Source organism: Rhizobacter sp. SG703, assembly GCF_012275445.1.
GTDB lineage: Bacteria > Pseudomonadota > Gammaproteobacteria > Burkholderiales > Burkholderiaceae_C > Rhizobacter.
This window is the reverse complement of the sequence record NZ_JAAZQK010000006.1, coordinates 262825-320495: the sequence shown is the minus strand read 5'-3', so window position 1 is coordinate 320495 and position 57671 is coordinate 262825. Positions and strand designations below refer to the sequence as shown.

Here is a 57671-nt window from a genome sequence, read left to right as displayed (position 1 = left end):
AGAACCGCACCTGGGGCTTCGAGATCATCGACAACAGCCGCGTGGCGGGCGTGACCGCCCCGACGCTGCGCGTCAACCACTACTTCACGCAGGACCAGTTGCCCGGCGGCGTGGCGTGGTTCCGCGCCTTCGATCGCGTGGGCGTCACCGGCTACGGCTGGATGAACCCGGGCCAGCTGGTCAACGACAAGGTCACGATCTGCCCGCCGGTGGCCTACCCGCCGAACGGCCGGTTGTTCAGCAACAGCATCCTGAACAACGACTGCAGCCTGACGGTCAAGGACTACCCCGGCCACGGCGACATCGGCGCCGACGGCATGCCCAACGGCAGGAACGTGCCCGCACGTCCGCTGGTGGCAGGCGACGTGATCGAGGTCTCGCCGTCGTTCTTCTCGACCAAGGAGGCGATGGCCGCCAAGGGCGACAACGGCGGCATCCGCTACTACGCGGGCGAGTGGACCTACGTGGTCGGCACGGGCCTGCGCCCGTGGTATGGCGTGCAGCCGCGGCTGATGAACGCACCGCTGCCGGCCGAGACGCTGCAGGGCGGCACCGGCTCGCTGTCGTACGACTATGCCGACAACGGCACCTTCATCTTCCAGCAGCCGCACATCAACGTCGGCATGCAGAACATGCAGCGCTTCGTCGAAGGCCGTCGCACGATCCACACCAACATGTTCACCGGCGACCACAACGAGCCGGGCAACGACCGCTTCGACGCGCTGGTGGGGCTGCAGGGGCCGCGCTACAACCAGTCGTCGTGCATCGCGTGCCACGTGAACAACGGCCGCAGCCCGGCGCCGGCAGCGGTGAACCAGCGGCTGGACTCGATGTCGGTGCACACCGCGGCGATCAATGCCCAGGGCCAGCAGGTGCCCGACTCGCGCTACGGCGTGGGCGTGCAGATGAATGCCCGCGGTGCCGACGGCACGGTGCAGGATTGGGGCAACGGCGTGCGCGTCGCGGGCTTCGACACCCAGACCGTGAAGCTGTCCGACGGCACGTTGGTGGAATTGCGCAAGCCGAAGCTGGCCTTCGACGGCCCGACGCCGCAGGTCATCTCGCTGCGCGCTGCTCAGCCGATGCTGGGGGCCGGCCTGCTGGAAGCGATTCCGGAAGCCGACATCCTGGCGCGTGCCCGCAGCACGCCGGACGCCGACGGCATCAAGGGCCAGGCGAACTTCGTGTTCGACCCGGAGACCGGTGACGTGCGCCTGGGCCGCTTCGGCTGGAAGGCCGGCAAGTTCAGCCTGCGCCACCAGGCGGCCTCGGCCCTGCTGCAGGACATGTCGGTGACGACGCCGGTGTACCCGAGCCGCGACTGCCTGGCCGGCCTGCCGACCTGCCGCACGAAGAGCGAGCGCGGCCTGTCGGAAACCGAACTGCAGTCGATCTCGCGCTACCTGCAGTTGCTGGCCGTTCCGGCACAGCGCAGCCTGGTGAGCGGGTTCCCGAAGGGCGTGGCACCGCTGGCGGATCTGGACGTCGACCCGGTCAAGGTGGCCAACGGCGCGAAGGTCTTCAAGACGCTGAACTGCGTGGCCTGCCACGTCAGCGAGGTGAAGACCGGCTCCGGCCACCCGCTGGCCGAGCTGCGCAACCAGACCATCAAGCCGTACACCGACCTGCTGCTGCACGACATGGGAGCCGACATGGCCGACAACTATGTCGAAGGCACGGCCGCCGGCAACCTGTGGCGCACCTCGGCCCTGTGGGGCATCGGCTACACCGACCGCGTGATGGGCACGGCCGGCAAGGTCGGCTACCTGCACGACGGACGTGCCCGCACGCTGACAGAAGCGGTGATGTGGCACGGTGGCGAGGCCGCCAACGCACGCGGCCGCTTCGCGGCGCTGTCGACGGCGGATCGGCAGGCGCTGCTGGCGTTCCTGCAGTCGCTCTGATCGCAAGCGCTTCGCGATGACAAAGCCCCGCTTCGGCGGGGCTTTTTTACATCTTCTGGAGTTCTCCGTTGATGCAGCTGCTGACGAATGGCTTCTGGAGAAGCCCGGAGGTGAGCCCCGACTGCATCAGTTTCATCTCCTGTTCATCAGCGCTGAATCGGCGAAGGACTTCAGTGGCGAAACAAGTTGCGAGCTGTATGTCTTCTTCACAGACGGTTTTGCGGCTCATCATGCGACAGATCGCTGTGACGCCAAGATTTCGACGCAGCCGTGCGTGCTTCTTGAGTTTCTCTCTGCACCGACATGGCCGCAGGGTCGGACGTTGGAGCGGTCGAGTGAATGACGGGGTGATGCAGGGGCGGGGTTGTGCGGTTCATGTCAGCTCACGTGCCCGTTCCTGACCTTGTCGCATTCAACTCACTCTGGACATGCCCGTAGCGATTTTTCTTCAGGCTAAAACAGGAAATACCGCTGTGCCATCGGCAGCACCGTCGCCGGCTCGCAGGTCAGCAGCACGCCATCCGCCCGCACTTCGTAGGTCTGCGGGTCGACCTCGATCTTCGGCGTGAAGCCGTTGTGGACCATGTCGGCCTTGCTGATGCTGCGCGTGTTGCTCACCGCCACCGCGCGTTTCTTCAACCCCAGCTTCTCCGGCACGCCGGCATCGAGCCCGGCCTTCGAGACGAAGGTGACGCTGGTGTCGTGCATCGCGCCGGCGTACGAGCCGAACATCGGCCGGTAGTGCACCGGCTGCGGCGTCGGGATCGACGCGTTCGGGTCGCCCATCGCCGCCGCGGCGATGAAGCCGCCTTTCAAGATGAGCGACGGCTTCACGCCGAAGAAGGCCGGCTTCCACAGCACCAGGTCGGCCAGCTTGCCGACCGCGATCGACCCCACCTCGTGCGAGATGCCCTGCGTGATCGCCGGGTTGATCGTGTACTTCGCGATGTAGCGCTTGACGCGGAAGTTGTCGTGCCGCGCGCTGTCTTCGGGCAGCGTGCCGCGCTGCGCCTTCATCTTGTGGGCCGTCTGCCAGGTGCGGATGATCACCTCGCCGACCCGGCCCATCGCCTGGCTGTCCGACGACATCATCGAGAACACGCCGACGTCGTGCAGGATGTCCTCGGCCGCGATGGTCTCGCGGCGGATGCGGCTTTCGGCGAAGGCCAGGTCCTCGGCGATCGACGCATCGAGGTGGTGGCACACCATCAGCATGTCGAGGTGTTCGTCGATGGTGTTCACCGTGTACGGCATCGTCGGGTTGGTCGACGACGGCAGCACGTTCGGCAGCCCGGCCGCCTTGATGATGTCGGGCGCATGCCCGCCGCCCGCGCCTTCGGTGTGGAAGGTCGCGATGGTGCGGCCCTTGAACGCGTCGATCGTGCTCTCGACGAAGCCCGATTCGTTCAGCGTGTCGGTGTGAATCGTGACCTGCACGTCGTGCCGGTCGGCCACGCTCAGGCAGTTGTCGATCGCCGCCGGCGTGGTGCCCCAGTCCTCGTGCAGCTTCAGGCCGTATGCGCCGGCCTCGATCTGCTCGTCGAGCGCGCCGGGCAGGCTCGCATTGCCCTTGCCCTGGAAGCCCAGGTTCATCGGGAAGGCCTCGGCGGCCTTCAGCATCTGGTGGATGTACCAGGGCCCGGGCGTGCAGGTGGTCGCGAAGGTGCCGGTGGCCGGGCCGGTGCCGCCGCCGAGCATCGTGGTCACGCCGCTCATCAGCGCCTCTTCGATCTGCTGCGGGCAGATGAAGTGGATGTGGGTGTCGATACCGCCGGCGGTGACGATGTTGCCTTCGCCGGCAATGATCTCGGTGCCGGGGCCGATCACGATGTCGACGCCGGGCTGCACGTCGGGGTTGCCGGCCTTGCCGATGCCGGCGATGCGGCCGGCCTTCAGGCCGATGTCAGCCTTCACGATGCCCCAGTGGTCGACGATCAGCGCGTTGGTGATCACCGTGTCGGCCACGTCCTTCGACAGGCGCTGGCCCTGGCCCATGCCGTCGCGGATGGTCTTGCCGCCGCCGAACTTGACCTCTTCGCCGTAGCCGCCGGCGAGCAGCGTGAAGTCTTTCTCGACCTCGACGACGAGTCCGGTGTCGGCCAGGCGCACGCGGTCGCCGGTGGTCGGGCCGAACATCTCGGCATAGGCGCGGCGGTGGATGGTGGCCATCAGAGCGCTCCCTGCACGTCGCCGCGGAAGCCGTAGACCCGGCGGTCGCCCGCATAGTCGACCAGCTCGACCGTGCGCTGCTGCCCCGGCTCGAAACGCACCGCGGTGCCCGACGCGATGTTCAGCCGCATGCCGCGCGCGGCCGTGCGGTCGAACTTCAGCGCCGGGTTGGTCTCGGCGAAGTGGTAGTGCGAGCCGACCTGCACCGGCCGGTCGCCGCTGTTCTCGATCACCAGCGTGATCGTGCGGCGGCCGACGTTGATCTCGATGTCGGGCCCGTCGGTGAGCAGTTCGCCTGGAATCATCGCCGGCCCCTTCAGTTGACCAGCAGCGCGATGCCGAACAGCGCGACCGCGCTGCCCGCGACGCGCGGCAGCCAGGCCGAACGCGAACGCAGCAGCAGCCCGATGGCGATGCCCGCGCCATGCAGCAATGCGGTGGCGGCGACCATGCCGGCGAGCGCGAAGGCGGCCGTCGGGCCTGCCAGCTCGGCACCGTGCGCGAGGCCGTGGAACAGCGAGAACACCGCCGCCAGCGCGGCACCGGCCGCCGCCGGCAGGCGCGCGTTGGTGGCGACCAGCAGGCCCAGCACCAGCAGCGACGCGGCGATCATCGGTTCCACCGCCGGCAGCATGAGCCCGGCCAGGCCGAGCAGCGCGCCCGCCAGCAGCGTGCCGCCGAAGGCCAGCGGCGCGAGCCAGACGCGGCGCGAACCCATCGCGCTCCAGACGCCGACGGCGACCATCGCCGCCAGGTGGTCGAGCCCGGTGAACGGGTGGCTGAAGCCGGCGGCCAGCGCGCCGATCGCGTCATGGTGCCGGCCCGCATCGGCACCGGTGTGGGCGAAGGCGAGGGCGGGCAGGCCGAGCGACAAGGCCACGGCAGCGGCGCGCCATGCGTTCGAGCGAGAAGGGGTCGTCATGCAAAGCGCTCCAGATTCATGCAGCAGGTCATGCAATGGGTTGGTGCACGGTCACCAACTTGGTGCCGTCGGGGAAGGTCGCTTCGACCTGGATCTCGGGGATCAGCTCGGCCACGCCGTCCATCACGTCGGCGCGGGTCAGCACCGTCTTGCCTTCGCTCATCAGCGCGGCCACCGTCTTGCCGTCGCGAGCGCCCTCCATGATGGCCGCGCTGATCAGCGCGACCGACTCGGGGTAGTTGAGCTTCAGCCCCCGCGCCTTGCGGCGCTCGGCCAGCAGCGAGGCCGTGAAGATCAGCAGCTTGTCTTTCTCACGCGGCGTCAGTTCCATGGTGGTGCGGGAAGCAGAAGGTGTGCCACATGTTAGGGCGCGTCGCCCGATCGGTGGCATGGGGCTTGCGCTCATGCGTGCATGACGCCTGCCCAGCTCCCTGGTGACACGGTCGCGGTCGGCCCGGCGATCGTGCCGCCGGAGCGCGACGGCGCGCCGGACGAGCGCGCGGTGCAGCGCGTCGTGAAGGTCCGGCGCGACTACAACAGCTGGGTCGCGCGCGAGACGATGGAAGACTACGCGCTGCGCTTCACGCCGCACAGCTTTCGCAAGTGGTCCGAACTGCGCGTGGCCAACACCGCGTTCGGCGCGGCCTCGTTCCTGGTGCTCGAGGCGGTGGGTGCGACGCTGCTGGTGCAGTACGGCTTCCTGAACGCGTTCTGGGCGATCCTCGCGACCGGGCTGATCATCTTCCTCGCCGGGCTGCCGATCAGCTTCTACGCGGCGCGCCACGGGCTCGACATGGACCTGCTGACGCGCGGCGCCGGCTTCGGCTACATCGGCTCCACCATCACCTCGCTGATCTACGCCAGCTTCACCTTCATCTTCTTCGCGCTCGAGGCGGCCATCATGGCCTACGCGCTCGAGCTGGCGTTCGACGTGCCGCCGGCCTGGGGCTACCTGGTCTGCGCGCTGGTGGTGATCCCGCTGGTCACGCACGGCGTCACCGCGATCAGCCGGCTGCAGGTCTGGACGCAGCCGCTGTGGCTGGTGCTGCTGGTCGTGCCCTACGTCTTCGTGCTGCGCCAGAACCCGGGCGCGCTCGACGGGCTGGTGCACTACGCCGGTGCCGAGGGCCGCGGCGCCGGGTTCGACCTCGGCCTGTTCGGCGCCGCGATGACGGTGGGCATCGCGCTGATCACGCAGATGGGCGAGCAGGTCGACTACCTGCGCTTCATGCCCGAGCGCACCGCCGCCAACCGCCGCCGCTGGTGGCTTGGGGTGCTGATCGGCGGGCCGGGTTGGGTGGTGCCGGGCGTGCTGAAGATGCTGGGCGGCGCGCTGCTCGCCTACCTGGCGATCAGCCATTCGGTGCCGGTGGACCGCGCGGTCGATCCCAATCAGATGTACCTCGCGGCCTACGAGTACGTGTTCCCGCACCCGGCGTGGGCGGTCGCCGCGACGGCGCTGCTGGTGGTGGTGTCGCAGCTGAAGATCAACGTGACCAACGCGTACGCCGGTTCGCTCGCGTGGTCGAACTTCTTCGCGCGGCTCACGCACAGCCACCCGGGGCGCGTCGTGTGGGTGGTGTTCAACACGATGATCGCGCTGATGCTGATGGAGCTCGACGTGTTCCGCGCGCTCGGCGAGGTGCTGGGGCTGTTCTCCAACATCGCGATCTCGTGGATCATGGCCGTGGTCGCCGACCTGGTGGTCAACAAGCCGCTCGGGCTGTCGCCGCCGGGCATCGAGTTCAAGCGCGCGCACCTGTACGACGTGAACCCGGTCGGCGTCGGCGCGATGGGCGCTGCCTCGGTGCTGTCGATCGCGGCCTACCTGGGGGTGTTCGGGCCGATGGCGCAGGCCTTCTCGGCGCTGATCGCGCTGGTGACGGCCTTCGTGGCGGCACCGCTCATCGCGTGGGCCACCAAGGGCCGCTTCTACATCGCGCGCCAGAGCCCGGCAGGCCTGTTCACCCGGCTGCAGCACTGCGTGGTCTGCGAACGCGAGTACGAGGCCGACGACCTGGCCCATTGCCCCGCCTACCTCGGCTCGATCTGCTCGCTGTGCTGCTCGCTCGACGCGCGCTGCAACGACCTGTGCAAGCCGGAGGCCAAGCTGTCCACGCAATGGGCGGCGGCGCTGCGGGCGCTGCTGCCGCGCCGCGCCTGGCCCTACATCGACACCGGCCTCGGCCACTACGTGCTGCTGATGGCGGTGGTGGTGCCGCTGCTGGCCGGACTGTTCGCGCTGCTGTACCACCAGGAGCTGCGGCTGCTCGGCGAGCCGGGTGCGGCGCTCGCGTCGGCGCTGCGGCTCGGCTTCGTCAAGGCCTTCGCGGCGCTGCTGCTGGTCAGCGGCATCGTCGCCTGGTGGCTGGTGCTGACGCACAAGAGCCGCCAGGTGGCGCAGGAGGAATCGAACCGCCAGACCCAGGCAGTGCACGAGCAGACGCAGGCTCTGCGGCGCGAGATCGATTCGCACCGCCGCACCGACCTGCAGCTGCAGCAGGCCAAACGCAGCGCCGAGCTCGCGAACCAGGCCAAGAGCCGCTACATCACGACGGTGAGCCACGAGCTGCGCACGCCGCTGAACAGCATCCTCGGCTATGCGCAATTGCTCGACGAGGACGCGTCGATCCCGCCGCACCGCCAGCAGGCGATCGGCGTGATCCGGCGCGGCGGCGAGCACCTGCTGTCGCTGATCGAAGGCACGCTCGACATCGCCCGCATCGAAGGCGGCAAGCTGCGGCTCGAATCTCAGCCGATGCACCTGCGCGACGGCGTGCAGCAGATCGTGCGCATGTTCGAGCTGCAGGCCGCCGGCAAGGGGATCGCGTTCAGCCACGAGCTGTCGCAGGCGCTGCCCGAGGTGGTGCGCAGCGACGAGAAGCGGCTGCGCCAGATCCTGATCAACGTGCTGGGCAATGCCGTCAAGTTCACGCAGGCCGGCCACGTGGTGTTCCGCGCCGCCTATGCGCGCGAGATGGCCACCTTCGAAATCGAGGACACCGGCCCGGGCATCGCGCCCGAAGAGATCGAGCATGTGTTCGAGCCGTTCGCGCGCGGCAGCGATGCCGGCACCGCGGCCAGCGGCGGTACCGGACTCGGCCTGACGATCAGCAAGATGCTGGTCGACCTGATGGGCGGCGAGATGACGGTGCATAGCACGCTGCAGGTCGGCACGCTGTTCCGCATCCGGCTGTTCCTGCCCGCTGCGCGCGACGCGGTGGCGGTTCAGGCGCCGCGCATCGCGCGCATCGGCTACCAGGGCGCGCGGCGCCGCGTGCTGGTGGTCGACAACGAGGAGGTCGACCGCGCGCTGCTCGCGAGCGTGCTGGAGCCTCTGGGCTTCGAGATTCACCAGGCCGCCTCCGGCGACGAATGCCTGCGCCTGCTGCGCAGCGTCGTGCCAGACGCCATCCTGATGGACCTGGCGATGCCGGGCATCGACGGCTGGGCCACGATCCGCGCGATCCGCGGCCAGGGGTTGAGCTCTGCGCCGGTGGCCATCGTCTCGGGCAATGCCTTCGACAAGGACCTGGACAACGACGTCGGCATCACGCCGGCCGATTTCGTGCTGAAGCCGGTGCGCGTGCACGAGCTGCTCGACTGGCTGGGTGCGCGCCTCGGGCTGCAGTGGGTGGAGGCGATGCCGGTGTCGACCGCCACGGCGGCGGCGCCCGCGGCGACGGCGCCGGCCGACTGGGTGCTGCCCGATGCCGAGGCGCTGCGCGCGCTGGACGAGTTGGTGCGCCTCGGCTACTTCCGCGGCATCGTCCAGAGGCTCGACCGGATCGAGGCCGAGCATCCCGCCTGCGCCGGCTTCGTGGACCACGTGCGCGACCTGGTGCGCAAGTTCCAGCTGGAGGCGGTGAGCCGCATCCTCGAGAAGGCCTTGCACCGATCGCTGGCGGCCGGCCCCGCGCGCTGATCGTGCGGCAGATCTCACGGCCGTGCGCATCGCGGGTCGGTCGCGACGACAGTGGTTGACATTCCAGGAGGAATTCCTCCATAAATGTTGCTCAAAGTTGCCCCACGTTTCGCCGAGTAGCGAATCCAAGAGGCAGCCATGCGCGGTAATGCGGTCCGTCAGAACAGAGGCTTCACGCTCATCGAGGTGATGGTCGTCGTCGCGATCGTCGCGATCCTGGCCCGCGTGGCATTGCCGGCGTACCTCGACCACCTGAGGCGCGGCCGCATTCCCGATGCCACCGCGACCCTGTCGACGCTGCAGACCCGGATGGAGCAGTGGTTCCAGGACAACCGCAGCTACTACACCAGCGCAAGCGTCAAGACCTGCGGCGTCACCGCCAGCACGTCGAGCCATTTCAGTTTCAGCTGCACGGCATCGTCCGACACCGCCTACGTCTGGACGGCCACCGGGATCGGGGCGATGGCCGGCTTCAGCTACACCATCAACCAGGACGGCACGCAGACCTCGGCGGTCACCGGCGTGTCCGGCTGGACCTCGCCGACCGGCAATTGCTGGGTCACGAAGAAGGGTGGGGTGTGCTGATGGCCGCCGTGCATCGCTCCTGCGCCCGCGGCATGACCTTGGTCGAGCTGATGGTGGGCCTGGCGGTGTTCGCGGTGCTGCTGCTGCTGTGTGTGCCGTCGTTCGCAGACTGGCTGCGCAATGTGCGCGTTCGCAGTACTGCCGAGTCATTGCAGAACGGCCTGCAATCGGCACGCGCCGAGGCCGTGCGGCGCAATGCGGTGGTGCGCTTCCAGCTGGTCGACACGCTGGCCGACGATTGCCAGATCAGTGCGAGCGGCCCGCACTGGGCGATCAACCTTGGTGCCGCGCAGAGCCCGGCCGGCGCCTGCGCGACGGCGCTCGGCGCTGGCGCCGCACCGAACCTGCTGCGGGTGAGCCCGGTGGTGGCCGGCGACGCTGCGGCCACGCTCTCAGCCACTCGCCCGGTGATCGCCTTCGACGGCCTCGGCCGGCAGACCTCGACGACATCTCCCGCGTCCAGTGCGGCCCTGCTCAGCATCGCGGTCGGCGCAAGCGGCCAGAGCTGCGCGCCGGCCGGCACGACGCGTTGCCTGAAGGTGGTCGTCAGTCCGGCCGGCGAGGTTCGCATGTGCGATCCGGCGCGCAGCGCCGGCAACACCGCTGCCGACGCGATGAGCTGCCCGAGCAACGCATGAGCCACCCGATGAGCCTTCGCATGATCCCTCTTCGTTTCCCACCGCGTCGCGGCGCCCGCGGCTTCTCGCTGATCGAGGTGCTCTGCGCACTGCTGATCTTCGCGGTCGGCGTTCTGGGCCTGTTGAAACTGCAGGCGGTATCGGTGCAGCAGGCGTCCGGCGCTCGCTACCGCGCCATCGCGGCGGCCCAGGCCGCATCGCTGATCGGCAGCCTGTGGACCACCGACCGCAGCGCGGCCACGTTGCAGGCGCAGTTCGGCAGTGCGGCGGGCGGCCCCGGCTACACCAGCTGGCGGGCTTCGGTCGAGGCGTCGGGGCTGCCGAACGTTGCCGGCAAGGCACCCACCGTGAGCTTCACCACCGTGCCGGGCGGCGGCTCGGCAACTGCCAGCAGCCTGGCCACCGTCACCATCTTCTGGAAGGCCGCCGGCGATGGCGACTACCGCAACCACGTCGTTCTGGCGCAGGTGAAATAGATGGGTCGACGCACTGCTTCCCTTCCCCGGCGCCGTGCAAGCGAGCGCGGCTTCAGCCTCGTCGAGTTGATGGTCGCGCTGTTGATCGGCATGGTGGGCGTGGTGGTGGTGATGCGCCTGTTCGCGTCGGCCGAAGGCGACAAGCGCACCACGACCGGCGGCAATGATGCCCAGGCGGCGGGCGGGCTGGCGCTGTATGAGCTGCAGCGCGAGATCGCACAGTCGGGCCACGGCATCGGCAACTTCTTGATCCTAGGCTGCGGCCTGTCATACACCACCAGCCGTGACACGGCGGCGGTCACGCTCGATGTGCTGGCGCCGGTGGTGGTCAACCCGCGAACCGCGCTGGTGCCAGCCGGCGACAGCGGTACCGACACGCTGCTGCTCGTCACCGGCGCCTCGGCCGGGCCATCCGAAGGCGATGCCACCATCGCGGCGTCGGTCGCCGGTCGCTACGACGTCAGCACCGCCGGAATGTTCGGCGTCGGCAACCGCGTGGTGGCGGCCACGGCGACGCGGCCGAGCCCCTGTGCGCTGACGCTGGATACCGTCAGCGCGATCAGCGGATCGACGCTGACCGTTTCACCCGGCACGGCCGGCCTGCCGTCCGGCAGCAGCGTGTTCGACCTGGGCGTGGCGCCTCGCGTGCAGGCCTATGCGGTGCGCCAGGGCAGCCTGACCGTGTGCGACTACCTGGCCTGGGATTGCGGCAGCAGCAACTACATCGGCAACCCGGACGTGTGGGTGCCGCTGGCCGGCAACATCGTCGGCCTGCGTGCGCAGTATGGCCGCGACACCTCCGGCGTGGCCGGCTCCGCGATGAGTGGGGTCGTCGACACCTGGGACCAGACCACGCCGGGCGGCGCTGCGGACACCAGCGGCCTGCCACTGGAGTGCCGCTGGGCGCGCGTGGTGGCGCTGCGGCTGGCGGTCGTAGCGCGCAGCCCGGCCTACGACAAGGGCACCGTTACCTCGGCGGCCCCGACGTGGGACGGCTCGACGGCCAACACCAGCCTCTCGGCCGCATGGACCACGCTGACGCCGGTCGCGCTGCCGATCGACCTGAGCGCCAATGCCGACTGGATGCACTACCGCCACCGGGTGTTGCAGGCCACCGTGCCGTTGCGCAACCTGATCTGGCAGGGCTCGCAGCTCACTTACCAAGGAGGGTCTGGCGGATGCTGAGCCTGCAATGCAATGCGAAAGGCCGGCAGCAGGGGGTGATCCTGGTGCTGGTGCTGATCGTGCTGGTAGCGCTGACGCTCGCCGCGGTGGCGCTGAGCCGCTCCACCGTGACGGCCAATGGCATCGCCGGCAACCTCGGCTTCAAGCAATCGGCCACCAGCTCGGCCGACCAGGGCCTGGAGGCCGCAGTGGCCTGGCTGGAGAACAACACCGGCCAGGCGAACTCTGCCAGCGCAAGCACTTGCGCCAGCGGCAGCACGGTGCTGGCCTGCGACCAAGCTGCGCGCGGCTACCTTGCGACGCGACAGGACCCGGGCGCCGCACAGGATTGGCCGGATCTGTGGGCCGCACTGGTCAGCGCCGGCGCGCAACCGGGCCAGCCCAACGGCGGTGCGGCGGATGCGGCGGGCAACAGTGTGGCGTACCTCATCCAGCGCATGTGCAGTGCCGCCGGCGATCCGGCCAACGGCAACTGTTCGTCGCTGCCCGACGCGGTCGGCTGCGGCAGCGGCATGGGCCTGAACAGCAATGGTGGCGGTGGCAATCTGAATTGCAAGAGCCAAGCGTATTACCGCATCACGGTGCAGGTGAGCGGGCCGCGCAACACGACGGCCTGGGTGCAGGCCATGGTGGCCTTGTGAGGCTGGAGCAGGGCATGAACAAAGGAGTGACGATGGACGCACGCAAATGGATCGCGATAGTGGCATGGGCCTGTTGCTGCGCGTGCTTTCCGACGCCCGCGATCGCGGATGCGACCGATCTCGCCGCCTCGCCGTTGGCGACGACCTCGTCGGTGAAGCCGAACCTGATGTTCATCCTGGACAATTCCGGCAGCATGGAAGACTCGACCATGCCGGATTGGGCGGGCATGGCCATCGATGCCCAATTCAAATTCAACAGCCGCTACAACGGATTGTTCTACGATTCCAGCGTGCGCTATATCGTGCCGCCACGAGGCGACGGGAGCTATTACCCGTCGATGAACGCCGCGAACACGGCAACGTGGACCAAGGTCCCCTTGGACGCCTACGGGCAACTGTCGACGAGTACTGCGGACCTGAAAACCAGTCCGCCGACTTACTACACGTTCACCGCGGGCGAATACTGTGACTCACCGGCATTGGTGACGTGCAACGTTCAAACTGCGGCGACCACGGCCTACCCGTATCCTGCCTACGTTCGGTGGTGCATGTACTCGAACCTGACCAACTGCCAGGTTCTGTACGGTTCCATAGGAAGCCCTGCCAACACGTATATCTATGCCCGAACCCCAGGAGCTTCATCGTCAGTGCCGGGAAGCAACGTTCCCACGACGGTGAAGAGCAGCAAGCCAAGCTATCCCAAGGCCAGCGCGCGACTCGATTGCGCCGGTGCGTCATGCACCTATGCAGAGGAGATAACGAACTACGCGAATTGGTTCGCCTATTACCGGACCCGTCTCCAGATGGCGAAATCGGCCATCCTGCTGACGTTCGCCGATCTGGATGACAGCGTGCGCGTCGGCTACATGACGATCAACGATGTCGCCGGCCGCACGAACTTCCTGAACGTGGCCGATTTCGATGCGACCAGGAAGGAGGCACTGTACGCGACGATCGCTGCCGCCAGGACGGCGCCGTCGACGCCGTTGCGAACAGCGTTGTCGACGGCGGGCCGGTATTTTGCCGGCAAGCTCTCCAGTGTCTGGGGTCAAGCCGCGCAAGACCCGATGCAGCATGCCTGCCAACGCAATTACGCGATCCTGCAGACGGATGGATACTGGAATGATCCGGCAACGCCGAAGCAGGTCGATGGCAGCACGGATGTGGGCGATCAGGACGGTAGTCTGCCGAGTCCGTATCGGGACGCGAATCGAACGAGCAACACGTTGGCGGATGTGGCGCAGTTCTACTACATCACCGATCTGCGCTCGAATGCCCTTGGCAATGCCACCAATTCCCAGGGCGTAGACGTCGCGAGCAACGCCTACGCCAACGAGCGCCAGAATCTCGTGACGTACACCATCGGTCTGGGGGCATCGGGCTACATGCTGTTCCAGTCCGACTACGCGACGGCTGGCAGCGGCGACTATTACGATGTTGTCAACGGGACGAAGGCCAGCGCGGCCAACCAGGCCCGTGGCATCTGCCGATGGCAGACGACCGGTGCCTGTACCTGGCCGAGGCCCACTGCGGACTCGGCAACCGCCATCGACGACCTCTGGCATGCCGCGGTCAATGGACGCGGCGGCTACTACAGCGCCACCAACGTCGGCGAACTCAAGGACGGCTTGAGCACCGCGTTGCAAGGCATCGTGTCCTCGGGGTCCAGCGCAGCAGCGCCGACCTCGGGAAATGTCAACCTGTCCGCAGCCGGCTCCAACTACGTCTTCAGCACCAGCTTCTGCTCATCGAAGTGGTTCGGCGAGCTGGCGCGCTACGCCGTCGATCCCTCGACCGGCGCACGCGCGGCGACGCCCGACTGGTCTCAGTCCGGTGCCGGCAGCGATTGCGTCGAGTCCTCCGGCACCGGCCTGAAGACCACGCCGCTGCTCGACAGGCTCTCCGCCGGTGCCCGCAACCTCTACACCTGGAAGGCCACCGGCGGAAGCGGCACGCGCATCCCGTTCGAGTGGTCGTCGCTCGGCAGCGAGCAACAGGGGTACTTCAAGGTGGCGGCCATAGGCGGCCTCTCGCAGATGTGCAGCGTGGGCAGTGCCTGCCTGGCGAGCACCGCGCAGGTCGACAGTGCCAGTGCCGGTGCCTTGGGCGCGGGCGGGGCCAACCTCGTGGCCTACCTGCGCGGTGAGCGCAGCAACGAAGGCGTCGGAAACACCGCGTACTACTTCCCGCGCACCCACGTGCTGGGCGACACCGTCGACGCGCAGCCGGTGTACGTGGGCCCGCCGAGCCAGCTGTATGCCGACACCGGCTACGCGGCTTACAAGAGCAGCCAGGCGAGCCGGCAGGCGATGGTCTACCTCGGTGCCAACGACGGCATGCTGCATGCCTTTCGGGCCGACACCGGTGCCGAGTCATGGGCCTACATCCCGTCGCTGCTGTTGCCCAGTCTCTACCAGCTGGCCGACAAAAAATACGCGACCCGGCACCGCTTCTTCGTCAATGGCGCCAGCACTGCGGCCGACATCCATGACGGCTCAGCCTGGCGCACCATCCTCGTCGGTGGGCTGGGTGCCGGCGGACGCGGCTTCTATGCATTGGATGTCACCGACCCTGCCTCGCCTCAGGTGCTGTGGGAGTTCAGCCACGACAGCAGCCTTGATACCGCCTACGTGCGCGATGCCGACCTCGGGTATTCGTATGGCGCGCCGATCGTGACCAAGCTGTCCGACGGTACCTGGGTGGTGTTGCTGAGCTCCGGCTACAACAACGTCTCGCCCGGCAGCGGCCATGGCGTGATGTGGGTGCTGAACGCGAAGACCGGTGCCGTCATCCAGAAGCTGGACACCGGCATCGGCTCGACTACCGGCGGCAGCGTGCCGGCCGGCTGCACGGCCGCACCGTGCCCGAGTGGCTTGGCGCGGCTGAGCGCCTGGAGCGACAGCGCCAGCAACAACGTCGCGACCTATGTGTACGGCGGCGACCTGTTCGGCAACCTGTGGCGCTTCGACCTGCGCACGCTCACGCGGTCGGGCGGCACCACCGCCGTGCAGCTGGTGGCCACGCTGGCCGATGCCGCGGGCGTGCGCCAGCCCGTCACGACCCGGCCAGAACTGGGCTTGGTCGGTGGAACGCGCGTGGTCTATGTGGGCACCGGCTCTTACCTGGGCCTGACCGATGTGGCGTCGACGCAGACGCAGACGCTCTACGCATTGAAGGATCCGCTGACCACCGCCTCTGGCAGTGGTGGCCTGTATGGCAGCCCGCGCGCGAGCGCCTGCACGGCCAGCAAGGTCACGCAATGCTTCATGCCGCGCACGTTGAACGACAGTGGCGGTGTGCGCACCGCCAGCAGCCCCCTTGGCTACGCGCTCAGCTTCGACCGCATGCACGGCTGGTACGAAGACCTGCCGAATGCCGGCGAGCGCATCGACACCAACCCGACGCTGCAGTTGGGCACACTGGTCTATGTGTCGAACCTGCCGACCCGTGAGGCGGGCTGCAAGACCGGTGGCAGCAGCTACCTGAACTACGTCGACTACGCTACCGGGCTCAAGGTCGGCACCGGCACCGAAGCCGGCGTGCTGCTCAACAACGAGGCGGTGTCCAGCACGACGACGCTGGCGATCACGACCACCGGGCAGGTGGTGGCGTCGATCAACAGCTCGGACGGCAGTTCTTCCGTCAAGAACGTGCCCACCGGGGGACCGGCCAAGGGAACGCGCCGGCTGACTTGGCGGGAGCTGACGATCGGGCAGTGAAATCCGGTCGGCCCGGGAAGGCCGGCGTCGGCTACGCTTGCGCACCTGCACCGTACGGTGCGCATCCTTCTCGCCCAGCCGGCCATGACCGAGAGACTCCCAGACCGCAGCCTGAGCGACGTCGTGCTCATCGTCGACGACGTGCCCGACAACCTGTCGCTGTTGCACGACGCGCTCGACGAGGCGGGCTACACCGTGCTGGTGGCGGTCAATGGCGAGAGCGCGTTGCAGCGGGCGATCCAGGCCGATCCCGACATCGTGCTGCTCGACGCGGTGATGCCCGGCATGGACGGCTTCGAGGTGGCACGCCGGCTGAAGGCGCAGCCCGGCACCTCGCACATCCCGATCATCTTCATGACCGGCCTGACCGAGACCGAGCACGTGGTGGCCGCGTTCCAGGCCGGTGGCATCGACTACGTCACCAAGCCGATCCGCCCGCAGGAGGTGCTGGCGCGCATGGTGGTGCACATGCAGAGCGCGCGCCAGGCGCGGCAGGCCCGCAATGCGCTCGATGCCTTCGGCCACGCGACGATGGCGATCCACGTGACCGGGCAGGTCGAGAACAGCCGCGCGGTGTGGCAGACGGCGCTCGCGCGCGAGCTGATGCAGCGCTACTTCGACGCTCCGCCGGCCCACGTGCCGGCCGAGCTGGCGGCGTGGCTGCAGGCGCAGTCGCAGCTGGCGGCCGAAGGGCGCGAGCCGACCTCGCTGTCGGTGGTGCGCGGCGAGCGCCAGCTGGTGTTCTCGCTGCAGCAGCGCACCAGCGACGACGACTGGCTGATCGTGATGCGCGAGGTGTCGGACGCCGCGGCGGTCGATGCGGTGCTGCAGGCCTTCAGGCTGACGCTGCGCGAGGCGGAGGTGCTGTACTGGGTCGCCAAGGGCAAGACGAATCGCGACATCGGCGACATCCTCGGCAGCAGCCCGGCGACGGTGAAGAAGCACCTGGAGCATGTGTTCGAGAAGCTCGGGGTCGAGACGCGCAACGCGGCGGCATCGCTCGCGATCCAGAAGGTGCGGGCGCTGGCGCCCTGGCACGGGGGTTGAATCGCGCGGCTTGGCGCGGCGGGTGGCGGGTGGGGGGAAAGACTGATCAGACCGTTGAGCGCGCGAACAGTTGCGTGCCCGTCGTCCGACTGTTCAGGCGCTTCCCTTTCCACCAAGCGGAAACCCCGCGTCCTTGCCACCTGGGCGGTCACCGCTCAATCTACAAGCACGTGTAACAGGTTTCAGCAGCTCAGCGGCTGTACGCCATCTGTCGTATTCCTCGAATCCGGCCCGCTCCGTAACCTGCGTCTCGTCCGTCCCCACCCGAAGAGGGACGCAAGACACAACCCACAGGAGCGTTCTCCATGAAGTCATCCCGCCGCAATTTCGCCGCGTCGCTGAGCGCCGTGTCGCTCGGCGTCGCCGCCCTCGGCCTGCCGCTGTTCGCGCAGGCCGCCGACACCATCAAGGTCGGCATCCTGCACTCGCTGTCGGGCACGATGGCGATCTCGGAGACCGTGCTGAAGGACACGGCGCTGATGACGATCGCCGAAATCAACGCCAAGGGCGGCGTGCTCGGCAAGCAGCTCGAACCCGTCGTCGTCGACCCGGCCTCCAACTGGCCGCTGTTCGCCGAGAAGGCCAAGCAGCTGATCAGCCAGGACAAGGTCGCGGTGATGTTCGGCTGCTGGACCAGCGTGTCGCGCAAGTCGGTGCTGCCGGTCGTCGAGGAACTCAACGGCCTGCTGTTCTACCCGGTGCAGTACGAAGGCGAAGAACTCAGCAAGAACGTGTTCTACACCGGCGCGGCGCCCAACCAGCAGGCCATCCCCGCGGTCGAATACCTGATGAGCAAGGCCGGCGGCGGCGCCAAGCGCTTCGTGCTGCTCGGCACCGACTACGTCTACCCGCGCACCACCAACAAGATCCTGCGCGCCTTCCTGAAGAGCAAGGGCGTGAAGGACAGCGACATCGACGAGAAGTACACGCCGTTCGGCCACAGCGATTACCAGACCATCGTCGCCGACGTCAAGAAGTTCTCGGCCGGCGGCAAGACCGCCGTCATCTCGACGATCAACGGCGACTCGAACGTGCCGTTCTACAAGGAACTGGGCAACCAGGGCCTGAAGGCGACCGACGTGCCGGTGGTGGCCTTCTCGGTCGGCGAAGAAGAACTGCGCGGCGTCGACACCAAGCCGCTGGTCGGCCACCTCGCGGCATGGAACTACTTCATGTCGATCAAGAACCCGACCAACGACGCCTTCAAGAAGCAGTGGGCCGAGTACGCGAAGGCGAAGAACCTGCCGGGTGCCGACAAGCCGCTGACCAACGACCCGATGGAAGCCACCTACATCGGCATCCACATGTGGGCGCAGGCGGTCAAGAAGGCCGGCAGCACCGACACCGACAAGGTCATCGCCGCGATGGCCGGCCAGACCTTCCCGGCTCCGGGCGGCTTCGTGTCGACGATGGACGCGAAGAACCACCACCTGCACAAGCCGGTGTTCATCGGCGAAGTGAAGGCCGACGGCCAGTTCAACGTGGTGTGGAAGACCCCCGCCCCGGTGAAGGCCAAGCCGTGGAGCCCGTACATCGAAGGCAACGACAAGAAGAAGGATGAGCCCGAGAAGAAGTCGTGATCGGCTGAACCGCTGACCCGAGAAACGGGCCACCCGGCGACCGGGTGGCCCTTGTCGAATCTGAGCAGGACGGATTTCCCTCGATGTTTCCCATGCATGCACGACGCTGGCTGGTCGCCTTGCTGCTCGGCCTGTCGTTCGGCGCGGTCCACGCGCTGACGCCGCCGCAGGCACTGGCCCTCGCCAAGGGCGAGAACGAAGAGCGCATCGCCGCGCTGCAGGCCTCGCTGGCCCGTGGCGACGACGGGCTCGCCGCGTTCGTGCAGGCGATGCTCGACGACGCGGTGAAGCTCGCCGGCGACAAGGTCTTCATCGTGCGCGGCGACAAGGCGAGCGATGCCGCGACCGGTGCCGATGCCAGGCTCCCCGACGGCGCCGAAGACCTCGTCAACAGCAACCAGATGCGCCGCGAGCTCGAAGGCGCGCTGGCCGCGCTGAAGCTCTTTTCGCACGACCTCGGCGAGCGCCGCGCCGCGATCAAGGCGCTGAAGGAGGAGGCCGACGAAGGCCGGCTGCCGCTGATCGAGAAGGCACTTGCCGCCGAACAGGACGCCGCGCTGAAGGAACAGCTGACGCAGGTGCGCGCCGCGATCCTGGTGTCGTCGACCGACGCCGGCAAGCGCATGGAGGCCGCCCGCGCACTCGCCGGCAGCCTGACGCCGGCCACCAAGACCTTGATCCTCGAACGCCTGAAGCCCGCGGCCGACGGCGGCGAGACCGAGGTCGACATCCGCAGCCAGCTCGGCATCGCGCTCGGCGCGATCGACGCACGCCTCGCGTGGGGCGAACGCCTCGGCGTGCTGTTCACCGGCGTCAGCCTCGGCAGCATCCTGCTGCTGGTCGCGCTCGGCCTGGCCATCACCTACGGGTTGATGGGCGTGATCAACATGGCGCACGGCGAGCTGATGATGATCGGCGCCTACGCGACCTACGTGGTGCAGAACCTGTTCAAGTCGCACCTGCCGGGCCTGTTCGACGCCTACGTGATCGTCGCGATCCCGGCATCGTTCCTGGCCGCCGCACTGGTCGGCGCGGCGCTCGAACGCAGCGTGATCCGCTGGCTGTACGGCCGCCCGCTCGAGACGCTGCTGGCCACCTGGGGCATCAGCCTGGTGCTGATGCAGGGCGTGCGCTCGCTCTTCGGCGCGCAGAACGTGCAGGTCGAGAACCCGTCGTGGCTGTCCGGCGGCGTCGAGGTGCTGAGCAACCTGACGCTGCCGTTCAACCGCATCGCGATCCTCGCGTTCGCGGTGCTGGTGCTGGCCGGCGTCGCACTGCTGATCGCGCACACCCGGCTCGGGCTGTTCGTGCGCGGCGTCACGCAGAACCGCCGGATGGCCGCCTGCATGGGTGTCAACACCGCGCGCATCGACACCTGCGCATTCGCGCTCGGATCCGGCATCGCCGGGCTGGCCGGCTGCGCGCTGTCGCAGATCGGGAACGTCGGGCCCGACCTCGGGCAGGGCTACATCGTCGACTCGTTCATGGTGGTCGTGCTCGGCGGGGTCGGCCAGCTGGCCGGCACCGTCTACGCGGCGCTCGGCCTGGGCGTGCTGAACAAGCTGCTCGAAGGCTGGCAGGGCGCCGTGCTCGCGAAGATCATGGTGCTGGTCTTCATCGTCATCTTCATCCAGAAGCGGCCGCAGGGCATCTTCGCGATGAAAGGCCGGAGTGCCGAAGCATGAGCGCCGTCCTCACCCCTGCGGCGGCCGTCGGCCCGCGCACGCAGATGCTGTCGTTCACCGCCTGGGGCGGCGTGCTGGCCGCGCTGGTCGCCGTCGTCGTGCTGGCGCCGGTGCTGAACCTCGCGGTGCCGCAGGACAGCGCGCTGCACCTGAGCGACTACGCGATCGGCCTGGCCGGCAAGATCATGTGCTATGCGATCTGCGCGCTGGCGATGGACCTGATCTGGGGCTACACCGGCATCCTGTCGCTCGGCCACGGCGTGTTCTTCGCGCTCGGCGGCTATGCGATGGGCATGTACCTGATGCGCCAGATCGGGCGCGACGGCAACTACCAGTCCGACCTGCCCGACTTCATGGTCTTCCTCGACTGGAAGTCGCTGCCGTGGCACTGGGCGGCGAGCGACAGCTTTGCCGCGACGCTGCTGCTGGTCGTCCTGGTGCCGGGGCTGCTCGCGTTCGTGTTCGGCTTCTTCGCGTTCCGCTCGCGCATCAAGGGCGTGTACTTCTCGATCATCACGCAGGCGATGACCTATGCGGCGATGCTGCTGTTCTTCCGCAACGAGACCGGCTTCGGCGGCAACAACGGCTTCACCGACTTCAAGCGCATCCTCGGCCACCCGATCGCGACGCCGTCGATGCGGATGACGCTGTTCGTGCTGAGCGGCCTCGCGCTGATCGGCTTCTTCCTGCTGTCCCGCTGGCTGGTGGGCAGCAAGTTCGGCCGCGTGCTGCAGGCGATCCGCGACGCCGAGAGCCGCGTGATGTTCACCGGCTACGACCCGCTGCGCTACAAGCTCTGCATCTGGGTCATCTCGGCGGTGATGTGCGGCATCGCCGGTGCGCTGTACGTGCCGCAGGTCGGCATCATCAACCCGGGCGAGATGTCGCCGGCCGCCAGCATCGAGATCGCGGTCTGGGCCGCGGTCGGCGGGCGCGGCACGCTGGTCGGGCCGATCGTCGGCGCCTTCTTCGTCAACGGCGCCAAGAGCTGGTTCACGCAGGCCTTCCCGGAGTTCTGGCTGTATTTCCTCGGCGCGCTGTTCATCGCGGTGACGCTGTTCCTGCCGCAAGGCATCGTCGGGCTCGCGCGCCGGTTCCAGCGCGGCAGCAAGGGTGAGGTGAAGGCATGACGCCCGAACTGATGGAGGCCGGCGCGCGCGTACGCGAGGCGCTGGCGAACAAGGAGCGGGGCGGCCCGGGCACCTCGGGCGGGCGAACGGCGAGCTACGGCCGCGTGGTCGAGGAGGGCGTGCTCGACACCCGGCACGGCGCGATCCTGTACCTGGACGACATCACCGTCAGCTTCGACGGCTTCAAGGCGCTGAACGCGCTGTCGCTGAACATCGGCGCCGGCGAGCTGCGCTGCATCATCGGCCCGAACGGCGCCGGCAAGACGACGATGATGGACGTGATCACCGGCAAGACCCGGCCCGATGCCGGCCGCGCCTTCTTCGGCTCCACCATCGACCTGCTGCGGCTGCGCGAGAACGAGATCGCGTCGATCGGCGTCGGCCGCAAGTTCCAGAAGCCGACGGTGTTCGAGCAGCTGACGGTGTTCGAGAACCTGGAGCTCGCGCTGAAGGCCGACCGCGGCGTGCGCTCGTCGATGTTCTTCCGCCTGAACGGCGAGCAGCTCGACCGTATCGGCGCGATGCTGGCGCTGATCCACCTGAAGGACGGCGCGCAGCGCGTCGCCGGGCTGCTGTCGCACGGGCAGAAGCAGTGGCTGGAGATCGGCATGCTGCTGATGCAGGACCCGAAGCTGCTGCTGCTCGACGAACCGGTGGCCGGCATGACCGACGAAGAGACCGAGCGCACCGCCGAGCTGTTCCTGTCGCTCGAAGGCAACCACTCGCTGGTGGTGGTCGAGCACGACATGAAGTTCGTCGGCGCGCTGACGCAGAACGGGCGCAACGGCAAGAAGGTGACGGTGCTGCACGAAGGCAGCGTGCTGGCCGAAGGCCTGTTGTCCGAGGTGCAGGCCGACGACAAGGTCGTCGAAGTCTATTTGGGACGCTGAGCCATGCTGAAGGTCGAAGGGATCAACCAGTACTACGGCGGGTCGCACATCCTGCGCAACCTTGGCTTCGAGGCCCGGCTCGGCGAGGTGACCGTGGTGCTCGGGCGCAACGGCGTGGGCAAGACGACGCTGCTGAAGAGCCTGATGGGTGTGGTGCCGGTGAAGACCGGCAGCATCCAGCTCGACGGCCAGGACATCACGCACGACACGCCGTACGACCGGGTGCGCAAGGGCGTCGGCTACGTGCCGCAGGGCCGCGAGATCTTCGGCCGGCTGACGGTCGACGAGAACCTGCGAATGGGCCTGGCGTACAAGAGCGGCGGCACGCCGGTGCCGGCCGAGCTGTTCGAGCTGTTTCCGGTGCTCAAGCAGATGATCAACCGCCGCGGCGGCGACCTGTCGGGCGGCCAGCAGCAGCAACTGGCCATCGCGCGCGCGCTGGCGGCGGGGCCGAAGCTGCTGATCCTCGACGAGCCGACCGAAGGCATCCAGCCGAGCGTCATCAAGGACATCGGCCGCGTGATCCGCATGCTGGCCGACCGCAAGACGATGGCCATCGTGCTGGTGGAGCAGTACTACGACTTCGCCGCCGAGCTCGCCGACCAGTACCTGGTGATGGAGCGCGGCGAGATCATCCAGCGCGGGCGCGGGAAGGACATGGAAGCCGAGGGCGTGCGCGACCGGATGTCGATCTGAACCGCGCCTACTGCCCCGAGAAATACAAGCGCCGCAGCGCCCGGTCCGACCCCGCCCTGAAGTAGCTCTGCCCTGCACCGCCGCCGCCGTGGATCCAGTCTGGCGACGGCACCAGGTACTTGCGCAACAGGGCATTCGCGTCCGAGGTGGCGTCCTTGAACTGCAGCGACTCGCGGAAGGCGTAGTGCGAGAACAGCCGCATGAACTCGCCGAGGTAGATGTCGGCCACCGCGGTGTCGCCGCGGATCACCAGCATGTTCTCGTCGTTGTCGGTGGTCGACGCCGCCGAGAAGTTGGCTGATCCCACCACCACCGTCGGCGTGTCGCCGAGCGGGTCCACCAGCATGTACTTCGTGTGCACATACAGCACGTGCGCCTCGTCGGCGATGCGGTCGAGCTCGGCGAGCCAGCGGTCGAACAGGTTCAGCTCGACGCGGTTGCCCACCGCCACCGTCACGTTCGGGTGCCGGCGGATGCGGTCGATCTCGGCGGCCTGCGCCTTGTAGGTCCTGCCGGTGCCCTTCTTCTCCATCAGCGCGAAGCGAAGCACGTCGTCGGTCTTGTCGTACGACGGCACGAAGCGGCTGTTCATGCCGAACGCGAAGGTCATGAACACGCCGCGCTTCGCACCGGCCGCGAGCCCGGCGTACCAGTCGAGCGCCTGCAGGCCGAGCCGCGGCGAGAACAGCGCGTCGAGCGGCGAGCCGTCGGCCGGCAGCGGCGACAGTGCCTCGTCCTGCGTCGCGGTCGGCTTGCGCGTCTGGTCGCTGTCCAGCAGCAGCCAGTACTGGTGGTAGCGGGCCGCGATCGCGTCGTCGCGCACGATGTGGGCATTGTTCGAATGGCCGAACATGCCGTTGACGCTCAGGTTGGTCGAGCCGGTCCACACCTGCTTCGGCACACCGGCCTGCATCAGCACGAGGAACTTGTTGTGCGCGAAGCCGCCGGCGTGCTCGCGCGACTTGACCATGCCGTCCATGCCCTGGCCTTCGAGGGCCTTGTCGTTGCCCTCGCCCTGGCTGTCGCCGTCGTACAGCACCGAGACGGCCGCGCCGCGCGCCTTCGCGGCCTTCAACGCGGTGTAGATGCGCGGGCTCTTGAACTCGAAGAACGCGCCCTCCAGCGCATCGCCTTGCGCCGCCTGCCCGATGAAGGCTTCCAGGCCTTCGACCAGCCCGCGCGACAGCCAGTTGAACGCCGACGGTCCGACGTCGTCCGGCGGCCGGTTCTGGAAGCGCCGCGCGTACTCCTGCGACGCGACCGCGCCGCGGTTGAAGAAGACCGCGTGCCGGCCCTGGTCGACCCGCTCGGTCGCCACCGCCAGGTCGACTCCCGGCCCGAGCACCAGCGCGCCCGGCGCGCCGCCCATCGGGACGATGGTGTAGACGTAGCGCTCGTCGGGCGAGGCGCTGTAGTCGGCCCACTGGAAGGTCTGCAGCGGGTGCAGGAAGCTCGTCACCGGCTCGTCCGGCACCGGGAAGGGCTCGACCTGCTCGAAGGTCTTCATGCCCGACAGCCAGATGCGCTCGCCGTCGCGCTCGCGCAGCCGCCGCACCGCGAAACCCAGCACGCCTTGCGCCAGCAGGGTCGCCTCGGGCATGTCCCAGCCCAGCAGCACCACGTAGGTGCCGGCCACGGCCATCGCCGTCAGGCCGCCGTTCTCGTTGCGTACGCGCATGGTGATCTCCGGAGGTCGAGCCGAGGGTCAGAACTTCACCGAATAGCCCGGCAGCGATGCATCGGCCTTCGAGTAGGTGACGCCGTCCACGCGCAGGCCGTCGGCGTTGATCACGCTGATCATGCCGCCCTTGTTCGACAGCGCCATCGGCGTCGCCACCTTGAAGCGCCGCGTCTCGCCAGGCTCGATCGGGCCCGACAGCGGCGTCGCCGCCTTGTTGCGGTCGAGCAGCTTCCAGCCGCCGAGGTCGATGCGCTTCGGGGTCGCGTTCAGCAGCGTCACCGTCTCGACCTCGGGCGACTCGATGCTGTTGACCAGCGCCGAGACGATGCGCAGCATGCCGTCCGGCCGGTCCGGCGTCGGCGGGTTGCCGGGCACGAACGGGCCGGGCCCGGGCGCCGGATCGGTCGGCCCGCTGGTGTCGACCGTGGTCTGGTGCCCGGTCTTGTCGTCGGTGTGCCAGGTCTGCGACTGGAACTTCAGGAAGATGCCGACCCACTGCTGCTGCGCCGGGTAGTGCAGCAGCAGCGCACCGTCCTGGTAGACGCCGTCGTCCTTCGTGAACTGGCCGACGTTGGCTTGGTTCATGTGGATGTCGTGCACGCCGTTGCCGGGCAGGAAGCCGAAGTAGGCGTCCTTCTTGCCGGCCTCCGGACCCCAGCGCTGGCCGAAGGCGAACACCATCGCCTCCTCGTCGGCCATCGCGCGCTGCACGTAGTGGTCGAGCTTCTCGTTCAGGTCGTTGTCCGGGCCCGGCGCATTGATCGGCAGCGGCACCATCTTGCGTGGATCGAACAGGTTGGTGCGGATGAAGTCGAGCGCCGCACCACCCGGTTTCGAGCTCAGGGCATGCCAGCCCGGCGACATGTCGGACAGGTTCTGCAGCACCGGGTGGACGAACTGCGGCTCGATGAGGTACTCGACCTCCGACGGCGCCAGCGCCGACGCGACATTGACCGCGATGCGGTAGTCGGTGCTGCCGTCGATGACGTGGATCTGGTAGTGCGGCTTGGCACCGGAGCCAGGCTGGCGGTCGATCGCGCGTCCGCACAGGACGCCGTATTGGGCGATGGGCATGGTCTGCTCCTCGGTTGACCTCGCCACAGTGCGCCAGTGCGAGGCGCGCGTCATCCTCCAGATGGCGGAAGGACGATGGCGCGTCAGCGCCGCGCAGCCTCCAGCGCCGCGAACGCGGTGATCAGCAGCTGCACCGCCAGCACGTCGGCGGCGTACTGCACCGACACGTCGCTGCGCGGGCCGAGCAGGTTCCACAGCACCGGCACGCTGATCGACAGCGTGTAGACCGACCAGACCAGGAACCAGGCCAGCGCCATCGCATTGCGCCCGCGCATCCACTGGCCCAGGCCCGGCAGCAGTGCCGACGCGAGCACCGCCCACCAGTGCGGCGTGGCCGCGATGCGCCGCCGCGAGCGGCTGCCGCGGCGCGCATGCCACACCAGCGTGATTGCGGCGACCACGCCGCCGATCGCTGCGGCGACCAGGGCCTGGTGCAGCCACTGCAGGCGCTGCTGCATCTGCGCGGCGTCCTGCAGGTCGCGCTGGCTGTCGGTGTCGCCGAACGGCGGCAGCGGCTCGTGCGCGGCATTCCAGCGCAGCACCGAGCGGCTGCGCCCGTCGACCACCAGCAGGTCGCGTCCCAGCCAGCCGAGGTCGCGCGGCTCCATGCGGTCGGTCTGCGAGAACAGCAGCTCGCCGCCGCCGGGCAGGATGTCGGCCACCACGCCGACGATGCGGTCGTTGCCGAAGCGGATCACGGTGGCCAGCGGCAGCGGCTCGTTGGCTTCCGTCGCCTGCGGCGGGTGCGGCCGCGCAAGGCCCAGGTAGCGGGTGCCGCGCGGCGCCGGCACGTCGACCGACTGCTGCAGCGCCAGCGTGCGGCCGTCCAGCCGCTTCAGCTGCAGGCCGTTGGTGTCGGTGGTCCACAGCGCATCGCCGCTCCACCACAGGCCGTTCGTGAAGCGGTAGGTGCCCAGCGCGGTGCGTGCGAGGAAACGGCCGTCGCGGCCGAACAGCGCCACCGCATGGCCGCCGCCGGTCGACGCCGCGATGCGCCCGTCCTCGGCGAAGGCCAGGTGCACCGCGCGGCTGGCGTGCTCCACCAGTTCGGGCGGCCACTGCAGCGTGATGGTGCCCGACGGCAGCAGCGTGGCCGGGTCGAGCAGGTGGATCGTCGCGTCGTTGTCGAGCCGCATCGCGAGCAGCCCGGCGCCCGGGTGCCAATCGAGGCTGTAGGCATGGCCCGGCAGACCGATTTCCGGCAGCCGGGCCCGCATGCCGCGGTGCCCGCCGGCGTCGAACGACCAGATCTCGTCGTCGACGGCCAGCCAGGCCTGCGTGCCGTCGGGGCGCAGCGCCAGCGCCGTCGGGCCGTAGAGTTCCGCCGCACGTTGGCTGACCTTGACGTCCAGCGCCAGCAGCAGCAACGCGAGCAGCACGCAGACGAGCGCGATCCGAGGCGTCGACGCCCCGCCGATGCGGGGGCGGCTGCGTGCCTTGGGAATAGGGGTACTGCCGGATCCGTCGGCCCTGTCTCGGGCCGTTCTGAGATGAGTCGACATGGGGTTCCTCGCCAGCGCGCAAGCGTAGCGGGTTCCGATGCCGCTCCCGGACGCAGAAAGGCCCGCTCGGGCGGGCCATTCAACCGTTCAGCCGGTATGTCCCATATTCAGGGCTGATTGATGATCTCCGTGCTCGGCTGGCCGTTGTCGGCAATCACCTCCAGCACCTTCACGTCGTTGACGGCGATGCTTTGCGGCACTGTCATCAGCAGCAGGTCGGCATTGGTCTGCACTTCCAGCGGCGCAGTGAAGATCACCGACTTGGTGCCGGCGGTCGTCACGCGCATGACGTAGTTGCCGGCGGTGAAGTCGGTCGAGTTCGAGCTCGAGGCCGGCACCGCGTTCTTGTAGGTGGCGGCCGCGAAGTTCGGTGCCACCGTGTTGATGTCGACATTGGCCGCCGTCAGGTAGACGTCGACGTTCTGCGCATTGAACGAGCCGTTGACGACGCGCACGCGTCCGTTGGTGGCGGTGAGTTGCTTGTCGTACGGGTCGTTGATCAGCAGCAGGTTGGTCGTCGTCGCTTCGCCCGGCACCGCGATCAGCGTGAACTTGTTGCCGCGCGTCGGGTTGAAGTTGATCGAGCCCACGGTGACGGCGCCGGTCGTGGTCTTCACGGTGTAGTCGGCCGGCGCGGTGTCGACGACGTAGTACTTCGACGCATACAGGTAGCCGACGTCGTTGATGCCGCCGGAGATCTCGTTGTTGCGGTACAGCGAGACATTCGGGCCGGCCGGGATCGCGTGGATGAAGCGGACCTTCGGGTCGGCGATGTCCAGCCGGTCGTCGATGCTGTCGTCGCCGCCGCCGCAAGCGGCGACCAGCAGGATCGGAGCGAATGCCGCCAGGAATTTGAGAGCTTTGTGCATGGTGTACCGCCTTTCAGGGGAGTCGAGGGATCGATCGCGAAATCGTGCTGCGACTCTAGGGTTGGGGCGTCGTGCACCGTGTCGGTGGACGGGGCGAACCGCTGTGGGGCGTGCCTGAGATCGATGTCGGACGAGGCGCCGCGTGCACCGGCGACTTCTGTCGGATGTGCAGGGGCCTCACCCGGCGACAATGCGCGCCACATCCGGCCCCGGGAGACTGCATGATCGTTGTCCACCACCTGAACAACTCGCGCTCGCAGCGCGTGCTGTGGCTGCTTGAAGAGCTGGGACTGCCCTGCGAGATCAGGAAGTACCAGCGCGACCCGAAGACGATGCTCGCGCCGCCGGAGCTGCTGCAGGTGCATCCGCTCGGCAAGTCGCCGGTGATCACCGACGACGGCAACACGCTGGCCGAATCGGGCGCGATCATCGAGTACCTGCTCGAGCGCCATGGGCGAGGGCGGTTGGCGCCGGCGAAGGGCACGCCCGAGGCCCTGCGCTTCAGCTACTGGCTGCACTTCGCCGAAGGCTCGGCGATGCCGCCGCTGCTGCTGAAGCTGATCTTCGACCGCATCCCGAAAACGCCGATGCCGTTCTTCGTGAAGCCGATCGCGAAGGGCATCTCGGCCAAGGTGCTGGCGATGATGGTCGAGCCGAACCTGAAACGGCAACTCGACTTCATGGAAGCCGAGCTCAGCAAGAGCGAATGGTTCGCCGGTGCCGAATTCAGCGCGGCCGACATCCAGATGAGCTTTCCGGTCGAGGCCTCGGCACAGCGCGCGGGGCTGGATGCGAGCCGGCCGAAGCTGATGGCGTGGCTGAAGCGCATCCATGCGAGGCCGGCTTACCGGCGAGCGCTGGAGCGGGGCGGGCCGTACGACTTCGCGAACGATTGACCCGGCGCGCGTTCAGGTCCGCCAGACCCGCGGCACCTGCGCCGGCAAGGCCCAGCCGATCTCGCGCCAGCGCTTCCACACCGCGGTCAGCAGCGCCATCGCCGGCTCGACGCGGTGCGCCAACACACGCAGCACCACCACCTCGTCATGCGGCGAGGTCGCCCCGGCGGTCGGGCGAAGCGCATGCGCGTCGAGCTGCTCGCGCGCCGCGTCGATCAGCGCCTCGCGCCGCGCCGGCTGCAGCGCCGCGCCGGCAGCGAACCACATCGTCGCGAGCACGCTGTGCCCGGCAAACCCGACCGGCGAATCAAGCAGCAGCCGATCCTCGCCGTCGACCGTGCCGCGTTCGAGCCACACGCCGGGCACTTCGATCTGCTGCGTGTAGCGGCCTGCGTCGAACGCCTCGCCGCTGGCCGGCAGGCCGAGCGCCAGCACGTCCCAGCCGATCATCTCGGCGCCGGGCGCCAGCTCGAAGCGCATGCGGTTCTCGGCCAGCGTGCGCCGGTAGCACAGCGTCTCCAGCGGCAGCCACTCCAGGCGCGCGCCGTCGGCCACGCGTGCGGTCAGGCGCTGCACCGCGGTCTCGCCGAGGCTGCGGTAGAAGCGCGTCGCGCCCGGCGTCGTGATCAGCGCGTGCGCGCCGGCATCGAGCGTCGCTTCTATCTCCAGCACGTCCCCGCCGACGATCCCGCCGGGCGGGTGCACCAGCACGTTGTGGCAGATCCCGGTGCCTTCGGGATAGAGACTTTGCAGCACGCGCAGTGGCCCGCTGTGCCGGTCGTGGACGACGCAGCGGCCGGCGTCGTGGCGGTAGTGGAGTTGCAGGCGACCGTTCCAGGCCATGGGCTCGGGGTGTTGATGCGGGGCGCGTGCAGTGTAGGGGCGGGCGACGGCCGCTTCGGGGCCGGCTGCGTCTCCAGCAGCCAGATGCCCGGCGTGGTGTCGGCGAACGGGATCGCGACCGGCCCGAGCGCGGCCAGGCGGCGTTTGATCGACGGCAGCATGCGGTGCCTCCTTCAGTGCGTGCGCGCGCGGGTCGGCGTGAACAGCGGCTCGGCCGGTTCGTCCGCGGGCGGTTGTTCGTCGAAGAAGCGGGCCGCCATCGCCTGCGCCATCTGCGACGGCGTCAGCAGCTGCACGTGGGCCGGCGGCGCGGTGCTGCGGCTGATCAGGTCGAGCAGCAGGTCGAGCGCGATCGCGGTGGTCGACAAGGCCAGCCACAGCAGCACCTGCTCGAGCCAGTCCTGCCCGATCACCAGCGCGACCGGCACCGAGACCCACAGGCTCAGGCAGTAGAAGCAGGCCAGCGACGAGCTCTCGCCGGCCCAGCGCCGCAGCGTTTCGAGGCTGCGGCGCGGACCGGACTGCGCATGCAGCAGGTGGGTGATGCGCCAGACGGCCAGCGCGCCGAGAAGGGACAGATACCACTTCATGTGCGTCTCCTGAGGGATGGGATGTTCCATGGACTGCATTCCATCGACGACGCCTTCCCATTGACACGCCCGCCCGCAGCCCGATCGGCGTGTGCGTTGGACGATCGCGAGACGATCACCGGACGACAGGCGACCGGACGCAAAAAAACCCTGGGAGGACGGGCCTCGCAGGGGTTCGGGGGAAAGCGCGCCGCGGCGTGCGCGGCGTCAGGCGCGGCGAGGTTTGTCCTCTCCCTTGGGGATGTCCCCGTCGCCGCAGGGGTCGGTCTGGCGGCCTTTCGGCGGCTCGTAGCGCGCGTTGAACACCGGGAACTCCGGGATCGCCGCCGGCAGCAGGCCCTTGAACGGCTGGCCCTTGTGGTACTCGACGATGAAGTCGACCCAGTCGGTGACCTTCACGAAGTCGATGAGGTGCGGCTGCACGCGCGGCAGCGTCGGGTCGGGGTTCACGTCCAGGTAGTACGGCGAGCGCCAGTCCCACAGGCCGAGCAGCAGCGGGTCGGGCAGGAAGATGTTCATCGCGAGGTTCTTCGCCGAGAAATCCCAGCGCTCGCCGGGTGCCGTCCACGGGGCGTCGACGGCGCCGTAGCGCTTGATGTCCTTCAGCGCGTCGCGCAGCCCGGCGGCGGCCTGCTGCACCTTGAACGGCGCGAAGTCGACGGCCATCAGCTCGGTGGCCAGGCTGTCGATGTCGGTCAGCTCGTCCGGCGCCTCCAGGTCCATGTTCGCGTTGGTGTCGAACTGCTGGGCGCGGCGGATCGCGTCACGGATCTTCGACACCACCGTCGGGCGTTGTGCCGGCGTCGAGGTGCGCAGCGCGGCCAGCAGCGCGTCGGCCAGGTCGTCGATGCGCTCGACGATCGCTTGCAGCCGGCCGAGCTGCACCACGCAGCCGACGGTCGGGTGGTTGCCCTTGGCAGCGAGGATGTCCTTGTTGCCGTCGGCGAACCACTGCGCGAGCTGCTGCGCGGTGGCGCTGCCGGCGGCGGCCAGCTTCTGGAACACCGCCGGATAGGCTGCGCCGGCGGTGAAGAAGTTGTAGTTCTCGTAGCCGGTCGCGTAGTCGGCATACGGCGCGACGGTGTGCAGCACCTCGACCGACATGTTGAAGCAGTTGTTGAAGTGGATCGCGGCGAGCTTGGGGACGCCGGCATCGGTGGCTTGCTTCAGGGCGTCGCCCAAGCCCCAGGTGGACAGCGGCATCTGGCTGGCCGGCAGCATCGGCGAACCCTGCGGCAGCATCGGCGAGCCCTGCGGCAGCATCGGCGAGCCTTGCGGCAGCACGGGAGACCCGCCGGCACTCGTGATGTGCCATTCGACCTGGCCCTGCAAGGTCAGGTTGGCGACGGTGAGCTTGCTGCGATCGATCTCGGGCAGGAAGCCGGCACCATGGCCTTCGAGGGCGAGCACCAGGTCCGAGGTGGCGTGCAGCTCATGCGCATGGCGCAGGAAACCGGCCAGCGTGTTCGGCGAACCCATGTCCTGCTTCCAGCGCGAGACCGTCTGCATGGACGCCGGCTGCCCGGCCGGGATGTCGATCAGGTAGGTGTCGTCGTCGACCAAGTCGACCAGCGCCGTCACGTGGACGCCGCTGCCGGCGATCTGCAGCAGGCTGTTGACGAGCGGATGCTGTGCGAGCTGGCGGGAGCTGCCGTCCGGGAAGCTGCTGAGCACGGGGTCGCTGCCGAACGGCGCGTACACCGCCAGCACGACGCTGTCGCGCGCGGGGGAATGGGTGTCGCGGGGCTGCAGGCGGGGGGTTGGCATGGGATCTCCTCTTGTCGATGGCGATCGCTACACTAACCGCGATCCTTTCGCATGCACACGCCCTCGCGGTGCGCGCCGCGCCAGGAGCGCCAGACGATCCGGAGACGATAGGTCTGTCATGGTGAGACACCCCCCTAATTTGCAGTCCGTCGCGTCGCCGGTCGCCCCCTTGCTGCCGGCTGCGGTGGTCGATGCGTTGCTCGCACTGGCGCTGGCCGCGCACAAGGCCGGCACGCTCGACGAGCTGCTGCGGCGCCGCCCGCGCTTCACGCGCTGGTTTTCCCGCAGGTTCCTCAGGCCGGTGCTCGGCACCTCGGGCGATGCGCTGCGCGGCGAGTCCGCCGGCGCGGAAGCGGTGTCGCTGTGGCTGCGCTGGGCCGTGCTGCAACTGCGACCCGACCAGCACGCCGACCTGGGCGGCATCGAAAGCCAGGCCTGGATCGAGCGCACCAGCTGGCGCCCTTTCTTGGCGGTGATGTGCCACTTCGGTTTCGCGCCGGTGCCGGACTTTCGCCAGCGCTACCACCGCCGCCCCGACGAGTCGCCGGCCGAGAACCTGTGCGGGCTGTGGGCGGTCGGCCCCAGCACCTTCTACCGTTACCTGGACAAGGGCCGGCGCCTGATCGCCGAGGGCCTGATGGACCCGCTGCGCGTCGGCGAGAAGACACAGGGCCTGCGACGCATGGCACAGGCGCAGGCCCACGTGCGGCTGGGCCTCGACGACGCCGAGGCGTGCACCGTCTGGCATCGACTGCGGGCCGCCGATGCGCTGCTGCTGCGCGACGCGCCGACCGCCTGGTGGCACCAGCTGCAGGCGAAGGACTGGGATGCCGCGGTCGAGCTGCTGCAACGGTTCCGGATCGAACTGGCCGCCGATCCGGAGACCGACCTGATGCTGGAGCGCATGGCCGGCGAATCGCTGCCGGCGCGCGTCCGCTTCGCGATGTGCCTCGCCCAGGCATCGATCTGGCAGGTGCGCAGCGCCGAGGAGCGCGAACGGCAGGCGTACGAGCAGGCGTTGCGCATCGCCGGCACGGCCGACGACAAGCTGATGCTCGGCCAGGCCTACGGGGCACTCGGCAAGTTCTACGAGCTGCGAGACACCGACCGCGCCTTCGTCTGCTACGAGGACAGCGCCGAATTCCTGCGCCTCGCGCGCCAGGCCGGCGAGGGCGATGAAGCGCAGACGGTCCAGGAATATCTGGGGACGCTCGTCAAGCTGGCCTGGCTGCATGTGCTGCGCAATGACCCGCGCTCGCGCACGGTGCTCGAGAAGGCCGAGCAACTGCGATCCGAGCACGCACTGAAGCCCGAAGCGATCGGCATGCTGGAACAGACCTGGGGCGAGTACTGGCGGCGTGCCGGCGAGCTGCAGCGCGCGCTCATGCACAAGCACCGGGCCCTGAACATCTTCGAGCGCCTGGGCGATCAGCGTTCCATCCTCATCACATACCTGAACCTCAGCCTGATCCACGGCGGGGCGAAGGACTTCGAGCGCGCGATCGCCTGCTCGGAGCGCATTCTCGACATGGGCAAGCGCATCGCCCTCGAGCCGGAGATGGAGAGCAGCACGCGCCTGAACCTCGGGGCCACCTATTTCTGGCAAGGCCGCTACGACCTGGCGATCGAGCAATACCGGCTCGCACTGGACATCGGCAGCCGGGCCAAGCTGCCGCTGCACATGCGGCGCGCCCACTACAACCTGGCCGAGGCGCACTACAAGCGCTTCCAGATCGGCCAGGACGCGGAAGACGAGCGCCTGGGCGATGCGCACGCCGCCGCGGCGTTGAAGGGGCCGGCCGCCGAAAGCGACCCCGGCCATGCCGAAGCGACGCGCAACCTGAAGGCCGAGATCCTCGGCCCGCGCGACGGCCAGACCTACGACCGCCTGCTGCCCGAAGAGTTTGCCGCGCACTTCGAGGAGATGGCCGAAGTGCAGCGCCAGCGCGCGGTGCTGGCCGTGCCGATGGGCGCGCAGGCGCACATCAGCGCCCACCTGGCGATCGCCAATGCCTACCTGGCGATCTCGAGCAAGGAACGCGAGGCGGCCTTGTCACTGATCGGCAAGCACGGCCTGGGCGACGAGTTCGCCGCGGAACTCGAAGGACTGCGGGCGACGTTCAACCGCGAGCTGACGCGGGAGCAGCAGCTCGCGACGCGATGGCAACAGCAAGCCGGCGAGTTGCTGCAGGAGCAGCGGCGCATCGCGGTGCTCGATCACCTGTTCCGCGCCGGCTCGATCCAGAAGAGCATCTACGCGCAGGTGTGCGGCGTGGGATTGGCCACGGCCTCCAAGCACCTGAGCACGCTTGCGCAACTTGGCCTGCTGGAGCAGACCGGCAACGGTCCGAGCACGCGATACGTGTTGCCGCCATGATGCCGCCGCCGCGTCGCGCGCTGGAGGCTGCTCCATGACATCGGAGCAGCGGCCACAAACGCTCAGAGCGTGGGGGAACCGATCGGTCCTCCACAAACGTGTCGCATTTCCTCCGCTGACAGCGGCAGCGGAGAGGCAGGGCCTTGCGGCCGGCACTCATGCGGCCCAGCATAGGTTGGCCAGCAACCGTGCGTCAATCGTCCTGCCCCCCCTCATCCCCACCATGAAGTAGGGGGGCCTCAAGGCGAAGCCGAAGCCCCTGCCTCGAACCACCGCTTCAACAGCCCCCGCTCGTCCTCGGTGATCCCGGTCGCGTTGTTCAGCGGCATCAGCTTCAGCACCACCGCCTGCTGGTAGACCTGCTGCGTATGCAGCGCGATCGCGGCGGGCGAGTCGAGGCGCACGTTCTTGTTCGCCAGTTGCTCGTTGTGGCACATCACGCAGCGTGTGCCGATCACCTGCTGCACCTGCGCGAACGTGACGGGCTGAGCCGTTTGCGCGGCCGGCCTCGATGCCGGCGCGAGCCACACCGCAACGCTCAGCAGCATCACCGTGCCCGCCACCGCGAACTCCCACGGCACCCGCTTGCCCTGCACCCGCGCCTTGTGCCGCACGACGAAGGCATGGCGGATCAGCGCGCCCGCCCCCATCACCAACACCAGCACCGCCCAGTTGTGCTTTGCGCCGTACAGAAAGCCGTAGTGGTTGCCGAGCATCGCGGCCAGCACCGGCAGCGTGAAGTAGGTGTTGTGCACGCTGCGCTGCTTGGCGCGCTGGCCGTGCACCGGATCGACCGGCTCGCCGGCCCGCATCTGCGCGATCACGGTGCGCTGGCCGGGGATGATCCAGAAGAACACGTTGGCGCTCATCGCCGTCGCCATCATCGCGCCGGCCAGCAGGAAGGCCGCGCGGCCGGCGAACAGCTGGCACGCGAGCCACGCGCCCGCCACCACCACCACCGCGACGGCCGCGCCGACGATGCGGTCGCCGTGCACGCGCCGGCCGAACACGCGGCAGATGCCGTCGTAGACCAGCCAGAACACCGCGAGGAAGGCCAGCGCCGCCAGGATCGCCGCGGCCGGCGGCCACGCATGCACGCGTGGGTCGATCAGGAAGGTGCTCGCCTGCCACAGGTACAGCACGGTGAACAGCGCGAAGCCGGTCAGCCAGGTCGAGTAGCTCTCCCAGTAGAACCAGTGCAGGTGGGCGGGCAGCGACTTCGGCGCCACCAGGTACTTCTGCGGGTTGTAGAAGCCGCCGCCGTGCACCGCCCACAGCTCGCCGTCGACGCCCTTCTCCTTCAGGTCGGGGGCATCGGGCTTCAGCAGGCTGTTGTCGAGGAAGACGAAGTAGAACGACGAGCCGATCCACGCGATCGCGACGACGACGTGCGCCCAGCGCAGCAGCAGGTTGAGCCAATCGAGCACATACGCTTCCATGCGCGTCAGCTGCCGCGGTAGGTGGAGTAGGCCCACGGGCTCGCGAGCAGCGGCACGTGGTAGTGGGACGTGGCGTCGGCCAGCCCGAAGTCGAGCGGCACGCTGTCGAGGAAGGGCGGGTCGGGCAGCGCGACGCCGCGCGCGCGGAAGTAGTCGGCCAGCTCGAACACCAGCCGGTAGCGGCCGGCCAGGAAATCCGCGCCTTCGAGCAACGGCCCGCCGGCGCGGCCGTCGGCATCGAGCTGCACGCTGCGCAACAGCTGCGGGACGCCGCCGCCGAGGCCTGTCTCGATGCGATACAGGCGCACCGCCATCCCGGCGGCGGGGCAACCGTTCATCGTGTCGAGCACGTGCGTCGTCAGTTTTCCCATGGTGGCGAAAGTGTATACACTTTGATTTCGAGAGCCAACCGCCCGGACATGCCCCGCACCGCCGCACCGCTGAAACAGATCCGCCCGATGCGGCGTGCCGCGGCTGCACGCGTGGCGAAGGGTGGTGCGGGCAAGGGCGATCCGGGCAAGGGCAGTGCGGGCAAGGGCAATGCCAGCAAGGACGATGCCACCCGCGGCGGTGGAACCACCACGCAGCGCATCGCCGACGCCATCACCACCGCCATCGTCGAGCGCCGCCTGATGCCCGGCACCAAGCTCGCCGAGCAGAAGATCGCCGACATCTTCAAGGTCTCGCGCACGCTGGTGCGCCAGGCGCTGAACCAGCTGAGCCGCGACAAGCTCGTCACGCTCGAGCCGGCGCGCGGCGCGCGCGTGGCCGAACCGAGCGTCGACGAGGCGCGCCAGGTGTTCGAGGTGCGCCACCTGGTCGAGGCGGCGATGGTGCGCCGCGCCGCCGGCGAACTCGACGCCGCGCAGATCGCCGAGCTGCGCGCCCACTTGGCCGCCGAGCAGGCGGCGGTGCAGCGCACCGACGTCACCGGCCGCACGCGGCTGCTGGCCGATTTCCACGTCGTGCTCGCGCGCATGCTCGGCAACGAGGTGCTGGCCGAGCTGCTGGCCGACCTGGTGTCGCGCTCGTCGCTGATCTCGCTGATGTACCAGTCGGCGCATTCGGCCGAGCATTCCTTCGAAGAGCACGTGGCCATCGTCGACGCGCTGGAGCGGCGCGATGCGCGCGCCGCGGTGCGGCTGATGCAGGTCCACCTGCGCAGCGTCGAGCGCAACCTGAGCCTCGCCCCGCGCCTGCCCCATCCTGCCGGCACCGCGCCGGCCCCTGCCTGAGTCCGACCCGGAACCCGCAGCCATGCCACCACTGTCCTATCCCCGCGATCTCGCCGGCTACGGCGAACACCCGCCGCATGCCGAATGGCCGGGCGGCGCCCGCATCGCGCTGCAGTTCGTGCTGAACTACGAAGAGGGCGGCGAGAACAGCGTGCTGCACGGCGATGCCGGCAGCGAGCAGTTCCTGTCCGAGATGTTCAACCCGGCCAGCTACCCGGCGCGCCACCTGTCGATGGAGTCGATCTACGAATACGGCTCGCGCGTCGGCGTGTGGCGGCTGCTGCGCGAGTTCGAGCGGCGCGCGCTGCCGCTGACGGTGTTCGGCGTGTCGATGGCGCTGGAGCGCCACCCGGAGCTGACGCAGGCCTTCGTCGAGCTCGACCACGAGATCGCCTGCCACGGCTGGCGCTGGATCCACTACCAGCAGGTCGACGAGGCCACCGAGCGGCAGCACATGGATATCGGCATGGACATCATCCACAAGCTGACCGGCGATCGCGCGTTCGGCTGGTACACCGGCCGCGACAGCCCGAACACCCGCCGCCTGGTGGCCGACTACGGCGGCTTCGAATACGACAGCGACCACTACGGCGACGACCTGCCGTTCTGGCTGCAGGTGCGCAAGACCGACGGCAGCCTCGCGCCGCACCTGGTCGTGCCGTATTCGCTCGACACCAACGACATGCGCTTCTCGCTGCCGCAGGGTTTCGCGACCGGCGACGATTTCTTCACCTACCTGCGCGACAGCTTCGACGTGCTGTACGCCGAGGGCGACGAGTCGCCGCGCATGATGAACGTCGGCATGCACTGCCGGCTGCTCGGGCGGCCGGGGCGCTTCCGCGCGCTGCAGCGCTTCCTCGACCATGTCGAGGCGCACGACCGGGTGTGGGTGTGCCGCCGTGTCGACATCGCACGCCACTGGAAGAGCGTGCATCCGTTCAACGCCGACAACGCCTGGGTCTGGCGATGAGCATCAGCCTGCAGCAACTGAACGAAGCCTCGGTCGAGGGCTTCGTCGCACTGCTCGACGGCGTGTACGAGCATTCGCCGTGGATCGCCGAGCGGGCGTTTGCCGCGGCGCCGTTCGCGAGCCTCGCGCAGCTGAAGCATGCACTGGTGCGGGTGGTGCGCGATGCGCCGCGCGACGAGCAATTGGCGCTGGTGCGGGCGCACCCGGAGCTGGCCGGCAAGGCCCGCGTCGCGCTGACGAGCGAGTCGGCGAGCGAGCAATCGGTGTCGGGCCTGATGCAGTGCTCCGAGCTCGAGTACGCGCGCTTGCAGGCGCTGAACGCCGCCTACCGCGAGCGCTTCGGCTGGCCGTTCATCCTGGCGGTGCGCGGCCCGCGCGGCAGCGGGCTCACGCGCGCGCAGGTCATCGAGACCTTCGCGCGCCGCGTCGACGGCCATCCCGACGTCGAGCTGGCCGAATGCCTGCGCCAGATCGACCGCATCGCCGAGTTGCGCCTGGACGACAAGTTCGGCAGCGAGCCAACGCTCGGCAACCAGGTGTGGGACTGCGCCGAGCTGCTCGCGCAACACACCGATCCGGGGTATGCCGAGCAGGGCCAGCTGACCGTCACCTACCTGACCGACGCGCACGCGGCCTGCCGCCGGCAGCTGGTGTGCTGGATGCAGGATTGCGGCTTCGACGAGGTGTCGGTCGATGCGGTCGGCAACGTGGTCGGCCTCTACCGCGGCCACGATGCCGCGGCGCCGCGGCTGCTCACGGGCTCGCACTTCGACACCGTGCGCAACGGTGGCCGGTACGACGGCCGGCTCGGCATCTTCGTGCCGATGGTCTGCGTGCGCGAACTGCACCGCGCCGGCCGCCGGCTGAAGCACGGCATCGAGGTGGTCGGCTTCGCCGAAGAAGAAGGCCAGCGCTACAAGGCGACCTTCCTCGGCTCCGGCGCATTGATCGGCCAGTTCGACGCCCGCTGGCTCGACCAGCGCGATGCCGACGGCATCCCGATGCGCGACGCGATGCGTGCCGCCGGCCTCGACCCCGCGGCCATCCCCGCGCTGCGGCGCGATCCCGCGCAGTACCTCGGCTTCGTCGAGGTGCACATCGAACAGGGCCCGGTGCTCGACGAACTCGACCTGCCGCTGGGCGTCGTCACGTCGATCAACGGCAGCGTGCGCTACCTCGGCGAAGTGATCGGCCTCGCGAGCCACGCCGGCACCACGCCGATGGACCGGCGCCGCGATGCCGCGACCGCGGTGGCCGAGCTGGCGCTGTATGTCGAAGCGCGCGCCGCCGCGCAGCCGAACCTGGTCGGCACCGTCGGCATGCTGAACGTGCCGAACGGCTCGATCAACGTCGTGCCCGGGCGCTGCCGGTTCAGCCTCGACCTGCGCGCCACCACCGACGAAGCGCGCGATGCGCTGGCGCGCGACGTGGTGGCCGAGCTGCAGCAGATCTGCCGGCGGCGCGGCGTGCAGCACACGCTCGAAGAAACGCTGCGCGCGTCGGCCGCGCCGAGCGCGCCGGACTGGCAGCGGCGCTGGGAGCGCGCGGTCGAGGCGAGCGGCCTGCCGGTGCACCGCATGCCCAGCGGCGCCGGCCACGACGCGATGAAGCTGCACGAGGTGATGCCGCAGGCGATGCTGTTCCTGCGCGGCGGCAATGCCGGCATCAGCCACAACCCGCTCGAGACCATCACCAACCACGACGCGCAGCTGTGCGTCGAAGCCTTCCAGCACCTGCTGGATCACCTGGAGACGACATGAGCGACGACGCGTATGCGCGCCTCGATGCGTGGATCGACGCGCATTTCGACGAGCAGACCCGCTTCCTGCAAGCACTGGTGCAGGTGCCCACCGACACTCCGCCGGGCCACAACGCGCCGCATGCCGAGCGCACCGCGGCCTTGCTGGCGGAGTTCGGCTTCGAGGCCGAACGGCATGCGGTGCCGGGCGACGACGTGCGCGCGGCCGGCCTGGAAAGCATCACCAACCTGATCGTGCGTCGCCGCTATGGCGAGGGCAGGACCATCGCGCTGAATGCGCACGGCGACGTGGTGCCGCCGGGCGACGGCTGGACGCACGGCCCGTACAGCGGCGACATCGCCGACGGCAGGCTCTACGGCCGCGCGTCGGCAGTCAGCAAGAGCGATTTCGCGACCTACACCTTCGCGGTGCGCGCACTCGAAGCGCTCGGCATGCCGCTGAAGGGCGGCGTCGAGCTGCACTTCACCTACGACGAGGAGTTCGGCGGCGAGCTCGGCCCCGGCTGGCTGCTGGCGCAGGGTCTGACGAAGCCCGACCTGCTGATCGCCGCCGGCTTCAGCTACCAGGTGGTGACGGCGCACAACGGCTGCCTGCAGCTGGAAGTGACGGTGCACGGCCGCATGGCGCATGCAGCGATCCCCGACACCGGCATCGACGCGCTGCAGGGCGCGGTCGCGCTGCTGAACGCGCTGTATGCGCAGAACACGCAGTACCGGCAGCTCACGTCGAAGGTGCCGGGCATTCGCCACCCGTACCTGAATGTCGGTCGCATCGAAGGCGGCACCAACACCAACGTGGTGCCGGGCAAGGTGGTGCTGAAGCTCGACCGCCGGATGATCCCGGAAGAGAACCCGGTCGAGGTCGAGGCGGCGCTGCGCGCGGTGATCGCCGAAGCGGCCGCGCAGGTGCCGGGCATCACGGTCGAGATCCGCCGGCTGCTGCTGGCGCGTGCGCTGCAGCCGCTGCCGGGCAACCAGCCGCTGGTCGACGCGCTGCAGCGGCATGGCGAAGCGGTGTTCGGCGAGCCGATCCCGACCTCGGGTTCTCCGCTGTACACCGACGTGCGGCTCTACAGCGAGCGCGGCATCCCGGCGGTGATCTACGGTGCCGGGCCGCGCACGGTGTTCGAGAGCAACGCGAAGCGGGCCGACGAGCATGTGGTGCTCGACGACCTGCGCCGCGCGACCAAGGTGGTGGCGCGCGCGCTGCGCGATCTGCTGTAAGCGCATGTCCGGCGTCGGGCGGGCCGAGCGCCAAGCGGGCCGAGCGCCGGGCCGCCCCAAGCCGGCCCGCATCCCCCCGGGGGATCGACCGGCGTACCCGCCGGGCGAGGGGTCAAGGCACCACGGCCGACAGCTGGAACATCAGCGCCGAGTTGCCCAGCACGTTGACCTGGGTCGACAGCGTGGGCGTCAGCTGCCAGCCGACCGTCAGCACCAGCCCGGGCGAGAAGCCCTTGTAGTTCAGCGGCACCTTGTCGTCGAACGGCGGCTTGTAGCCGTAGATCAGCCCGGCGGTCCACTGCGCATAGAGCCGGTTCCAGTCGCTGAAGTCGGTCAGCCGCTGACCGACGTAGGCATAGGCGCTGGGCTGGCCGAACGAGTTGCTGAAGTAGGTGAGGCCCGAGACCACGCCGTTCGGCCGCTCGCGCTCGACGCCGAGCATCCACACGTACTGGTGGTCGGGGTCGCGCGAGTAGTGGTACGTCAGCGGCGAGTACATCAGCCGCCAGACATTCTCGGCCGGAGCCGTCGATGGCGCGGGGGCGGCTACAGTGGCCGGCGGCGTGTCGGGCGCGTCGGTGGCGGCGGGTACGGTGTGCGCAGGGGCGCAGATCGACACGCCGCAGGCGCACACGGCAGACGCCAGGGCAGGAAACTTCATGGCGGTGATTGTCGCGAACTCTCGACCCGGTTTTTGGAGGCAAGCGTCCAGGCGTGTCGGATGGCTGTGTACGCGTTGGTGTGCGCTGGTGTCGTGCGTCATCCTGCTGCACGGCTGTGCGTGGTGGGACCTGAAGCAGAGGCAATGGGTGTTCCGACCCTCGCCGGGCCAGCCGGCCGAGTTCGCGCTGCGTGCGGGTGACGTGTCGTATGCGGTAGCGGTGCCGGGCGCGACCCCCGGCGTGCCCGATCGCCTGCAGCTGTGGTGGATGCCGAATGCCGATCCACAGGCGCCGACGCTGCTGTACCTGCACGGCACCTTCCGCGCGCTGTACCGCAACCTGCCGAAGATCGACGCGCTGCGCGACGCCGGCTTCTCGGTGCTGGCGGTCGACTACCGCGGCTGGGGCGAGAGCACGCCGCTGATCCCGTCGGAGGCGACGATCCTGGCCGATGCCGACACCGCATGGGCCGAGCTGGTGAAGCACCAGTCCGATCCGCGGCGGCGCGTGATCTTCGGCCATTCGATGGGCGGCGGCGTGGCGGTCGACCTGGCCAGCCGCAAGCACGGCGGGCGCGACTACGGCGGGCTGATCCTCGAATCGACCTTCACGCGCTTGCCCGACGTGGCGGCGGCGCTCGGGGTGCTCGGCACGATGGTCTCGTGGCTCGCGAACGAGCAGTTCGATTCGGTCGACAAGATCGGCCGCATCGATGCACCGATCCTGATCATGCACGGCGGCGCCGACGACACGGTGCCGGTGACGCTCGGGCGTGCGCTGCGCGACGCGGCACCGGCCGGCACGCGCTGGGTCGAGTTCAGCGGCGGCTCGCACAGCCGGCTGCATGACGACGACCCGGCGCTGTACCGCGAGGCGGTCAGGTCGATGATCGCGCGGCTGGTGCCGCCGACCGTCCGTTCGCCCTGAGCCTGTGGGCGGGCCGCGCCCACAACCGTTCGCGCCGAGCCTGTCGAAGCGTTCTTCGCAGGCTCAGCCCGAACGGGTCTCCTGCCCGCTCAACTCCGGACCCGGCGAGTACGGCGCTGCCAATCCGACATAGTCTTTCCGCAGCGGCCACGCATAGTCCCCGCGCTTGCTCGTCCCGAGCCCGATCGCGACCAGTCCCTCGGCCAGCTTGACCGCCGCGGCCACGCCGTCCACCACCGGCACGCCCAGTTCGGCCTGCAGCCGCGCGCACAGGTCGGCCATCCCCGCGCAGCCCAGCACGATCGCGCCGGAGCGGTCGCGTTCCAGCGCCTGGCGCGCGCTCGCCAGGATGCGCGCATGGGCGTCGCTCGCCGGGTCGTCCAGTTCCAGCACCGCGATGTCGGTGCCGTGGATGCCGCGACAGCGCCGCTCGAAGCCGTACTGCAGCACCAGGTGCTCGGCGATCACGCAGGTGCGCGTCAGCGTCGTGACGACCGAGAACCCGGTCGCCAGCAGCGATGCGCAATGGAACGCCGCCTCGGCGATGCCGATCACCGGCCCGCGCGCCAGCTCGCGCGCGGCATGCAGGCCGGGGTCGCCGAAGCAGGCGATGACGTGCGCGTCGGCGCCGTCCCGTTCGCCGGCACGCACCTGCTCGGCCACGCCGGCGGCGGCCCACACATCGTCATGGTGGCCTTCGATCGACGGCGCACCGAAGCTCGGCTGCACCGCGTCGATCACCGTGCCGGGCGACGCCACCGCGCGCGCGGCCTCGCCGATCTTGGCCGTCATCGACGCGCTGGTGTTGGGGTTGATCACGCGGATCTTCATGGTGGGTTCCTCAGGTCTGCGGGCTACTTTGTATACAAAGCAAACCCGAACAGGGCAAAACCTGAGCAAGTCGTGCGCCCGTTCCGAGGCGCAGTGCCGCCCCAAATCCGGGCGGACGGCCACGACAAGGATCCCACTTGGTGCGCCTCGCGGGGGCTTTCGGGGCGGCATCCCGTGGCACATGCTTTGCATACAGGTCGGTCCATGAAGCCCGACTCGTCCCTGGTGCTCACCTCGCTCGTCAAGCGTTACGGCGACACGGTCGCGGTCGATGGCATCGACCTGGCGATTCCGTCCGGCAGCTACTGCTGCCTGCTCGGTCCCTCGGGCTGCGGCAAGACCTCGACGCTGCGGATGATCGCCGGGCATGAGCTCGCGAGCGACGGGCAGATCCTGCTCGGCGGCAAGTACATCACCTACAGCGCCGCGGCCGACCGCGGCACCGCGATGATGTTCCAGAGCTATGCGCTGTTCCCGCACCTGAGCGTGCTCGACAACGTCGCCTTCAGCTGGAAGATGCGCGGCAGGCCGCCGGCCGAGCGCCATGCGAGGGCGCGCGAGCTGCTGGCGCTGGTCGCGATGACGCCGTACCTCGCGCGGCTGCCGAGCGAGCTGTCCGGCGGCCAGCAGCAGCGCGTGGCGCTGGCGCGCGCGCTGATGACCGAGCCGCGCGTGCTGCTGCTCGACGAGCCGCTGTCGGCGCTCGACCCGTTCCTGCGCGTGCAGATGCGCGCCGAGCTGAAGCGCTGGCAGCAGGAGCTCGGTTTCACTTTCGTGCACGTGACGCATTCGCAGGAAGAGGCGATGGCGCTGGCCGACCAGGTGGTCGTGATGAACCAGGGCCGCATCGAACAGACCGGCTCGCCGCGCGAGGTGTTCAACGCGCCGCGCAGCGAGTTCGTCGCGCGCTTCATGGGCGCGCACAACGTGATCGCATCGGCGGCCGGTGCCGTCGCGGTGCGCGCCGATCGCATGACGCTCGCGCGCGAAGCGGCCGGTGCGTCGCGTGCCGCCGCCGTCAAGGCCGTCGAGTACCAGGGCACGTACGTGCAGGTGAGCCTGGCGCCGCACGGCGAGCCGGCCGACACCCAATGGACCGCGACGCTGCCCGACGCGCGCTTCGACGCCGCGCCGTTCGCACCCGGCGACACCGTGCACGTCAGCTGGGCCGCGGCCGAAGCGCACGCGCTGGCCTGAGCCGCCCGGCCGAGATTCATCCCCGAGAGTCCGCATCACCCATCACCCCGAGGAGCACCCGATGACCGACCACCAAGATCCGAACGGCACGCCCCGACTCGGCCGCCGCACGCTGCTGAAGGGCGCCGCCGCCGCCGGCGGCGCGCTGGCCTTCCCGTTCGTGCACGCGCAGGAGAAGATCACGCTGCGCTACCTGGGCACCGCGGTGAACCAGGACAAGGCCATCGCCGACAAGTTCAAGGCCGACACCGGCATCGAGATCCAGTACATCCCGGTCACCACCGACGACGTGACCAAGCGCGCCGTCACCGCGCCGAACTCGTTCGACCTGATCGACACCGAGTACTTCTCGCTGAAGAAGATCCTGCCGACCGGCAACCTGCTGGGCATCGACACCAGGCGCATCAAGAACGCCGACAAGATCACGACGCTGTTCACCAAGGGCGAGGTCGGCGGCAAGAAGGTCGGCGACCAGGGCACCGCGCCGAAGAAGGTGATGTACGTCGCGTCGCCGACCGCGAAGGACTTCGCGAAGGAGCCGACGCAGTTCATGACGCTGATTCCCACCGTCTACAACGCCGACACGCTGGGCATCCGCCCGGACCTGATCAAGCGCCCGATCGAATCGTGGAAGGAACTGCTGAACCCGGAGTTCAAGGGCAAGGCCGCGATCCTGAACATCCCGTCGATCGGCATCATGGACGCGGCGATGGTGGTCGAGGCCGCCGGGCTGTACAAGTACCCCGACAAGGGGAACATGACGAAGAAGGAAATCGACCTGACGATCAAGACGCTGATCGAGGCGAAGAAGGCCGGCCAGTTCCGCGCGCTGTGGAAGGACTTCAACGAGAGCGTGAACCTGATGGCCTCCGGCGAGGTCGTGATCCAGTCGATGTGGTCGCCGGCCGTCACCGCGGTGCGCACCAAGGGCATCGCCTGCACCTTCCAGCCGCTGAAGGAAGGCTACCGCGCCTGGGCCGCCGGCTTCGGCGTGCCGAAGACGGTGAGCGGCAAGAAGGCCGACGCGGTCTACGAGTTCATCAACTGGTTCCTCGACGGCTGGGCCGGCGCATACCTGAACCGCCAGGGCTACTACAGCGCGGTGCTGGAGACCGCGAAGGCGAAGATGGAAGCCTACGAATGGGCCTACTGGATGGAAGGCAAGGCGGCGTCGCAGGACATCAAGTCGCCCAACGGCGACCTGCTGGCCAAGGCCGGCAGCGTGCGCGACGGCGGCAGCTACGAGACCCGCATGGGCGGCATCGCCTGCTGGAACGCGATCATGGACGAGAACGCGTACATGGTTCAGAAGTGGAATGAGTTCGTAGCCGCTTGATGAGCCCCCCAGTCGCTGCGCTCCTGCCCCCAAGGGGCGCCACCCCTGGGCCCGGCAAAGCCGGATCCCGGGGCGTTGCTTGATCCGCCATGAAGCCCATCCGCCTCACCGCATGGCTGCAAGCCGCACCGTTCACGCTGGTGTTCGTGCTGTTTCTCGTGCTGCCGTTGCTGCTGGTGCTGGCGGTGAGCTTCTGGCGTGCCACCGACTACGAGCTGATCCCGGCCTTCACGCTGCAGAACTACCTCGACGTCTTCAGCGAGACCACCGTCCGCACCTACCTGTCGACGCTGAAGTTCTGCTTGCTGGTCTGGCTGGCCACGCTGCTGATCGGCTTCGCGGTGGCGTATTTCCTCGCGTTCCATGTGCGCTCGGTCGGCATGCAGACGCTGCTGTTCGTGCTGTGCACCGTGCCGTTCTGGACGTCCAACGTGATCCGCATGATCTCGTGGATTCCGCTGCTCGGGCGCAACGGGCTGATCAACCAGGGGCTGCAGGCGATCAACGTCATCGACACGCCGATCGAGTGGCTGCTGTTCAGCGACTTCTCGGTGGTGCTGGCCTTCGTGCACCTGAACACGATGTTCATGATCGTGCCGATCTTCAACTCGATGATGCGCATCGACCGCGCGCTGATCGAGGCCGCGCGCGACAGCGGCGCGAGCGGCTGGCAGACGGTGTGGAACGTGGTGGTGCCGCTGTCGCGCACCGGCATCATCATCGGCTCGATCTTCGTCATCACGATCGTGATGGGCGACTTCGTCACCATCGGCGTGATGGGCGGCCAGCAGATCGCGTCGGTCGGCAAGATCATCCAGGTGCAGACCTCGTACCTGCAGTTCCCGATGGCCGCGGCCAATGCAGTGATCCTGCTGGCGGTGGTGCTGATGATGATCTGGGGCCTGACGCGGCTGGTCGACATCCGGAAGCAACTCTGATGCACGTCGACCGCCGCCCCCGCAGCTTCTACGCGCTCGCCGCCGTGTTCGGTGCCTTCGTGCTGTTCCTGTACGGCCCGATGATTGCCATCTTCGTGCTGAGCTTCCAGGGCCCCGAAGGCGGGCTGACGTTTCCGATGCGCGGCGTGTCGCTGCACTGGTTCGCGAAGCTGTGGGAAGGCATGGGGGTGGTCGACATCGCGGCCGCGTTCCGCCGCTCGGTGGCACTGGGCACGGTCGTGATGGGATTGACGGTGCTGCTGTCGCTCGGGGCGGGCCTCGCGTTCCGCAAGAAATTCACCGGCTCGGGCCTGCTGTTCTACACCACGGTGGCGAGCCTGATCATGCCGTCGATCGTCGTCTCGCTCGGCATCGGGCTGCAGTTCCGCCTGATCGACACCGCGTTCAAGGCCGTGCTGGAAAGCCTGGGCGCGACCAGCCTGCTCGAAGGCTACGGCACCGCGATGGGCCTGTACACCTCGGCGCTCGGTGCGCACCTGACGTGGACGCTGCCGTTCGGCCTGCTGGTGATGCTGGTGGTGTTCAACCGCTTCAACCCGGCCTATGAAGAAGCGGCGCGCGACCTGGGCGCGACGCCGTGGCAGGGCTTCCGCCACGTGGTGCTGCCGCTGATCGCGCCGGCGCTGGTGGGGGTCGGCATGTCCGGCTTCACGCTGAGCTGGGACGAGATCGCGCGCACCTCGCAGGCGATCGGCGACGTCAACACGCTGCCGCTGGAACTGCAGGGGCTGACCAGCACCGTCACGACGCCGGCCATCTATGCGCTCGGCACCGTGACGACCATCGTGTCGTTCATGGTGATGGGCTGCACGCTGGCGCTGGTGAAGTGGCTCGGCAAGCGCCGCGGCGACCGACAATGACGCATGCCCGCCCGCCAGGTCCGCACTGAAGATCCGACGCCGCCGCCGGTGGCCGCCGACCGCGTCTACGACGCCATCTATGCCGCGGTGATCGACCACCGCCTCGCGCCCGGCTCGCGGCTGCGCGAGGAGGAGCTGGCGCAGACCTTCGCGGTGTCGCGCACGCTGGTGCGGCAGGCGCTGCACAAGCTGGCGCAGGACGGCGTGATCGTGCTGCGGCCGAACCGCGGCGCGCAGGTGCCCGAGCCGACGCGGCGCGACGGCGAGCATGTGTTCGATGCGCGGCGCGTGGTGGAGTGCGAGGTCGCGCGGCGGCTGGCCGGCAAGCTCAGCACCGAGCAGCTGGCCGAGCTGCGCCAGTTGGTCGACGCCGAGGCGCGCGCGACGAAGTCGCAGAACAAGCAGGAGGCGATCCGGCTGTCGGGCGAGTTCCACCTGAAGCTGGCGCGCATGAGCGGCAACCCGATCTTCGTGCGGCTGCTCGAGGAGCTGCTGCCGACCACCTCGCTGCTGATGGCGCTCTACAAGTCGCCCGGCGAGCCGATGTGCGTCGCGCACAGCCACCAGCAGTTGCTGCAGGTGATCGCGAAGGGGGCCGGCGCGGGCGCGTCGACCGAGATGCGGCGGCACCTGAACGAGATCGAGAAGTCGCTGTCGCAGCCGGCGGTGAAAGCGGGGCCGGCGTTGCGCGACGTGTTCAGGGCGTACCGAACCTAGGCGGACGCGAAGCGGTACACCCCGTCGCCGCCCACCGAGCGCACCAGCTTCCCCGCCAGCCACAGCGCATGCAGGTGCGCGATCGACTCCCCCATCGCGAACGTCGTCTGGTGCAGGTCGAGCTTGCGGCTGAACAGCACCGTCAGCAGGTCGGCCGCGCTCTGCGGCGTCTCGGCGCAGGCTGTCATCACGTCGGCAAAGCGCTCGTCATGGTGCGTCACCAGCTGCTGGATGCGCGTGTGCATGCCGCGGAACGGTCGGCCGTGCGACGGCAGCACCAGCGTGTCGGCCGGCAGCGCGTTGAAGCGCTGGATCGATGACAAATACAACGGCAGCGGGTCCGCCTCGGGCTCCAGGTCGATCACGCTGACGTTGGTCGAGATGCGCGGCAGCAGCATGTCGCCCGAGATCAGCACGCCGAGCGCGGTGCAGTACAGCGACATGTGCTCCGGCGCATGCCCGTAGCCCGAGATGCACTGCCAGCCATGCCCGCCGATGGTCAGCACCATGCCGTCGAGCAGCCGGCGGAACGCGGCCGGCACCTGCGGCACCATCGTCGCGTAGTAGTTGCTGCGCGCCTTGATCTTCGCGACCGCCTCCGGGTCGGTCAGCCCGTGGCTGGCCATGAACGCCGCTGCCGCCTCGCCGCCGAAGCCGGTGGTGGAGGTGCTGGCCAGTCGCGCCGCGTTGTAGTCGGTCGCGCTGATCCACAGCCGCACGTTCCAGCGTTCGGTCAGCCAGTGCGCCAGCCCCATGTGGTCCGGGTGCATGTGCGTCACGATCACCCGCAGCACAGGCAGGCCTTGCAGCTCGGTCGCGAACACCTGCTCCCAGGCCGCGCGCGTCGCGTCGTTGGTGATGCCGCAGTCGACGATCGTCCAGCCGGCGCGGCCGTCGATCTCGTCGCGCAGCAGCCAGAGGTTGATGTGGTCGAGCGCGAACGGCAGCTGCATGCGCAGCCAGCGCACGCCGGGCGCCACCTCCAGCATCCGGCCCGTCTCGGGCAGGACCTCGCCCAGCGGGTACTGCAGCGCTCGCTCGAGCTCGTTCATCGGCTTGGGGGTGGGTGTCATGGGGGCGGCTACACTTTACGTATACGTCAATCAGCCGATTCTAGGTTTTCATGCCGCACGCTGCTGTCGCCGAGGCGTCCACCCCGTCGCCCACCCCGGGAATCACCTACACGATCAGCGAGCTCGCGCGCGAATTCGACCTGACGACGCGGGCCATCCGCTTCTACGAGGACTGCGGGCTGCTGTCGCCGCAGCGCGCCGGCCGCAACCGCATCTACACCGCGCGCGACCGCACGCGGCTGAAGCTGACGCTGCGCGGCAAGCGGCTCGGGCTCACGCTGTCCGAGGTGAAGGAGCTGGTCGACATGTACGAGTCGCCGCGCGACACGCAGGCCCAGCTGAAGAAATTCCTCACCGTGCTGGCGCTGCACCGCCAGCAGCTGGAGCAGCAGATGGCCGACCTGCACGTCACGCTCGACGAGGTGCGCACGCACGAGAAAGAGGCGAAGCGGCTGCTGAATTCGCCCTGACCGACCGCCCCATCCCCCGATTGATCACAAGACCCACGGAGACGACCCCATGAACCTGCCCGGACTCGACTTCCAGCTCGGCGAAGACATCGATGCGCTGCGCGACACCGTGCGCGCCTTCGCCGAAGCCGAGATCGCCCCGCGTGCCGCCGAGATCGACCGCAGCGACCAGTTCCCGATGGACCTGTGGCGCAAGATGGGCGAGCTCGGCGTGCTCGGCGTCACCGTCAGCGAGGCATACGGCGGCGCCGACATGGGTTACCTGGCCCACATGATCGCGATGGAAGAGATCAGCCGCGCGTCGGCCAGCGTCGGCCTGAGCTACGGCGCGCACAGCAACCTGTGCGTGAACCAGATCAAGCGCAACGGCAGCGAGGCGCAGAAGCGCAAGTACCTGCCGAAGCTGATCAGCGGCGAGCACGTCGGCGCGCTCGCGATGAGCGAGCCGGGCGCCGGCTCCGACGTGATCAGCATGAAGCTGAAGGCCGAAGACAAGGGCGGCCACTACCTGCTCAACGGCACCAAGATGTGGATCACCAACGGCCCCGACGCCGACACGATGGTGGTCTACGCGAAGACCGAACCCGAGCTCGGTGCGCGCGGCGTCACCGCCTTCATCGTCGAGAAGGGCATGAAGGGGTTCAGCACCGCGCAGAAGCTCGACAAGCTCGGCATGCGCGGCTCGCACACCGGCGAGATGGTGTTCCAGAACGTCGAGGTGCCGGCCGCCAACGTGCTGGGCACGCTGAACGGCGGCGCCAAGGTGCTGATGAGCGGGCTCGACTACGAGCGCGCGGTGCTGGCGGCCGGGCCGCTGGGCATCATGCAGTCGGTGATGGACAACGTGGTGCCGTACATCCACGACCGCAAGCAGTTCGGCCAGAGCATCGGCGAGTTCCAGCTGATCCAGGGCAAGGTCGCCGACATGTACACCGTGCTGCAGGCCGGGCGGGCCTTCTGCTACACCGTCGGCAAGAACCTCGATGCGCTCGGCGTCGAGCATGTGCGCCAGGTGCGCAAGGATTGCGCGAGCGTGATCCTGTGGTGCGCCGAGAAGGCCACCTGGATGGCCGGCGAGGGCGTGCAGATCTTCGGCGGCAACGGCTACATCAACGAATACCCGCTCGGCCGTCTCTGGCGTGACGCGAAGCTCTACGAAATCGGCGCGGGCACTTCGGAGATCCGGCGGATGCTGATCGGCCGCGAGCTGTTCGCCGAGACGATGTGAATATGCTGTGCCGAACCGATTTGCTGACGGCTTTTTGACAGCTTGGGGCGAATATCGCGCGGCACCCAAAAAGCAAGAAAAAACTCCGCGCATCAATTCACATCGGCTTGCAAATGAATCGCGGAATGACTAGGGAAATCCCGGCCCGACTTTCTAAGATGCTGCCCATACGGCGCCGTTCGCGCCATACCGGAACATCTGATGGACACCAAACCGACTTCCGCTGTGCAGCGCATCCGTCTGCACACGCTGGCCGTCTCCGGCCTGCTGGCTGCCACGCTGGCCCTCCCGTTCGCCGTGCTGGCCGCCGATCCGATCGTGATCGGCCAGGTCGCACCGTTCAGCGGCCCGCAGGCCGTGACCGGCAAGGCGATGAATGCCGGCGCGAAGCTGTACTTCGATGCCGTGAACCTGAAGGGCGGCGTGCGCGGCCGGCCGATCAAGCTGGTGACGCGCGACGACGCACAGAAGCCCGAAGACAGCGTGCGCCTGACGCGCGAGCTGATCGCCGCCGAGGCACCGGTCGCGATGATCAGCACGGTGGGCACCGCCAACCTCGAGGCGCTGGCCAAGGACGGCGTCTACACGCAGACCAAGACCTCGCTGGTCGGCGCGGTGTCGGGTGCGGCCACGGTCGTCAAGGCGCCGGGCATGCACATCGTGAAGGCGAGCTACCACGACGAAGTGGGCCGCCTGTTCGACCAGCTGTCGCATGTCGGCGTGAAGCGCGTCGGCCTGGTCTACCAGGACGACGGCCTGGGCAAGGACGTGCTGGCCGGTGCGCAAGCGGCCGCGCAGACGCATGGCATCGAACTGGCGGTGGCCAGCGGCTACCCGCGCAACACGGTGCAGGTCGAGAAGTCGGTTGCCGAGATCATCGACTCGAAGGTACAGGTGGTGTTCCTCGGCGCGACCACCGCGGCCGGCATCGAGTTCGTCAAGCAGTACGCCGCGAAGGGCGGCCAGGGCATCCTGTACGGCATGTCGATCATCGACACCGATGCGCTGCTGAAGGCGCTCGGCCCGGAGCGTGCGCGCGGCTATGCGTTCTCGGTGGTGCTGCCGCTGCTGCAGCAGAGCAACCTGGCGGTGGTGCGCGAGTACATGCAGCTGAAGGCCGCATCGAACAACCCCGACCTGTCGGCCCGTTCGATCGAAGGCTTCATCGCCGCGAAGGCGCTGGTCAAGGTGCTCGAGACCAGCAGCTCGCTGACGCCGGCCGCGGTGACCGCGGCGCTGAACGCTGCCAGCGCGATCGACGTCGGCGGCTACACGCTCGACTTCAGCGTCAACGACAAGCCGGGTTCGCACTACGTGAACTTCGCGATGTTCGGCGCGAACGGCAAGATCCTCAACTGACGACGGGGTCCGCATCGTGCCCCGCGGGAGCGTGGGCATGACGGGACACATCGTGGCATTGGGCGGGGGCGGCTTCTCGATGGAGCCGGACAACCCCCGCCTCGACAACTACCTCCTCTCGCTCGCCCGCCGGCCGCGCCCGCGCGTGAGCTTCGTCGGCACCGCCAGCGGCGACAGCCCCGACTACCTGCTGCGCTTCTACAAGGCCTTCGCGAAGCTCGACTGCGAGGCCCGTCACCTGCCGCTGTTCGCGTTCGACCGCACGCTCGACCTGCGCGCCGAGGTGCTCGCGAGCGACGTCGTCTACGTCGGCGGCGGCAACACGCCGGCGATGCTCGCGGTGTGGCAGCTCTACGACCTGCCGGCCGCCTTCGCCGACCTGCTCGACGCCGGCGGCGTGCTGGCCGGCATCAGCGCCGGCGCGAACTGCTGGTTCGACCGCTACGTCACCGACAGCGTGCCCGGCGGCGGCGTCAAGGAGGGACTCGGCTTCGCCGCCGGCAGCTTCTGCCCGCACTACGACGGCGAATCGTGGCGCCGGCCGCTGGTCGAGCAGACGGCGCGCGCCCATGCCGGCGACTGCCTGGCCTGCGACGACAGCGCCGCGGTGCGGCTGGATGCGCAGGGCCGGCTGGTCGAAGCCGTCAGCTCGGTCGACGGCAAGCGCGCCCACCGCTGGACCGACGGCGAGCCGGTCGCGCTCGAAACCCGGCTGCTTCCCTGACCGCAGCAACTGCTTACACTGCCGCGTCTTCGCTGCACTGCAACATCATGACCATCGAACTGCAAGAACTCCTGGACAGCAACCGCCTGTGGGCGCAGCGCACCGAGGCGCGTTCGCCGGGCTTCTTCACCGGGCTGCTGGCGCAGCAGGCGCCGCAGTACCTGTGGATCGGCTGCGCCGACAGCCGGGTGCCGGCCAACGAGCTGGTCGACCTGGCGCCGGGCGAGCTGTTCGTGCACCGCAACGTCGCCAACGTGGTGGTGCACTCCGACCTGAACTGCCTGTCGGTGATCCAGTTCGCGACCGACATGCTGAAGGTCAAGCACATCATCGTGGTCGGCCACTCCGGCTGCGGCGGCGTCGCGGCGGCGCTGCACGACCGCCGCGTCGGGCTGGCCGACAACTGGATCTGCCATGTGAAGGACGTGCGCAACAAGCACCAGGCCTGGCTCGACACGGTGCAGGAATCGCGCCGCGTCGACGCGCTGTGCGAGCTGAACGTGATCGAGCAGGCGCGCAACGTCTGCCAGACCACGGTGGTCGAGGAGGCCTGGCGGCGCGGCCAGGACCTGGTGGTGCACGGCTGGTTCTACGGCCTGTACAACGGGTTGCTGCAGGACATGAAGATCACGATCGGCAGCGCCGAAGCGGTCGGCAGTGCCTACGAGGCGGCGCTGGCCGGCCTGCAGTCGCGCTATGCATCCATCGGGGCCACCACCGGCTGACGAGGCGCGCGCGATGTTCCCGCAGGCCCTCACCGACGCGCGCGCGTTCGGCATCGCGCAGGCGATGCTCGACGGCTTCAACCGGCACTACCGGTTGTTCCGCGCGGCCAGCGCCGGCGCCAAGCAGCGCTTCGAGGCGGCCGACTGGCACGGCCAGCAGCGCGCACAGCGCGAGCGCATCGAGTTCTACGACTTGCGCGTCGACGAAGCGGTCGAGCGGCTGCAGTGCGATTTCCAGGCCGGCACGCTGTCGATGGAGGTCTGGCAGGAGACCAAGCTGCACTACATCGGGCTGCTGACCAACCACCACCAGCCGGAGCTTGCCGAGACCTTCTTCAATTCGGTCACGACGAAGATCCTGCACCGCAGCTACTTCAACAACGACTTCATCTTCGTGCGTCCGGCGGTGTCGACCGAGTACATCGAGAACGACGAACCGGCCTCGCAGCCGACCTACCGCGCCTACTACCCGACGCGCGACACGCTGCGCGAGACCTGGCTGCGGGTGGTGCACAACTTCCAACTGGCCGGCGAGTTCGAGGACCTGGAGCGCGACATCGACCAGGTGCTGGCGGCGGTCGACGCGCAGATGGGCGATTTCCGGCCGCGCGCGAACTTCCAGATCCAGGTGCTGAGCTCGCTGTTCTTCCGCAACAAGGGCGCCTACGCGGTCGGCAAGGTGATCAACGGCTTCCGCGAGACGCCGTTCGCGTTGCCGATCCTGCACAGCGCCGGCGGCAAGGGGCTCACGGTCGACACCGTGCTGTTGAGCGAAGACGACCTGCTGATGCTGTTCAGCTTCGCGCGGGCCTACTTCCTGGTCGACATGGAGATCCCGTCGGCCTATGTGCAGTTCCTGCGCACGCTGATGCCGCGCAAGCCGCGCTCGGAGCTGTACAGCGCGATCGGGCTGCAGAAGCAGGGCAAGAACATCTTCTACCGCGACCTGCTCGCGCACCTGCGGCACAGCAGCGACACCTTCCGCATCGCGCCCGGCATCAAGGGCATGGTGATGCTGGTGTTCGACCTGCCGTCGTTCCCGTACGTGTTCAAGGTGATCAAGGACTTTTACCCGCCGCAGAAGGAAACCACGCGCGAGCTGATCAAGAGCAAGTACCTGCTGGTCAAGCAGCACGACCGCGTCGGCCGCATGGCCGACACGCTGGAGTACAGCAACGTGGCCTTTCCGCGGGTGCGCTTCGACGAGGAGCTGGTGGCCGAGCTGAAGCACTTCTGCGGCAGCCTGCTCGAAGAGGACGGCGACGACCTGGTGATCCGCCATGTCTACATCGAGCGCCGGATGATTCCGCTGAACATCTACCTGCAGGAGGCCACGCCCGAGCAGATGGAGCATGCGGTGATCGAGTACGGCAATGCGATCAAGGACCTGGTCGCGGCCAACATCTTTCCCGGCGACATGCTGTGGAAGAACTTCGGCGTCACGCGCAACGGCAAGGTGGTGTTCTACGACTACGACGAGATCGAGTACCTGAGCGATTGCAGTTTCCGGCGCGTGCCGGCGCCGCGCACCGACGAGGAGGAACTCTCGTCCGAGGTCTGGTACCGGGTCGGGCCGCGCGACGTGTTCCCCGAAACCTTCGGGCCCTTCCTGCTCGGCCACCCGGGCGTGCGCGAGGTGTTCATGAAGCACCACGCCGACCTGCTGGACGCCGATTTCTGGCAGCGCCGCAAGGAGCGCATCCAGGCCGGGCATGTGCACGACGTGTTCCCGTACGACCCGGCCAAGCGCTTCAAGAACCAGCGGAGGCTGCGCGCGGCGCAGCAGAACCCGGAATGACGACCCGTGCCATGACGACATTGAACGAACGCAGCCGCGCCGCGGTGTGGCACCCGTGCAGCCAGATGAAGCAGCACGAGACGCAGCCGCTGCTCGAGGTGGCCGCCGCCGACGGCGTGTGGCTGCTCGACGGCGCCGGCCGCCGCTACCTCGACGGCATCAGCTCGTGGTGGGTCAACCTGTTCGGCCACGGCCACCCGCACCTGCGCGCGGCGCTGCATGCGCAGCTCGACACGCTGTGCCACGTGATGCTGGCCGGTTGCACGCACGAGCCGGTGGTGGCGCTGTCGGAACGGCTGGCGCAGCTCACCGGGCTGGGCCACGCGTTCTACGCCAGCGACGGCGCGGCCGCCACCGAGATCGCGCTGAAGATGAGCGCCCACCACTGGCGCAACCGCGGCCGGCCCGGCAAGACGAAGTTCGTCGGGCTCGAAGGCGGCTACCACGGCGAGACGGTGGGGGCGCTGTCGGTCACCGACATCCCGCTGTTCCGCGAGGCCTACGGCCCGCTGGTGCGCCTGAGCGCGACGGTGCCGAGCCCCGATGCGCGCGGGGCCGCGCCGGGCGAGACGACGGCCGACGTCTCGCGCCGCTGCGCGCAGGCGCTGCAGGCGGTGCTGGAGGCGCAGCACGACGAGATCGCCGCGGTGATCGTCGAGCCGCTGATCCAGTGCGCCGCCGGCATGGCGATGCACGACCCGGCGTACCTGCGCGAGGTGCGCGCGCTGTGCGACCGCTACCAGGTGCACCTGGTGTGCGACGAGATCGCGGTCGGCTTCGGCCGCACCGGCAGCCTGTTCGCGCACCAGCAGGCCGGCATCCGGCCGGACCTGCTGTGCCTGTCGAAGGGGCTGACCGGCGGCACGATGGCGTTGTCGACGGTGCTGACGACCGACGAGGTGTTCGCATCGTTCTACGACGACCGCACCGCGCGCGGTTTCCTGCATTCGCATTCGTACACCGGCAACCCGCTGGCCTGCCGCGCCGCGCTGGCCACGCTGGAGATCTTCGGCCAGCGCGACTGGATGGCGCACAACGCCGCCACCGCGGCGCGGCTGGATGCGCTGTGCAAGCCGTTGCGCGCGCACCCGGCGGTGCTGCGCAGCCGCCGGCTCGGCATGGTGTGGGCGTTCGACATCGACAGCACCGACCCGCTGTTCGCGCGCCGCTACCACGCGGCCGCGCTGCGCCACGGCCTGATGCTGCGGCCGATCGGCAGCACGCTGTATTTCATGCCGCCGTACGTGATCGACGAGGCGGCGTGTGCGCAGCTGGCGCAAGGGGCGCTGGCCGCGCTGGAGGAGTGCACATCGTGAAGCCCGGCCACACCCGGTCGCCCGCCCACCCCCCGTTCGCCCTGAGCTTGTCGAAGGGCCCGATCATCCTG

At 68.7% G+C, this 57671-nt stretch carries 50 protein-coding genes (1 of these 50 running past the window's edge); 34 read left to right on the top strand and 16 right to left on the bottom strand.

Annotated elements, in window-relative coordinates; all coding sequences use genetic code 11:
- A protein-coding gene (locus tag FHT26_RS14750) for a di-heme oxidoredictase family protein (RefSeq protein WP_168561034.1) crosses the window boundary here: on the top strand, positions 1-1904 show its 3' portion. The gene continues 1390 nt to the left of window position 1, outside the view; only the last 1904 of its 3294 coding nucleotides appear in the window; the start codon falls outside the window, past its left edge; its stop codon occupies positions 1902-1904.
- A 16-nt stretch (positions 1905-1920) separates the two neighbouring features.
- Complete coding sequence (locus tag FHT26_RS14745; RefSeq protein ID WP_168560866.1) at positions 1921-2247, top strand: hypothetical protein; 327 nt, start codon at positions 1921-1923, stop codon at positions 2245-2247.
- Positions 2248-2357: 110 nt separating this feature from the next.
- Here FHT26_RS14745 and ureC read toward each other — a convergent pair whose 3' ends face one another.
- Genes ureC through ureA form a run of 4 tightly spaced genes read right to left on the bottom strand, consistent with a single transcriptional unit; the run spans position 2358 to position 5326 of the window.
- The gene (gene ureC / locus FHT26_RS14740) at positions 2358-4073 is read right to left on the bottom strand and encodes an urease subunit alpha (RefSeq protein WP_168560865.1); all 1716 of its coding nucleotides are present in this window, start codon (positions 4071-4073) and stop codon (positions 2358-2360) included.
- The gene (locus FHT26_RS14735) at positions 4073-4378 is read right to left on the bottom strand and encodes an urease subunit beta (RefSeq protein ID WP_168560864.1); all 306 of its coding nucleotides are present in this window, start codon (positions 4376-4378) and stop codon (positions 4073-4075) included. Before FHT26_RS14735 ends, ureC begins: the two co-directional genes overlap by 1 nt.
- Positions 4379-4389: 11 nt before the next feature.
- Positions 4390-4995: a HupE/UreJ family protein gene (locus FHT26_RS14730; protein ID WP_168560863.1), complete on the bottom strand. Its 606-nt coding sequence runs from the start codon at positions 4993-4995 to the stop codon at positions 4390-4392.
- Between the two features lie 28 nt (positions 4996-5023).
- A complete protein-coding gene (ureA, locus tag FHT26_RS14725; RefSeq protein WP_056815720.1) occupies positions 5024-5326 on the bottom strand; it encodes an urease subunit gamma in 303 nt (100 codons plus the stop codon).
- Positions 5327-5407: 81 nt separating this feature from the next.
- Here ureA and FHT26_RS14720 point away from each other — a divergent pair, with 81 nt between their 5' ends.
- The 13 genes from FHT26_RS14720 to urtE all read left to right on the top strand — a co-directional run bounded on the left by FHT26_RS14720 (position 5408) and on the right by urtE (position 23192).
- Positions 5408-8920, top strand: a complete 3513-nt coding sequence (locus FHT26_RS14720) for a hybrid sensor histidine kinase/response regulator (protein ID WP_168560862.1) — start codon at positions 5408-5410, stop codon at positions 8918-8920.
- A gap of 138 nt (positions 8921-9058) precedes the next feature.
- Entirely contained in the window at positions 9059-9505 is a 447-nt protein-coding gene (locus FHT26_RS14715) for a type IV pilin protein (RefSeq protein ID WP_168560861.1), read from the top strand.
- Positions 9505-10143: a GspH/FimT family pseudopilin gene (locus FHT26_RS14710; protein WP_168561033.1), complete on the top strand. Its 639-nt coding sequence runs from the start codon at positions 9505-9507 to the stop codon at positions 10141-10143. The genes FHT26_RS14715 and FHT26_RS14710 overlap by 1 nt, the downstream gene beginning before the upstream one ends.
- A gap of 20 nt (positions 10144-10163) precedes the next feature.
- Entirely contained in the window at positions 10164-10619 is a 456-nt protein-coding gene (locus FHT26_RS14705) for a type IV pilus modification PilV family protein (protein ID WP_168560860.1), read from the top strand.
- Positions 10620-11804, top strand: a complete 1185-nt coding sequence (locus tag FHT26_RS14700; protein ID WP_168561032.1) for a PilW family protein — start codon at positions 10620-10622, stop codon at positions 11802-11804.
- Entirely contained in the window at positions 11798-12445 is a 648-nt protein-coding gene (locus tag FHT26_RS14695; RefSeq protein ID WP_168560859.1) for a pilus assembly PilX family protein, read from the top strand. The genes FHT26_RS14700 and FHT26_RS14695 overlap by 7 nt, the downstream gene beginning before the upstream one ends.
- A 32-nt stretch (positions 12446-12477) precedes the next feature.
- Positions 12478-16164 (top strand): pilus assembly protein, encoded by a 3687-nt coding sequence (locus FHT26_RS14690; RefSeq protein ID WP_168560858.1) that lies wholly within the window; start codon positions 12478-12480, stop codon positions 16162-16164.
- 84 nt (positions 16165-16248) lie between these two features.
- On the top strand, positions 16249-17211 hold the full coding sequence (locus FHT26_RS14685) for a response regulator transcription factor (protein ID WP_168560857.1): 963 nt from the start codon (positions 16249-16251) through the stop codon (positions 17209-17211).
- 305 nt (positions 17212-17516) lie between these two features.
- Positions 17517-18791, top strand: coding sequence for an urea ABC transporter substrate-binding protein (gene urtA, locus FHT26_RS14680; RefSeq protein ID WP_056815695.1), 1275 nt, complete (start codon positions 17517-17519; stop codon positions 18789-18791).
- 92 nt (positions 18792-18883) lie between these two features.
- Entirely contained in the window at positions 18884-20476 is a 1593-nt protein-coding gene (gene urtB, locus FHT26_RS14675) for an urea ABC transporter permease subunit UrtB (RefSeq protein ID WP_168560856.1), read from the top strand.
- Complete coding sequence (urtC, locus tag FHT26_RS14670) at positions 20473-21606, top strand: urea ABC transporter permease subunit UrtC (protein ID WP_210427401.1); 1134 nt, start codon at positions 20473-20475, stop codon at positions 21604-21606. Before urtB ends, urtC begins: the two co-directional genes overlap by 4 nt.
- Positions 21603-22496 (top strand): urea ABC transporter ATP-binding protein UrtD, encoded by an 894-nt coding sequence (gene urtD / locus FHT26_RS14665; RefSeq protein ID WP_168560855.1) that lies wholly within the window; start codon positions 21603-21605, stop codon positions 22494-22496. Before urtC ends, urtD begins: the two co-directional genes overlap by 4 nt.
- Positions 22497-22499: 3 nt before the next feature.
- Positions 22500-23192: an urea ABC transporter ATP-binding subunit UrtE gene (gene urtE, locus FHT26_RS14660; RefSeq protein ID WP_168560854.1), complete on the top strand. Its 693-nt coding sequence runs from the start codon at positions 22500-22502 to the stop codon at positions 23190-23192.
- 7 nt (positions 23193-23199) lie between these two features.
- Here the strand turns inward: urtE and FHT26_RS14655 are convergent, their stop codons facing one another.
- The 4 genes from FHT26_RS14655 to FHT26_RS14640 all read right to left on the bottom strand — a co-directional run bounded on the left by FHT26_RS14655 (position 23200) and on the right by FHT26_RS14640 (position 28318).
- Complete coding sequence (locus tag FHT26_RS14655; RefSeq protein WP_168560853.1) at positions 23200-24870, bottom strand: phospholipase D-like domain-containing protein; 1671 nt, start codon at positions 24868-24870, stop codon at positions 23200-23202.
- Positions 24871-24897: 27 nt separating this feature from the next.
- Positions 24898-25947: a DUF2278 family protein gene (locus tag FHT26_RS14650; RefSeq protein ID WP_168560852.1), complete on the bottom strand. Its 1050-nt coding sequence runs from the start codon at positions 25945-25947 to the stop codon at positions 24898-24900.
- Positions 25948-26030: 83 nt separating this feature from the next.
- Complete coding sequence (locus FHT26_RS14645) at positions 26031-27326, bottom strand: WD40 repeat domain-containing protein (RefSeq protein ID WP_168560851.1); 1296 nt, start codon at positions 27324-27326, stop codon at positions 26031-26033.
- Positions 27327-27556: 230 nt separating this feature from the next.
- Entirely contained in the window at positions 27557-28318 is a 762-nt protein-coding gene (locus FHT26_RS14640) for a DUF4397 domain-containing protein (RefSeq protein WP_168560850.1), read from the bottom strand.
- Between the two features lie 221 nt (positions 28319-28539).
- Here FHT26_RS14640 and FHT26_RS14635 point away from each other — a divergent pair, with 221 nt between their 5' ends.
- Complete coding sequence (locus FHT26_RS14635) at positions 28540-29214, top strand: glutathione S-transferase family protein (RefSeq protein ID WP_168560849.1); 675 nt, start codon at positions 28540-28542, stop codon at positions 29212-29214.
- Between the two features lie 12 nt (positions 29215-29226).
- Here the strand turns inward: FHT26_RS14635 and FHT26_RS14630 are convergent, their stop codons facing one another.
- The 3 genes from FHT26_RS14630 to FHT26_RS14620 all read right to left on the bottom strand — a co-directional run bounded on the left by FHT26_RS14630 (position 29227) and on the right by FHT26_RS14620 (position 32414).
- Complete coding sequence (locus tag FHT26_RS14630; RefSeq protein ID WP_168560848.1) at positions 29227-30057, bottom strand: urease accessory protein UreD; 831 nt, start codon at positions 30055-30057, stop codon at positions 29227-29229.
- Between the two features lie 173 nt (positions 30058-30230).
- Entirely contained in the window at positions 30231-30647 is a 417-nt protein-coding gene (locus FHT26_RS14625) for a hypothetical protein (protein ID WP_210427400.1), read from the bottom strand.
- A 207-nt stretch (positions 30648-30854) separates the two neighbouring features.
- On the bottom strand, positions 30855-32414 hold the full coding sequence (locus FHT26_RS14620; RefSeq protein WP_168560847.1) for a clostripain-related cysteine peptidase: 1560 nt from the start codon (positions 32412-32414) through the stop codon (positions 30855-30857).
- Positions 32415-32532: 118 nt separating this feature from the next.
- Between FHT26_RS14620 and FHT26_RS14615 the strand changes: the two genes are divergently transcribed.
- Positions 32533-34791, top strand: a complete 2259-nt coding sequence (locus FHT26_RS14615; protein ID WP_168560846.1) for a tetratricopeptide repeat protein — start codon at positions 32533-32535, stop codon at positions 34789-34791.
- Positions 34792-35030: 239 nt separating this feature from the next.
- Here the strand turns inward: FHT26_RS14615 and FHT26_RS14610 are convergent, their stop codons facing one another.
- Together FHT26_RS14610 and uraH are read right to left on the bottom strand one after the other, a co-directional pair.
- The gene (locus tag FHT26_RS14610; RefSeq protein WP_168560845.1) at positions 35031-36230 is read right to left on the bottom strand and encodes a urate hydroxylase PuuD; all 1200 of its coding nucleotides are present in this window, start codon (positions 36228-36230) and stop codon (positions 35031-35033) included.
- Positions 36231-36235: 5 nt separating this feature from the next.
- The gene (uraH, locus tag FHT26_RS14605; protein WP_168560844.1) at positions 36236-36601 is read right to left on the bottom strand and encodes a hydroxyisourate hydrolase; all 366 of its coding nucleotides are present in this window, start codon (positions 36599-36601) and stop codon (positions 36236-36238) included.
- A gap of 48 nt (positions 36602-36649) precedes the next feature.
- Between uraH and FHT26_RS14600 the strand changes: the two genes are divergently transcribed.
- Genes FHT26_RS14600 through FHT26_RS14585 form a run of 4 tightly spaced genes read left to right on the top strand, consistent with a single transcriptional unit; the run spans position 36650 to position 41418 of the window.
- Positions 36650-37465 (top strand): GntR family transcriptional regulator, encoded by an 816-nt coding sequence (locus tag FHT26_RS14600; RefSeq protein ID WP_168560843.1) that lies wholly within the window; start codon positions 36650-36652, stop codon positions 37463-37465.
- A 22-nt stretch (positions 37466-37487) separates the two neighbouring features.
- Complete coding sequence (puuE, locus tag FHT26_RS14595; protein WP_168560842.1) at positions 37488-38435, top strand: allantoinase PuuE; 948 nt, start codon at positions 37488-37490, stop codon at positions 38433-38435.
- A complete protein-coding gene (gene uraD / locus FHT26_RS14590) occupies positions 38432-40195 on the top strand; it encodes a 2-oxo-4-hydroxy-4-carboxy-5-ureidoimidazoline decarboxylase (protein ID WP_168560841.1) in 1764 nt (587 codons plus the stop codon). The genes puuE and uraD overlap by 4 nt, the downstream gene beginning before the upstream one ends.
- A complete protein-coding gene (locus FHT26_RS14585) occupies positions 40192-41418 on the top strand; it encodes a M20 family metallopeptidase (RefSeq protein WP_168560840.1) in 1227 nt (408 codons plus the stop codon). Before uraD ends, FHT26_RS14585 begins: the two co-directional genes overlap by 4 nt.
- A 112-nt stretch (positions 41419-41530) precedes the next feature.
- On the opposite strand, the gene FHT26_RS14580 is transcribed toward FHT26_RS14585, so the two are convergent.
- A complete protein-coding gene (locus FHT26_RS14580; RefSeq protein WP_168560839.1) occupies positions 41531-42079 on the bottom strand; it encodes an ABC transporter ATP-binding protein in 549 nt (182 codons plus the stop codon).
- Positions 42080-42167: 88 nt separating this feature from the next.
- Here FHT26_RS14580 and FHT26_RS14575 point away from each other — a divergent pair, with 88 nt between their 5' ends.
- Positions 42168-43007 carry an alpha/beta fold hydrolase gene (locus tag FHT26_RS14575; protein WP_168560838.1) on the top strand — a complete coding sequence of 280 codons (840 nt, stop codon included), beginning with the start codon at positions 42168-42170 and terminating at the stop codon, positions 43005-43007.
- Positions 43008-43070: 63 nt separating this feature from the next.
- Here the strand turns inward: FHT26_RS14575 and FHT26_RS14570 are convergent, their stop codons facing one another.
- Entirely contained in the window at positions 43071-43838 is a 768-nt protein-coding gene (locus FHT26_RS14570) for an aspartate/glutamate racemase family protein (protein ID WP_168560837.1), read from the bottom strand.
- A 204-nt stretch (positions 43839-44042) separates the two neighbouring features.
- Between FHT26_RS14570 and FHT26_RS14565 the strand changes: the two genes are divergently transcribed.
- The 5 genes from FHT26_RS14565 (at position 44043) to FHT26_RS14545 (ending at position 48907) form a co-directional block, all read left to right on the top strand.
- Positions 44043-45035 (top strand): ABC transporter ATP-binding protein, encoded by a 993-nt coding sequence (locus FHT26_RS14565; protein ID WP_168560836.1) that lies wholly within the window; start codon positions 44043-44045, stop codon positions 45033-45035.
- 61 nt (positions 45036-45096) lie between these two features.
- Complete coding sequence (locus FHT26_RS14560) at positions 45097-46371, top strand: ABC transporter substrate-binding protein (protein ID WP_168560835.1); 1275 nt, start codon at positions 45097-45099, stop codon at positions 46369-46371.
- Between the two features lie 89 nt (positions 46372-46460).
- Positions 46461-47309, top strand: a complete 849-nt coding sequence (locus tag FHT26_RS14555; RefSeq protein WP_168560834.1) for an ABC transporter permease — start codon at positions 46461-46463, stop codon at positions 47307-47309.
- Entirely contained in the window at positions 47309-48190 is an 882-nt protein-coding gene (locus tag FHT26_RS14550) for an ABC transporter permease (protein WP_168560833.1), read from the top strand. Before FHT26_RS14555 ends, FHT26_RS14550 begins: the two co-directional genes overlap by 1 nt.
- A 3-nt stretch (positions 48191-48193) precedes the next feature.
- Positions 48194-48907, top strand: a complete 714-nt coding sequence (locus FHT26_RS14545) for a GntR family transcriptional regulator (protein ID WP_168560832.1) — start codon at positions 48194-48196, stop codon at positions 48905-48907.
- Here the strand turns inward: FHT26_RS14545 and FHT26_RS14540 are convergent.
- On the bottom strand, positions 48904-49959 hold the full coding sequence (locus FHT26_RS14540) for an MBL fold metallo-hydrolase (protein ID WP_168561030.1): 1056 nt from the start codon (positions 49957-49959) through the stop codon (positions 48904-48906). The genes FHT26_RS14545 and FHT26_RS14540 overlap by 4 nt on opposite strands.
- A 71-nt stretch (positions 49960-50030) precedes the next feature.
- Between FHT26_RS14540 and FHT26_RS14535 the strand changes: the two genes are divergently transcribed.
- The 7 genes from FHT26_RS14535 to bioA all read left to right on the top strand — a co-directional run bounded on the left by FHT26_RS14535 (position 50031) and on the right by bioA (position 57600).
- Positions 50031-50450, top strand: a complete 420-nt coding sequence (locus FHT26_RS14535; protein ID WP_168560831.1) for a MerR family transcriptional regulator — start codon at positions 50031-50033, stop codon at positions 50448-50450.
- Between the two features lie 49 nt (positions 50451-50499).
- The gene (locus FHT26_RS14530; RefSeq protein ID WP_168560830.1) at positions 50500-51678 is read left to right on the top strand and encodes an isovaleryl-CoA dehydrogenase; all 1179 of its coding nucleotides are present in this window, start codon (positions 50500-50502) and stop codon (positions 51676-51678) included.
- A gap of 201 nt (positions 51679-51879) precedes the next feature.
- Complete coding sequence (locus FHT26_RS14525; protein ID WP_168560829.1) at positions 51880-53037, top strand: ABC transporter substrate-binding protein; 1158 nt, start codon at positions 51880-51882, stop codon at positions 53035-53037.
- A gap of 37 nt (positions 53038-53074) precedes the next feature.
- Complete coding sequence (locus FHT26_RS14520) at positions 53075-53761, top strand: Type 1 glutamine amidotransferase-like domain-containing protein (RefSeq protein ID WP_168560828.1); 687 nt, start codon at positions 53075-53077, stop codon at positions 53759-53761.
- Positions 53762-53808: 47 nt separating this feature from the next.
- On the top strand, positions 53809-54486 hold the full coding sequence (gene can, locus FHT26_RS14515) for a carbonate dehydratase (protein ID WP_168560827.1): 678 nt from the start codon (positions 53809-53811) through the stop codon (positions 54484-54486).
- Positions 54487-54499: 13 nt separating this feature from the next.
- Positions 54500-56284 carry a bifunctional isocitrate dehydrogenase kinase/phosphatase gene (gene aceK, locus FHT26_RS14510; protein ID WP_168560826.1) on the top strand — a complete coding sequence of 595 codons (1785 nt, stop codon included), beginning with the start codon at positions 54500-54502 and terminating at the stop codon, positions 56282-56284.
- An 11-nt stretch (positions 56285-56295) separates the two neighbouring features.
- Positions 56296-57600, top strand: a complete 1305-nt coding sequence (gene bioA, locus FHT26_RS14505; protein WP_168560825.1) for an adenosylmethionine--8-amino-7-oxononanoate transaminase — start codon at positions 56296-56298, stop codon at positions 57598-57600.
- Positions 57601-57671 lie beyond the last annotated feature (71 nt).

Coding starts and splice junctions, on each gene's coding strand:
- FHT26_RS14745 (WP_168560866.1), top strand. CDS start 1,921: ATGACAAAGCCCCGCTTCGGCGGGGCTTTTTTACATCTTCTGGAGTTC.
- ureC (WP_168560865.1), bottom strand. CDS start 4,073: ATGGCCACCATCCACCGCCGCGCCTATGCCGAGATGTTCGGCCCGACC.
- FHT26_RS14735 (WP_168560864.1), bottom strand. CDS start 4,378: ATGATTCCAGGCGAACTGCTCACCGACGGGCCCGACATCGAGATCAAC.
- FHT26_RS14730 (WP_168560863.1), bottom strand. CDS start 4,995: ATGACGACCCCTTCTCGCTCGAACGCATGGCGCGCCGCTGCCGTGGCC.
- ureA (WP_056815720.1), bottom strand. CDS start 5,326: ATGGAACTGACGCCGCGTGAGAAAGACAAGCTGCTGATCTTCACGGCC.
- FHT26_RS14720 (WP_168560862.1), top strand. CDS start 5,408: ATGACGCCTGCCCAGCTCCCTGGTGACACGGTCGCGGTCGGCCCGGCG.
- FHT26_RS14715 (WP_168560861.1), top strand. CDS start 9,059: ATGCGCGGTAATGCGGTCCGTCAGAACAGAGGCTTCACGCTCATCGAG.
- FHT26_RS14710 (WP_168561033.1), top strand. CDS start 9,505: ATGGCCGCCGTGCATCGCTCCTGCGCCCGCGGCATGACCTTGGTCGAG.
- FHT26_RS14705 (WP_168560860.1), top strand. CDS start 10,164: ATGATCCCTCTTCGTTTCCCACCGCGTCGCGGCGCCCGCGGCTTCTCG.
- FHT26_RS14700 (WP_168561032.1), top strand. CDS start 10,620: ATGGGTCGACGCACTGCTTCCCTTCCCCGGCGCCGTGCAAGCGAGCGC.
- FHT26_RS14695 (WP_168560859.1), top strand. CDS start 11,798: ATGCTGAGCCTGCAATGCAATGCGAAAGGCCGGCAGCAGGGGGTGATC.
- FHT26_RS14690 (WP_168560858.1), top strand. CDS start 12,478: ATGGACGCACGCAAATGGATCGCGATAGTGGCATGGGCCTGTTGCTGC.
- FHT26_RS14685 (WP_168560857.1), top strand. CDS start 16,249: ATGACCGAGAGACTCCCAGACCGCAGCCTGAGCGACGTCGTGCTCATC.
- urtA (WP_056815695.1), top strand. CDS start 17,517: ATGAAGTCATCCCGCCGCAATTTCGCCGCGTCGCTGAGCGCCGTGTCG.
- urtB (WP_168560856.1), top strand. CDS start 18,884: ATGCATGCACGACGCTGGCTGGTCGCCTTGCTGCTCGGCCTGTCGTTC.
- urtC (WP_210427401.1), top strand. CDS start 20,473: ATGAGCGCCGTCCTCACCCCTGCGGCGGCCGTCGGCCCGCGCACGCAG.
- urtD (WP_168560855.1), top strand. CDS start 21,603: ATGACGCCCGAACTGATGGAGGCCGGCGCGCGCGTACGCGAGGCGCTG.
- urtE (WP_168560854.1), top strand. CDS start 22,500: ATGCTGAAGGTCGAAGGGATCAACCAGTACTACGGCGGGTCGCACATC.
- FHT26_RS14655 (WP_168560853.1), bottom strand. CDS start 24,870: ATGCGCGTACGCAACGAGAACGGCGGCCTGACGGCGATGGCCGTGGCC.
- FHT26_RS14650 (WP_168560852.1), bottom strand. CDS start 25,947: ATGCCCATCGCCCAATACGGCGTCCTGTGCGGACGCGCGATCGACCGC.
- FHT26_RS14640 (WP_168560850.1), bottom strand. CDS start 28,318: ATGCACAAAGCTCTCAAATTCCTGGCGGCATTCGCTCCGATCCTGCTG.
- FHT26_RS14635 (WP_168560849.1), top strand. CDS start 28,540: ATGATCGTTGTCCACCACCTGAACAACTCGCGCTCGCAGCGCGTGCTG.
- FHT26_RS14630 (WP_168560848.1), bottom strand. CDS start 30,057: ATGGCCTGGAACGGTCGCCTGCAACTCCACTACCGCCACGACGCCGGC.
- FHT26_RS14625 (WP_210427400.1), bottom strand. CDS start 30,647: ATGAAGTGGTATCTGTCCCTTCTCGGCGCGCTGGCCGTCTGGCGCATC.
- FHT26_RS14620 (WP_168560847.1), bottom strand. CDS start 32,414: ATGCCAACCCCCCGCCTGCAGCCCCGCGACACCCATTCCCCCGCGCGC.
- FHT26_RS14615 (WP_168560846.1), top strand. CDS start 32,533: ATGGTGAGACACCCCCCTAATTTGCAGTCCGTCGCGTCGCCGGTCGCC.
- FHT26_RS14610 (WP_168560845.1), bottom strand. CDS start 36,230: ATGGAAGCGTATGTGCTCGATTGGCTCAACCTGCTGCTGCGCTGGGCG.
- uraH (WP_168560844.1), bottom strand. CDS start 36,601: ATGGGAAAACTGACGACGCACGTGCTCGACACGATGAACGGTTGCCCC.
- FHT26_RS14600 (WP_168560843.1), top strand. CDS start 36,650: ATGCCCCGCACCGCCGCACCGCTGAAACAGATCCGCCCGATGCGGCGT.
- puuE (WP_168560842.1), top strand. CDS start 37,488: ATGCCACCACTGTCCTATCCCCGCGATCTCGCCGGCTACGGCGAACAC.
- uraD (WP_168560841.1), top strand. CDS start 38,432: ATGAGCATCAGCCTGCAGCAACTGAACGAAGCCTCGGTCGAGGGCTTC.
- FHT26_RS14585 (WP_168560840.1), top strand. CDS start 40,192: ATGAGCGACGACGCGTATGCGCGCCTCGATGCGTGGATCGACGCGCAT.
- FHT26_RS14580 (WP_168560839.1), bottom strand. CDS start 42,079: ATGAAGTTTCCTGCCCTGGCGTCTGCCGTGTGCGCCTGCGGCGTGTCG.
- FHT26_RS14570 (WP_168560837.1), bottom strand. CDS start 43,838: ATGAAGATCCGCGTGATCAACCCCAACACCAGCGCGTCGATGACGGCC.
- FHT26_RS14565 (WP_168560836.1), top strand. CDS start 44,043: ATGAAGCCCGACTCGTCCCTGGTGCTCACCTCGCTCGTCAAGCGTTAC.
- FHT26_RS14560 (WP_168560835.1), top strand. CDS start 45,097: ATGACCGACCACCAAGATCCGAACGGCACGCCCCGACTCGGCCGCCGC.
- FHT26_RS14555 (WP_168560834.1), top strand. CDS start 46,461: ATGAAGCCCATCCGCCTCACCGCATGGCTGCAAGCCGCACCGTTCACG.
- FHT26_RS14550 (WP_168560833.1), top strand. CDS start 47,309: ATGCACGTCGACCGCCGCCCCCGCAGCTTCTACGCGCTCGCCGCCGTG.
- FHT26_RS14545 (WP_168560832.1), top strand. CDS start 48,194: ATGCCCGCCCGCCAGGTCCGCACTGAAGATCCGACGCCGCCGCCGGTG.
- FHT26_RS14540 (WP_168561030.1), bottom strand. CDS start 49,959: ATGAACGAGCTCGAGCGAGCGCTGCAGTACCCGCTGGGCGAGGTCCTG.
- FHT26_RS14535 (WP_168560831.1), top strand. CDS start 50,031: ATGCCGCACGCTGCTGTCGCCGAGGCGTCCACCCCGTCGCCCACCCCG.
- FHT26_RS14530 (WP_168560830.1), top strand. CDS start 50,500: ATGAACCTGCCCGGACTCGACTTCCAGCTCGGCGAAGACATCGATGCG.
- FHT26_RS14525 (WP_168560829.1), top strand. CDS start 51,880: ATGGACACCAAACCGACTTCCGCTGTGCAGCGCATCCGTCTGCACACG.
- FHT26_RS14520 (WP_168560828.1), top strand. CDS start 53,075: ATGACGGGACACATCGTGGCATTGGGCGGGGGCGGCTTCTCGATGGAG.
- can (WP_168560827.1), top strand. CDS start 53,809: ATGACCATCGAACTGCAAGAACTCCTGGACAGCAACCGCCTGTGGGCG.
- aceK (WP_168560826.1), top strand. CDS start 54,500: ATGTTCCCGCAGGCCCTCACCGACGCGCGCGCGTTCGGCATCGCGCAG.
- bioA (WP_168560825.1), top strand. CDS start 56,296: ATGACGACATTGAACGAACGCAGCCGCGCCGCGGTGTGGCACCCGTGC.